This is a genomic window from Mesorhizobium sp. M0145 (assembly GCF_040322355.1).
In the GTDB taxonomy this organism is placed as follows: domain Bacteria; phylum Pseudomonadota; class Alphaproteobacteria; order Rhizobiales; family Rhizobiaceae; genus Mesorhizobium.
Genome location: NZ_JAMYTK010000025.1, coordinates 1 through 57671, shown reverse-complemented (window position 1 = coordinate 57671; position 57671 = coordinate 1). Strand labels below are relative to the sequence as shown.

53 protein-coding genes and 1 pseudogene (1 of these 54 running past the window's edge) are annotated in these 57671 nt (G+C 58.9%); 30 read left to right on the top strand and 24 right to left on the bottom strand.

The features are described 5' to 3' along the window. Nucleotides 1–993 carry the 5' portion of a T6SS phospholipase effector Tle1-like catalytic domain-containing protein gene (locus NKJ28_RS26965; RefSeq protein ID WP_352637629.1) on the bottom strand. 537 nt of this gene lie to the left of the window's left edge, so the window shows 993 of its 1530 coding nt (coding positions 1–993); the start codon lies at nt 991–993; its stop codon lies beyond the left edge, outside the window. A 254-nt stretch (nt 994–1247) separates the two neighbouring features. Further along, entirely contained in the window at nt 1248–2261 is a 1014-nt protein-coding gene (locus NKJ28_RS26960) for a toll/interleukin-1 receptor domain-containing protein (RefSeq protein ID WP_352637628.1), read from the bottom strand. 257 nt (nt 2262–2518) lie between these two features. On the opposite strand from NKJ28_RS26960, the gene NKJ28_RS26955 reads away from it, so the two are divergent. Then, nucleotides 2519–3511, top strand: a complete 993-nt coding sequence (locus NKJ28_RS26955; RefSeq protein ID WP_352579454.1) for an AlbA family DNA-binding domain-containing protein — start codon at nt 2519–2521, stop codon at nt 3509–3511. A gap of 25 nt (nt 3512–3536) precedes the next feature. Here the strand turns inward: NKJ28_RS26955 and NKJ28_RS26950 are convergent, their stop codons facing one another. The 5 genes from NKJ28_RS26950 to NKJ28_RS26930 all read right to left on the bottom strand — a co-directional run bounded on the left by NKJ28_RS26950 (nt 3537) and on the right by NKJ28_RS26930 (nt 9143). After that, nucleotides 3537–4388: a hypothetical protein gene (locus NKJ28_RS26950; RefSeq protein WP_352637627.1), complete on the bottom strand. Its 852-nt coding sequence runs from the start codon at nt 4386–4388 to the stop codon at nt 3537–3539. A 272-nt stretch (nt 4389–4660) separates the two neighbouring features. Next, nucleotides 4661–5752 carry an SAVED domain-containing protein gene (locus tag NKJ28_RS26945; protein WP_352579452.1) on the bottom strand — a complete coding sequence of 364 codons (1092 nt, stop codon included), beginning with the start codon at nt 5750–5752 and terminating at the stop codon, nt 4661–4663. Between the two features lie 12 nt (nt 5753–5764). Next, entirely contained in the window at nt 5765–6202 is a 438-nt protein-coding gene (locus NKJ28_RS26940) for a Mov34/MPN/PAD-1 family protein (RefSeq protein ID WP_352579451.1), read from the bottom strand. Between the two features lie 20 nt (nt 6203–6222). Continuing rightward, nucleotides 6223–7932 carry a ThiF family adenylyltransferase gene (locus tag NKJ28_RS26935; RefSeq protein ID WP_352637626.1) on the bottom strand — a complete coding sequence of 570 codons (1710 nt, stop codon included), beginning with the start codon at nt 7930–7932 and terminating at the stop codon, nt 6223–6225. Next, entirely contained in the window at nt 7929–9143 is a 1215-nt protein-coding gene (locus NKJ28_RS26930) for a nucleotidyltransferase domain-containing protein (protein WP_352579449.1), read from the bottom strand. The genes NKJ28_RS26935 and NKJ28_RS26930 overlap by 4 nt, the downstream gene beginning before the upstream one ends. Nucleotides 9144–9400: 257 nt before the next feature. Between NKJ28_RS26930 and NKJ28_RS26925 the strand changes: the two genes are divergently transcribed. The 7 genes from NKJ28_RS26925 to NKJ28_RS26895 all read left to right on the top strand — a co-directional run bounded on the left by NKJ28_RS26925 (nt 9401) and on the right by NKJ28_RS26895 (nt 22554). Then, a complete protein-coding gene (locus NKJ28_RS26925) occupies nt 9401–10306 on the top strand; it encodes a BrxR family helix-turn-helix transcriptional regulator (protein WP_352637624.1) in 906 nt (301 codons plus the stop codon). Nucleotides 10307–10416: 110 nt separating this feature from the next. Further along, the gene (locus NKJ28_RS26920; protein ID WP_352637623.1) at nt 10417–16206 is read left to right on the top strand and encodes an ATP-binding protein; all 5790 of its coding nucleotides are present in this window, start codon (nt 10417–10419) and stop codon (nt 16204–16206) included. An 80-nt stretch (nt 16207–16286) separates the two neighbouring features. Further along, on the top strand, nt 16287–17285 hold the full coding sequence (locus tag NKJ28_RS26915; RefSeq protein WP_352579446.1) for a hypothetical protein: 999 nt from the start codon (nt 16287–16289) through the stop codon (nt 17283–17285). 236 nt (nt 17286–17521) lie between these two features. Then, nucleotides 17522–17770 (top strand): hypothetical protein, encoded by a 249-nt coding sequence (locus NKJ28_RS26910; protein WP_352637622.1) that lies wholly within the window; start codon nt 17522–17524, stop codon nt 17768–17770. Next, the gene (locus tag NKJ28_RS26905; RefSeq protein ID WP_352579445.1) at nt 17770–17997 is read left to right on the top strand and encodes a hypothetical protein; all 228 of its coding nucleotides are present in this window, start codon (nt 17770–17772) and stop codon (nt 17995–17997) included. The genes NKJ28_RS26910 and NKJ28_RS26905 overlap by 1 nt, the downstream gene beginning before the upstream one ends. A gap of 148 nt (nt 17998–18145) precedes the next feature. Next, nucleotides 18146–21214: an N-6 DNA methylase gene (locus tag NKJ28_RS26900; protein ID WP_352579444.1), complete on the top strand. Its 3069-nt coding sequence runs from the start codon at nt 18146–18148 to the stop codon at nt 21212–21214. Nucleotides 21215–21981: 767 nt separating this feature from the next. Then, on the top strand, nt 21982–22554 hold the full coding sequence (locus tag NKJ28_RS26895) for a hypothetical protein (protein WP_352637621.1): 573 nt from the start codon (nt 21982–21984) through the stop codon (nt 22552–22554). A gap of 407 nt (nt 22555–22961) precedes the next feature. On the opposite strand, the gene NKJ28_RS26890 is transcribed toward NKJ28_RS26895, so the two are convergent. Continuing rightward, nucleotides 22962–24266 (bottom strand): DUF2130 domain-containing protein, encoded by a 1305-nt coding sequence (locus NKJ28_RS26890; RefSeq protein ID WP_352637620.1) that lies wholly within the window; start codon nt 24264–24266, stop codon nt 22962–22964. Between the two features lie 287 nt (nt 24267–24553). On the opposite strand from NKJ28_RS26890, the gene NKJ28_RS26885 reads away from it, so the two are divergent. Next, the gene (locus NKJ28_RS26885) at nt 24554–24943 is read left to right on the top strand and encodes a hypothetical protein (protein WP_352637642.1); all 390 of its coding nucleotides are present in this window, start codon (nt 24554–24556) and stop codon (nt 24941–24943) included. On the opposite strand, the gene NKJ28_RS26880 is transcribed toward NKJ28_RS26885, so the two are convergent. Then, the gene (locus tag NKJ28_RS26880; RefSeq protein ID WP_352457909.1) at nt 24842–25093 is read right to left on the bottom strand and encodes a DUF6074 family protein; all 252 of its coding nucleotides are present in this window, start codon (nt 25091–25093) and stop codon (nt 24842–24844) included. The genes NKJ28_RS26885 and NKJ28_RS26880 overlap by 102 nt on opposite strands. Nucleotides 25094–25168: 75 nt before the next feature. Here NKJ28_RS26880 and NKJ28_RS26875 point away from each other — a divergent pair. From NKJ28_RS26875 to NKJ28_RS26825, 11 genes and pseudogenes are all read left to right on the top strand, one after another. Then, nucleotides 25169–25366, top strand: a pseudogene (locus tag NKJ28_RS26875) (transposase); the annotation flags it as partial. Nucleotides 25367–26010: 644 nt separating this feature from the next. After that, nucleotides 26011–26208 (top strand): hypothetical protein, encoded by a 198-nt coding sequence (locus NKJ28_RS26870; RefSeq protein ID WP_023722969.1) that lies wholly within the window; start codon nt 26011–26013, stop codon nt 26206–26208. A 664-nt stretch (nt 26209–26872) separates the two neighbouring features. Beyond that, on the top strand, nt 26873–27100 hold the full coding sequence (locus tag NKJ28_RS26865; RefSeq protein ID WP_352458909.1) for a hypothetical protein: 228 nt from the start codon (nt 26873–26875) through the stop codon (nt 27098–27100). Between the two features lie 546 nt (nt 27101–27646). After that, on the top strand, nt 27647–27901 hold the full coding sequence (locus tag NKJ28_RS26860) for a DUF982 domain-containing protein (RefSeq protein WP_352637619.1): 255 nt from the start codon (nt 27647–27649) through the stop codon (nt 27899–27901). A gap of 227 nt (nt 27902–28128) precedes the next feature. Beyond that, nucleotides 28129–28374, top strand: coding sequence for a DUF982 domain-containing protein (locus tag NKJ28_RS26855; protein WP_352637617.1), 246 nt, complete (start codon nt 28129–28131; stop codon nt 28372–28374). Nucleotides 28375–28382: 8 nt separating this feature from the next. Beyond that, nucleotides 28383–28628 (top strand): DUF982 domain-containing protein, encoded by a 246-nt coding sequence (locus NKJ28_RS26850; RefSeq protein WP_352473718.1) that lies wholly within the window; start codon nt 28383–28385, stop codon nt 28626–28628. Between the two features lie 8 nt (nt 28629–28636). Next, nucleotides 28637–28876 (top strand): DUF982 domain-containing protein, encoded by a 240-nt coding sequence (locus NKJ28_RS26845; protein WP_352473716.1) that lies wholly within the window; start codon nt 28637–28639, stop codon nt 28874–28876. A 211-nt stretch (nt 28877–29087) separates the two neighbouring features. Beyond that, nucleotides 29088–29357 carry a hypothetical protein gene (locus tag NKJ28_RS26840; RefSeq protein WP_352637616.1) on the top strand — a complete coding sequence of 90 codons (270 nt, stop codon included), beginning with the start codon at nt 29088–29090 and terminating at the stop codon, nt 29355–29357. Between the two features lie 6 nt (nt 29358–29363). Beyond that, nucleotides 29364–31259 (top strand): DNA ligase D, encoded by a 1896-nt coding sequence (gene ligD, locus NKJ28_RS26835; protein ID WP_352637615.1) that lies wholly within the window; start codon nt 29364–29366, stop codon nt 31257–31259. Between the two features lie 107 nt (nt 31260–31366). Then, nucleotides 31367–32254 carry a helix-hairpin-helix domain-containing protein gene (locus NKJ28_RS26830; protein WP_352637614.1) on the top strand — a complete coding sequence of 296 codons (888 nt, stop codon included), beginning with the start codon at nt 31367–31369 and terminating at the stop codon, nt 32252–32254. A 106-nt stretch (nt 32255–32360) separates the two neighbouring features. Beyond that, a complete protein-coding gene (locus NKJ28_RS26825; RefSeq protein ID WP_352637613.1) occupies nt 32361–33026 on the top strand; it encodes a PHP domain-containing protein in 666 nt (221 codons plus the stop codon). Nucleotides 33027–33047: 21 nt separating this feature from the next. Here NKJ28_RS26825 and NKJ28_RS26820 read toward each other — a convergent pair whose 3' ends face one another. Continuing rightward, on the bottom strand, nt 33048–33686 hold the full coding sequence (locus tag NKJ28_RS26820; protein ID WP_352637612.1) for a hypothetical protein: 639 nt from the start codon (nt 33684–33686) through the stop codon (nt 33048–33050). 373 nt (nt 33687–34059) lie between these two features. Here NKJ28_RS26820 and NKJ28_RS26815 point away from each other — a divergent pair, with 373 nt between their 5' ends. The 6 genes from NKJ28_RS26815 to NKJ28_RS26790 all read left to right on the top strand — a co-directional run bounded on the left by NKJ28_RS26815 (nt 34060) and on the right by NKJ28_RS26790 (nt 39812). Further along, nucleotides 34060–34374: an alpha/beta fold hydrolase gene (locus NKJ28_RS26815; protein WP_352637611.1), complete on the top strand. Its 315-nt coding sequence runs from the start codon at nt 34060–34062 to the stop codon at nt 34372–34374. Between the two features lie 1173 nt (nt 34375–35547). Then, a complete protein-coding gene (locus tag NKJ28_RS26810; protein WP_352492316.1) occupies nt 35548–36417 on the top strand; it encodes an MBL fold metallo-hydrolase in 870 nt (289 codons plus the stop codon). Between the two features lie 356 nt (nt 36418–36773). Continuing rightward, nucleotides 36774–37226: a YidB family protein gene (locus NKJ28_RS26805; RefSeq protein WP_352503351.1), complete on the top strand. Its 453-nt coding sequence runs from the start codon at nt 36774–36776 to the stop codon at nt 37224–37226. 15 nt (nt 37227–37241) lie between these two features. After that, nucleotides 37242–37709 carry a TPR end-of-group domain-containing protein gene (locus NKJ28_RS26800; RefSeq protein ID WP_352637610.1) on the top strand — a complete coding sequence of 156 codons (468 nt, stop codon included), beginning with the start codon at nt 37242–37244 and terminating at the stop codon, nt 37707–37709. A 426-nt stretch (nt 37710–38135) separates the two neighbouring features. Beyond that, nucleotides 38136–38384: an alpha/beta fold hydrolase gene (locus tag NKJ28_RS26795; RefSeq protein ID WP_352637609.1), complete on the top strand. Its 249-nt coding sequence runs from the start codon at nt 38136–38138 to the stop codon at nt 38382–38384. A gap of 501 nt (nt 38385–38885) precedes the next feature. After that, nucleotides 38886–39812 (top strand): ArsR/SmtB family transcription factor, encoded by a 927-nt coding sequence (locus NKJ28_RS26790; RefSeq protein WP_352637607.1) that lies wholly within the window; start codon nt 38886–38888, stop codon nt 39810–39812. Between the two features lie 233 nt (nt 39813–40045). Here the strand turns inward: NKJ28_RS26790 and NKJ28_RS26785 are convergent, their stop codons facing one another. Next, entirely contained in the window at nt 40046–40969 is a 924-nt protein-coding gene (locus NKJ28_RS26785; RefSeq protein ID WP_352637606.1) for a glycoside hydrolase family protein, read from the bottom strand. Between the two features lie 399 nt (nt 40970–41368). Here NKJ28_RS26785 and NKJ28_RS26780 point away from each other — a divergent pair, with 399 nt between their 5' ends. Together NKJ28_RS26780 and glf are read left to right on the top strand one after the other, a co-directional pair. Continuing rightward, a complete protein-coding gene (locus NKJ28_RS26780; protein WP_352467856.1) occupies nt 41369–42541 on the top strand; it encodes a glycosyltransferase family protein in 1173 nt (390 codons plus the stop codon). 2 nt (nt 42542–42543) lie between these two features. Continuing rightward, the gene (glf, locus tag NKJ28_RS26775; protein ID WP_352637637.1) at nt 42544–43686 is read left to right on the top strand and encodes a UDP-galactopyranose mutase; all 1143 of its coding nucleotides are present in this window, start codon (nt 42544–42546) and stop codon (nt 43684–43686) included. Nucleotides 43687–43825: 139 nt separating this feature from the next. On the opposite strand, the gene NKJ28_RS26770 is transcribed toward glf, so the two are convergent. From NKJ28_RS26770 to NKJ28_RS26745, 6 genes are all read right to left on the bottom strand, one after another. Beyond that, a complete protein-coding gene (locus tag NKJ28_RS26770; protein ID WP_023677857.1) occupies nt 43826–44992 on the bottom strand; it encodes a glycoside hydrolase family 1 protein in 1167 nt (388 codons plus the stop codon). A 206-nt stretch (nt 44993–45198) separates the two neighbouring features. Continuing rightward, nucleotides 45199–45723, bottom strand: coding sequence for a YciE/YciF ferroxidase family protein (locus tag NKJ28_RS26765; RefSeq protein ID WP_352566851.1), 525 nt, complete (start codon nt 45721–45723; stop codon nt 45199–45201). Nucleotides 45724–46814: 1091 nt separating this feature from the next. Further along, entirely contained in the window at nt 46815–47180 is a 366-nt protein-coding gene (locus tag NKJ28_RS26760; protein WP_023677855.1) for a hypothetical protein, read from the bottom strand. Between the two features lie 395 nt (nt 47181–47575). Then, nucleotides 47576–47959: a hypothetical protein gene (locus NKJ28_RS26755; RefSeq protein WP_352637604.1), complete on the bottom strand. Its 384-nt coding sequence runs from the start codon at nt 47957–47959 to the stop codon at nt 47576–47578. A 998-nt stretch (nt 47960–48957) separates the two neighbouring features. Beyond that, the gene (locus NKJ28_RS26750; protein ID WP_023680319.1) at nt 48958–49311 is read right to left on the bottom strand and encodes a hypothetical protein; all 354 of its coding nucleotides are present in this window, start codon (nt 49309–49311) and stop codon (nt 48958–48960) included. 320 nt (nt 49312–49631) lie between these two features. Beyond that, nucleotides 49632–49814 (bottom strand): hypothetical protein, encoded by a 183-nt coding sequence (locus NKJ28_RS26745; protein WP_352637603.1) that lies wholly within the window; start codon nt 49812–49814, stop codon nt 49632–49634. Between the two features lie 143 nt (nt 49815–49957). On the opposite strand from NKJ28_RS26745, the gene NKJ28_RS26740 reads away from it, so the two are divergent. Beyond that, entirely contained in the window at nt 49958–50467 is a 510-nt protein-coding gene (locus NKJ28_RS26740) for a ferritin-like domain-containing protein (protein ID WP_352637601.1), read from the top strand. 733 nt (nt 50468–51200) lie between these two features. Here the strand turns inward: NKJ28_RS26740 and NKJ28_RS26735 are convergent. From NKJ28_RS26735 to NKJ28_RS26710, 6 genes are all read right to left on the bottom strand, one after another. Next, nucleotides 51201–51965 (bottom strand): hypothetical protein, encoded by a 765-nt coding sequence (locus tag NKJ28_RS26735; protein ID WP_352467852.1) that lies wholly within the window; start codon nt 51963–51965, stop codon nt 51201–51203. After that, entirely contained in the window at nt 51962–52846 is an 885-nt protein-coding gene (locus tag NKJ28_RS26730) for a hypothetical protein (protein ID WP_352637599.1), read from the bottom strand. The genes NKJ28_RS26735 and NKJ28_RS26730 overlap by 4 nt, the downstream gene beginning before the upstream one ends. Beyond that, the gene (locus tag NKJ28_RS26725) at nt 52843–53238 is read right to left on the bottom strand and encodes a phage holin family protein (RefSeq protein ID WP_352457931.1); all 396 of its coding nucleotides are present in this window, start codon (nt 53236–53238) and stop codon (nt 52843–52845) included. The genes NKJ28_RS26730 and NKJ28_RS26725 overlap by 4 nt, the downstream gene beginning before the upstream one ends. A 4-nt stretch (nt 53239–53242) precedes the next feature. Further along, entirely contained in the window at nt 53243–53590 is a 348-nt protein-coding gene (locus NKJ28_RS26720) for a hypothetical protein (RefSeq protein WP_352467850.1), read from the bottom strand. Between the two features lie 237 nt (nt 53591–53827). Further along, nucleotides 53828–54127 carry a transposase gene (locus NKJ28_RS26715; protein WP_352637597.1) on the bottom strand — a complete coding sequence of 100 codons (300 nt, stop codon included), beginning with the start codon at nt 54125–54127 and terminating at the stop codon, nt 53828–53830. A gap of 310 nt (nt 54128–54437) precedes the next feature. Then, on the bottom strand, nt 54438–55487 hold the full coding sequence (locus NKJ28_RS26710) for a YihY/virulence factor BrkB family protein (protein ID WP_352467848.1): 1050 nt from the start codon (nt 55485–55487) through the stop codon (nt 54438–54440). 253 nt (nt 55488–55740) lie between these two features. On the opposite strand from NKJ28_RS26710, the gene NKJ28_RS26705 reads away from it, so the two are divergent. Then, the gene (locus NKJ28_RS26705) at nt 55741–56598 is read left to right on the top strand and encodes an alpha/beta fold hydrolase (RefSeq protein WP_352637595.1); all 858 of its coding nucleotides are present in this window, start codon (nt 55741–55743) and stop codon (nt 56596–56598) included. A 666-nt stretch (nt 56599–57264) separates the two neighbouring features. Here NKJ28_RS26705 and NKJ28_RS26700 read toward each other — a convergent pair. Further along, complete coding sequence (locus NKJ28_RS26700; protein ID WP_352637594.1) at nt 57265–57630, bottom strand: hypothetical protein; 366 nt, start codon at nt 57628–57630, stop codon at nt 57265–57267. Nucleotides 57631–57671 lie beyond the last annotated feature (41 nt).

Here is a 57671-nt window from a genome sequence, read left to right as displayed (position 1 = left end):
TCTCGCGAAATCCTCGCGCGTTTCGTCAATGGCATTTGCCGATCGCGCGAAGTTGACGAACCGGCTGAGAAGGCGGTCGAAGTTGTCCCCCTTCCACTCGGCGATATGGCTGTGAACGTCACCCGGGTTGGGGAAGTCCCGGATGGTTTTGCGCACGGACCCGCGCTGCCTTTGATGGAGCACTGCCATGCCTAGAGCCGCCCCGGCGACTACAATCGACCCGAAGGTTCCCCAGAACGAAACCCAGAAGCTGGCGATTGCCGCAACGATCAATGCAGGCACGAACGCCGCCACCGCACCGAGACCGAACACACCGGCATATAGCCCGATCTGGATTATGGAGCGCCGCAATCCCTTTGCGCCCAATGCCGCCACGGTGTCGAACACGCCGATGAAATGAGGCGCAGTATTTGAGCGGTTTACTTCTCCGGTCTCGTGATGCGAGCCATAGTTCTCACGAAATCGGCGCGCGAGTTCGAGCCGTTCATCCTCAAAGTCTTTCCGAAGATGTCCAGCGCCATGCTCAAGCACGGTGCGCACGGCTTCCTCTGCGATATCACGCGTCGCCTTTCTGAACCGCGGCAAAGGGGCATCTCCCACGCGGCTGGGTACGCCGCAAAGCATAAGAAGGTTCGCAACCGCTCTGACGGTGTAGGCGCCTCTGCTGAACCCAAACAGGAAGATGCGATCTCCCGCTTGATAGTGATTGATGATGAACTCATAGCAATCGGCAATGTTGGTGGTGATGCCGGTGCCTGAAACGGACGCCAGCAGCTTTTGGACCCGCCGAACGATGTCGGTCATGCCGGTCGCGGTGGTTTCCGTGCCCAGTCCTGGATCGTAGAATGAAACCTGGGCTGCTGAGTTGACGGGGCTTTCCGGACCGACACGAGATGCCCGATAAAGCTTGTAAACATTGCTCATTCGCTGCTCCGCGCGGACTCCGCCATCTTGGCCGGTCCCGTCGGAGAACACCACAATGTTCTTGCTCATCTCAAAAAATACCTTCCAGAAGAGAACGTATCTACCCGCAGGTGTAGACTCGGATAGCCAACCATCCATACGAGGCTTCCGAAAGCCTGCGCATCGCCCGCTGACAACACCGCCACTAGGTCAGGTCAATGATCTAAAAGCGATCTCGCCCCTCAATTTACTGACCGGAGAGCATCTTCTGCCTTGGCCAGCCGTTCGCCGTGAAGAACCACGCGAAGCAGAAATATTTGCCTGCCTGCAAGTGAAGAGGAGAATCAACTCGTGGAAGGCGCTCGAAACACACCGATAGTGGGATCAGGATCGTAGATCGGCTCCACCGAAATATCGAACTTCCCGGCCATGGTCATCTGAATCGGGGCGAACGGCGTGCTCACCGTTGTGCTCGATTCGAACGTTCCTTCGAAAGCAGTTTTGTTCAAAATACCGAAGGCGTTGAACTCCAGATGCGTCGTAATCGCAAATGGGATTGCGACCTCCTTGCCCGTCGCCATATCCCAAAAAGCGCTATTTGCAGGGTACTTATGTTCGGTCATGAAGCCGAACGTATTGGGACTGCCAGGATCGTTAGAGACGAACCCATCATTTGAGATCGCAAAAAAGGTATCAAGCCCGAACTTCTCATTCGACTGCTGCAAATGCGCGTTCGGGGCCTGGGTCTTTATGTATGCGAGCATGTGATTTTCTTTGGTTCGGGCGATCCAGCCACCCGTCACGCTCAACATCAAGCCAACCATCATCGGTGCCGGCGGCACCGTGCTTTCAACAATAATGCGCCCGAAGCCGAGCTTGGCATTAGACGGGAGTCCGTTGCCGAGGGGCTCCCCCATTTCCAGCAGAGGGTTGGCTACTCCAAGCGCGCGAAGGAATTTCCCGAGACCTATCTTCCATCCGTCTTTTGCGAAGTCGATGATTTGCAGGTCTCTAAGTGTCTCACCAGCTCCGATGCTGCGATCCGGAATTTCGCAGTCGTCCAGTTTGACCGGGATGAACCAGGTTCTGTTTGCGGGCCGCAATCGCAATTGGTCGATTGCCAAGACGAGCTCTTCATTTGCATACGTGACTTCGCGGTTCTGCCAATTTTTGCTGAACATCGCGACGTAATAGCTGCCGCCCTCAATTGCACGACGAATGGAGTCCTTCCAGCGAGAGCCGGGGGCAATGTCATTCTTATCGCGCCAATAGGGCACCGCGTTCTTTTCGAGAATGTTAGCAATGTAGTTGACAAGCGCTTCATCATTGCGAACGTAAGAAATAAACGAGTGTGTCATCGGAATGGATCCTAAACTTCGACACCTTCGCACAAAAATACGTCATCCGATATTGGTGAAAGTCTTTTCACACAGCCTACGCAAAGCTCATCATCTCATATATTATCGCGTGGTAGCGCTGTGGAAGGGCATTGAAGCGTCGAGTTGGACCGAACGTGGGTCTGTTATTTTTCAATCAAAGACCTCCCCGGAGGCATGCTCGACAGCTAAGGCGAGTCGATGAGATCGTCCTAAGGCGTCAGGATAGGGATGATGTTTTGGTTAAACGCGAGAGTTGGTCCGAACAGGACATTCTGGATTTGCCACCAGAAGAGTCAGACGATTTTGACCGCAAGGGCGGGCGTCTGTTTGATGAAGTGGAAGACAAGGTGCTGACGACCATAGCCAAGGCGCTGTCAGCGTTCGCTAACTCGGGAGGCGGATCCCTTGTGCTCGGCGTGAAGGACGACGGCACCATCGACGGCATTCCAGGGATGAAAGGTAGGGCAACAATTCGGGACTGGTTGGAGCAGAAGGTTCCGCACCTGTTAGATTACCCCTTGGCTGATTTCAGGGTCCACACAGTCCTTCGTAGTGAACAGTCGCAAATCCCAATCGGCAGAGAGATCATTGTAATCGACGTTGGCGATAGCGCCGCTGCGCCGCATCAAAGCGCGTGCGACCAACTGTACTATCATCGCCAAGGTGGCCGGTCGGTCCCCGCCAAGCACTTCTATCTGGATCTGCTGCGGCAAAGGCTGACACATCCGGTTTTGACGTTGGGAATGCATGGCATCCAAACCCATACCGCGCAGGAGCTCAATGGCGGGATTTACTTCATTGTGAATTTGACGTTCGTTGTGAGGAACGTGGGGAGAATAGCAGCTCATGAATGGGCGATCTCGTTGCGAAACGTGGAGCACCCCACCGATGGCTTCTTCGACCGCCATCGTCTCATGTTCGAGTATGAACACGAGTTCCAGATTCCGTATTCTTCAGGTGGTATCGAACTCAGGCAACCAATCTTGCCGGGGCGGGGTTTGAGGCAGACACGACCGCTAGGGTTCCCGGTGTTTTTCCCGGTGGGCGGACCTATTTCCAACATCACTGAGGCCATCGAAGAAAGATTCAAAGGCACTATGTTTCAGTTTCAGTTGGCGACGGAATTTTCTGCCGGTGAGATTTCACCTTTGGGTTTGGGGCAACTCATGCCTGCGCAGGAGATGGCACTTATGGCGTGCAAAAAGGCTCCGCACTACTTCTCATTGTGATCGACACACCCTGAAACGCGCTAGACTAGGTTCCGGGATCAGCCACCGGATGTTCTGCTTCAATTCCCTGAGCAATCGAAAACTCATTGAGCTTTGCAATGACATGGTCTGTGGCCATGTGAACGGCAAAGCAGATTTCCGATAATTCATGACGGGTCAGGCGAATATTAGTTCCGACCGCAAAGCTTCTTTCCTTCCATGTCAGACGCATGACGATCATCGCGGCCTCGGGGCCGGTAGCAACGCGTCCGGCTTCAATGGCCTCGTGATCTATCGGTTGTTCCGTGCCATCGGGGTGCCTCATGAAGACGCCCAAAAAAGACCAACGGATCAGAAGTCGATTGTTTTCGGGGTTTACATCCTTCCGTGAGACGAGGCCCATTCGGTGGGAAAGGCAATTGCGAGCTTTTCGAAAGCTCTCAAACATCTCCCAATACCGCTGATCGAGACCGATAAGCTCCCGCAAACGGCTGTATTGAGCACTGATGCTAAGCATCTCAACTTCGGCGGCGAGCGCGCGCAAATCCGTTGGAATGTAGCTGTGCGTCGCCATCATGTGCTGGATCGGAAAGCAGTGCTTCAGAAAGATGGCGAACGCATCTACCAGATCGCGAAGTGCGTTGCCGATGATCCAAGCTTCGAAGCTCTCGTTGAATTGCCTTCGCGTCTCGTCGGAAATTTCACTGGGAACAAAATGATAGCTCATGCGGTCATCGAGCTGGTGGGGCAAAGAAGGAATATGATTTGCGGCATTGGAGCCTAACGCCAGAAAGACCGAAGCTCTCCGAACCCCTAGGTCGGCAGGTCGACGCAAGCGAGCAAAATCAATTCGCACATGCGGTCGCTCGCCAGGTCCGTCAGTAGCTTGGTCCGACATGCTTACTCCGGTAGAGAGTTCAGGTCAGAAGGAATACTCAGTCGCCACGGGGGGATCGTCTGACTCTTAGTACGCGCTGAATGCTGACGGCAATGACTCGTTGAATCACCATCTCGATCTCGTGTCGCTTCAAATTCCGGGGCAAACCCAAGCCGAGAGCGCTCGTCCAAGTCCTCCACTGCTGGCACCACCGTAACGCGCTCTGCATCTCGCGGGCCATGAGCTCCGCCGGACTTTCATGCTGGTCAACCCGTGTGACATTGCGTCCCAGTTCAAGCTAGATGCACGACGCGGGCGGCGGGTGCTCCGGCCACCGGCATCTCAATTCCCCACGGATATCGTGGTTCCTGCGCGCGTTCGTACTGATAGACGATGAGTTTTGGCAGGTTTCTTTTGTCGTAACGCCGCGCGAGATTGAACACGACACTGTTTTGGGCGGCGAGGACGAGATGGATCCGATCGACTCCCATCGCGTCGAGCTGCTTCAAAATGCCGAGAAACTGATCAGCAAGCGCCAATTGCCTAGCTTGAGACCAGTGCGACGACTGCGAATCCCGCAGCGTCATGCGGACTACAGGGTGCGTGAATGTGGTAGCCAAATCCTCCGACTTCACCGTGTATGAAGCCGAGATGGCGAGCACCACCTCGCGGGCGCTTCCGGCTTCCTCGATCCCTGTGATTTGGAAGCGCAAGCCATCGTCCGACCCATCGAGCAAGCGCCACTGACTCGCGGTCCGATCCCAGTCCATGACTACGACATCGCCCTCGTCATCCAGGAGCACTCCAGTCAAAAAGGTGAGCGGCACGGCAGTCAGTCCGCCATAGACGGTCGTCAAATCGCTTCTATCATTTCCCTTCTGAGCCTGGTGGAGCCACGTCTTCATCGTGCCGACTGGCTGGAGAAGGTCCTCGGGCTCAACAATGAGTCCGTCCTTCCGTTGCCGCACGTCCAAAAGGTAGTCCATCCGAGTGCCAACGATGCTGTCAGGAACGGCCGCCTTCAATGGCGAACCGTCGTCATCCCGCAATCCTCGGCCCTCGATAACAAAGACCTTCTTTCGCGAGAGGCGCTCTTGCTCGTCCGAGTACCGCCTCCACGCCCAGACGGCCGAACCGATCATCAGCAGAGCGCAAACCATCGTGACGCCCCAGAGGATGCCATCCGGGATAGTCCCGGCGGTACCAATCTCCACGGTGCCAGGTGTGCCCCAGATAGGGCCGGAATAACTAAAGGCCCAATTTGCGCCATGAATCGCAATCAGCACGGCGACGGCGCCGCGGAAAATCCAACTCTCCGCGTTACGAGCCCGAAAGAACCAACCTGCTGCAGATCGGATCACAAAGTCGACTGTATCCCAGCGCATGAGCGGCTCCCTTCAGTTGGTCGTCAGTTCGACAGGCTCCGGCACCTGACCGCGCCGATGAAGGCTTGCGGAGGAAACGAAGCGACGGAAAAATCCAATTTTCACGATCAGGAGCACGGCGAACTCGATATCCCTTTCTGCGTCGACCAAATCCTGCATCGAATGAAGATCGGTGACGCTCGGATGCGTCGAAAAACTCGGATGTGAGTGCCATTCGCCGAGATAATTGAACGTCTGATAGTTGTGACCTGTCCGATCGAAGAACTTCTCCAACGCCTGCCGGTGATGGTCGGCGTCGCGAACGAAGTGAGCCCGTTCTCCCGAAATCTCGTCCAGAGAAAAGTCAACGACCGCAAAATGGCCGCGCGCGATTTCCTGCCCCATGAGGATGCCGCCGATCTCGCGCGATCCGGCTCGTCGAAGAGCCTGCCTCACACGATCGCGCACCACACGGGGGACTCCCACCCGGATCACGCTGCGACTTCCGGGAAGAGAGAGGCGAGTAGGTCCTTCAGGTCCTCCTTGGATGCCGCTTCTTGGGCTTCGCCCCACTCTCCTTCCAGCCGAAGATCGATCGGCCAGGTATCGAAGGGTGCCCGGAAGATCCATTCCGCCGCCAGTCCGATCGCATAGGCTGATGACGGAAAGATGCTTTGCTCTCGCGTCAGGATATCCAACGCCAATCTGGACGCATGGCCGGCGATGACACTGACATCGGCGTCATCTGCTATGAGCAAGGAGCCATGCTCCCGCTGCGCTCCATAATCCGCTTGAGCCGCGGCCGCCCATGGCACGCCATGGTCATCACACCAGGCGCGGATCTGGTCCCGGGCGATTGTCGGGATCGGGTCGAGCTTTGGCCTCACCCTCGCGACGATACCTCCGATCCCACCGGCAAAGACCTCGCACCAAATCATCGGTTTGCGGTGCCGGCGCGCGACCGCCGCCACTAGATTGAACGCGCGCGGATCGGCGGTCGCATCGATCAGAAGGTCGGCCTGCACCAGGTCCTCCATGACAGACTCGGTAGTTCCGGCACTCTCCTGCTGACCGAGCGCCACGCGGCGCATCGAAATCTCGGCATTGGCGACAATGTCCTTGAGGCGAGCCGTCAAGGAGTCAACCTTATGTTGGCCAATCGCCCGTGCGTCGAGGTCATTCCTGACGAGATTTGCCGAGAAGAAGATATCGTCATCGACGAGCGTGAATTTACGGACGCCGGATCTGGCAAGTGTGGTGGCGATCTTCGATCCGACGGAACCGCACCCGACAATCGCGACCCGCTTCTGTACAAGACCGGCGTGGCCCGCCGGCAGACGGCCAGATGCGTCGGGTGCAATGATCATCTTGTAGCCGAAAACAGTCTGCTTGCCCTCGTGCGGATAGAGGTTCAGCGCGATCCACCGGTCTGCGTCCCCGAGCAGCACGAAACCGTCAAAGGGATTGCCCGGAAGCTGCTCGGCAAGTTCGGGAAACTCGGCAGGCAGCAGCTCGGCGAAACGTCCCGGATTTGCCCGGAAGCTGTCGATCTCCCGCGTTGTTCGAAAGGCGAACCCCTTTGCGATTGTGGAGCGCGAAGGCTCTGGACCGCTGTGCGACCATATCGAGCCTCCGTCTCCTACACTGACGAGAGACGCAACCCACGTCGGTTTTTCGAGCCGGTCCCAGGCGGTGATGGGTACAGGGGCATCGACTGGAAGTCCTACGAGAACTTCGATAGCGTCTCGGTCAAGCACGAACCTCATCTGCTCGCTGCGGGCGTCGCGACCAAGCGAGGCCTGATGAGCCGACCGCACAACGCCATCTTCGTCTCCCTCCGGGCTCTCGCCCGACAGGAGACGATATGCGCTCTCGGCCATCATCGCGCCGGTGATCGCCGGATCCCAATTGTCCGGCCGGAATTCGAGGCAGAGCTCTCCACCAGCCCCGTACTGGTGCCACGAAAGCCGCTTGCCGTCCCGTGACAGCACCATCGGCGGCGTATCCGGGAAGGTCGACGGATACGCCATGAAGAGGCTGAACGTCTCACCATTGTGCTGGATGTCGAAATCCACGATCAGCTGAAGATCGTCGCCGACCCTCCAGCCGACACCCGACAACCATCCGGCGCGCTCCAGCAACTGTGCAAGCGCGACCTGCTCGGCCCTCGCACGGGAAGCGTTCGTCAGCCACCAACTCATGCAAATCCCTTCGGCGTCGTTGGCACCCGAGGCGCGTTTCCGAAGGTCGGGATAGCCGCCGCAGGGGCAACGGACGCCGTACGCAGGAGCCCTCCACCATTTCCGCGGATCCTTGCCACTGCCCGATCGGTTAACGCCGTGCCCATCCGGGCAGAGACCGCTTCGTTCATGCCCTGCAACATCGTAGCGCGGGCGGCGCGTCCAAAATCCTGCCGAGCCTGTTCGAGCCAACGGAAGAACGCCTGCGCCTTGCGCGGGTCCTTCTCCCATTTGTCAGCGAAGTTCTCGAACGCGTCGGTGGGGTTCGGAATGACATACTTGGTGCCATCGCGACGGATGTACCGGTCCATGCCCTCCAGGATCGAAAAGAGGGCGCCGGCGATCGTGTCCTGTTCCCCGTATGCGTGGCCTGCCAGCGTGGTGATGATGACGGAGATGGGCTTCAGATCGGGTTCGCCGGCAAACATGTTGTCGCGGTGCCTCTTCAAGAGCATCACCGCGGCCTGCAAGGGCGTCCGCACGCGATAGTCCGGCAGTTTCTCGACGCTAGCCGTAACGCCCTGCCTCCTCAACGACTCCACGAGGATCTGTTTGCGCCGGGCGAGGACCGAACCCATTCGTGACCTAATCCATTCCCCATACCCCTTTGGATTGGAGCGCGGCCAGTCGGCCGTCCGCACCCGGTAGGTCGAGACATCGCGATCCGTGATGGCGATCGCAGTATCCGCCCACCGCGCATCGAATTGCGCGCGTTCCAGAAGAAGCCGCTGTTCTGAGCCATTCGGCAACGAGGGAACGATGTCCATGTGGAATTGGGCGCCATCTGCATAGGAGAGGATCCAGCAACGCCGGCCTTCACTCACAGGCTTCGTCATCCCTTTGGCGTCGTGGTAGGCCTTAATTTCATGGCCCAGGAGCTGCTTCAGATCGAACTGCGTGAGATCGTTCTTGGTGATCTGCTTCAGCTCACAGACAGAGTCGACATCGTACTCCTCGGCGTCGTTGACCGGTCGGATCGCCGTTCCAAGACGAAACGATCCTTGTACATAAACCGCCGGATCGAAATTCCGCACCGTGCTCTCGGGCCGGTGAAACCAATCGCCCAGGGACGTGTAGCTCGTCTCGGCCTGTTCATACCGGGATACTGGAATGGCGAGCTCCTCCACGAGTGCCTGAAGGAATTTCTCAACCTGATCGTCTGTGCCTGCCATTTCCGAACTCCTCTATTGCCCGACAGCGTTTTAGCTTCGCCCGGTCGGCCGTGGGAATAACAAGTATACGGATCGTGTAAATATGTCCATAGCCTTTTTACACGTATCGGCGATCAAGGCTTGGGAGCATGTGGGGGAGCCCCATGCATGGCTCCAGCCCGCTTTTCAATTTGACCATCAGCGCTGATGAGAATATGAAGTATACACATCGTCTTTCAATTTCAATATAGTTTCTATACGCGCATTGTGAGGTAATGATGGAGAACGAACGACCCGGGGTGCGTTGGGGCGTCGAACAAAGGCTGGAATTCATAGAGTTCCGGCTGTTCTGGGAAGGCGGGGTGAACCGCGCAGATATCATTAACATGTTCGGCGTTTCGGTGCCGCAGGCATCGAAAGACCTGACGCTGTATCAGGAGCGAGCACCAGGAAATGTGGAGTACGACAAGAGCGCCAAGCGCTATATCCCCGCCCGAAATTTCGACCCGAGATTCTTGACCCCTGGCCCCGAAGCGTACCTGTCTCGCCTGCGCTCCCTTGCGGAAGGACTATCAAAGGCAGCCGAATCCTGGCTTCGGTATCATCCCGAATCCGACATCGCTCTGACCCCGCACCGTGATGTCGATACGGCCGTGTTGCGGGCAGTCCTCGATGCAATGCGCGAGCAGAAATCCGTGGAAGTCCTGTACCAGTCCATGAACAGCATTCGTCCTGACCCCATGTGGCGGCGCATGTCGCCCCATGCTTTCGGCTATGACGGATTTCGCTGGCACGCGCGGGCTTACTGCCACCTCGACGCCAAGTACAAAGACTTCATACTGCCGCGCATTCTCGAAGCACGTTCCCCCGGCCCGAGCGGCGCGGGTGGAGAGAATGATCTGGGATGGCACGAGCGTATCCGGGTCGAAATTACACCGCATCCGGCGCTCGCCGAAAATCAGAAGAAGGTCGTGGCAAAGGATTACGGCATGACGGATAATAAAGCTGTGCTGTCGGTTCGCTGTTCGATGCTGTTCTATGTCCTTAAGAGGCTCGGATTGCTCGGGGATGCCGAGAAGGAACCTGCGCGGGCGCAGCACATAGTTTTGCTGAACAAAGAGGCCGTGCGAGCCGCGCTGAAACGTGCCGAGTCTGCCGATGCGAGCGTGGCAGAGCAGGCATAGGCTTGGCGTGTCCGGCTCACTATCCCCTGATACGAGAGAAGTCCCGATCAATGCTATTGCGTTCTCGCTGAAACGCCTGCCATGGTGCTATCAGTGTGGGGGATTGCGTGGTGTCCGAACTGTCCGAATCAATGCTCGTGGTGAAACCACGGGCTCTGCTTGAACCGGAAAACATCAAATCTCTTCTGGGTTGGGTGCCGGGACACCAGCGAAAGTTTACGGAAATCGCCGCTTCGACTCAAGCAAGCGGCTGGCAGAACAATTTTCCCAAGGAGCGAGCGTTCGAATCGCTGACCCTGTTGTTAGCGATGCCGGACGGCCTCGTCGTCGCGGAGGATATCTGCTCGAGGGCTGGCATCCGTGGCGTTGAGGAGGCGATTTTCAGGCTCGCTAATGTCGCAATTCGGCGCTGCCAAGCAGATGCGATCGCTCCTGAGGAGCAATGGCCCGCGATACTGGCAGATGCCGGATATTCTAGGGAAGCCGATTGGCTGTTGTGGTACAGCCAGCAGAAACTCGGTGCCGGTGCCGGACAGTTTGTGCGCCCGCTAGTTGAAACCCATCAAAACTTGCGCGATCTCCTCACACCCAAGGGACCTGTTGAGTCGTCACCGACCACACCTTTGAGTGTGGTCGGTGATGAGTGGCAAAACACGCTGCAATCTTTGGAAACGGCCCTCACTACCGCAATTCCCTATGATGAAAACCTGCCGTCTCTCCTTCGAAAGGCGGCCCAGGACCTTGAACTGATCGCCGCGAAAGAGCAGGAAAGGGCCTCGGCGTTGACCGCGCAGCTGCTCAACGAATTGGAGACGTTGAAGACGCAACGCTCCGGCAACAGTCGTCTTGATGCCGATGCCACTACCGCATTGGATACAGCGGTGGCTCATATGCCGTCCTTAGGTATAGGTGGTCAGGCCGCTGCTGAAAGCGTATTGGCGGCTGCGCGCGCCTATGGTCAGGCTGCCAAAGCTTGGAGCACCGCTCACGAAGCACTGCGGGAAACGGCTGACTACGAAAGCGCCGGGAAAGCTCATTCTGGGCTTCTGCAAGCTTTGCGAGACCTCCAATCGGAAGTCGTTGCACTAACGGACATGATCGGTCTCCTTCCAGAGACGGCATTCATCGCTGCGCCTCCACCTTTTTCAAAGGGTGAGCAAGAGCATGACAGTGAACAAGATGCGGTAGTTGCTAAGCAGGAAATCGACTCTGTTGAGCTTATCGTCGCGAACAACGACACTTTGAATCTCGTCGAGCAGGACGTTATGGGTGTCGAGATAACGACCGCCATCGATAGCGCAGAGGACTCCTTTATAGCGGAGGAGCCTGCGGCCCCTGACTTCCAAGCGAAGCCCGAACATGAACTCGTCCCGACTGTCCCCAACGGCGAGCGATTAAGCGAGGATGAGTTACTCGCGCCGGGTGGGGAGTGGGGGGCTGAGCAGAAGGCCGAACTGGCGGCAGGTGCTCTCCGTGCAGTTGCAACGAGCCTATCGACCAAGCGTTTTGGCCTAGCGTTACATTCCGCCAAGGTGGCGCAGGCGGGAGGAATTGCGTTCCCCTTCGGATTCTCTGCCTCACTTCTGGATGCGTTGGTTTGCGGGTTAGCAATCGGCACGCCCCGGTCGGAGCGCGCGATTGAGAGTTTTGGTCGGCAGCGCGACACTGTCGTCCGGGAACTGACCGAAGGAGCCGACCGGCACGTACAGTTGATAGCATTCGCGGCAGCGCTTCGCCCAGCACTGTTCGCGATCGAGGCCGGCGCCGAAGCGGTGTTGAAGCAAACGCCATCTTTGCCGACATTAGGCGAAGGGTTGTTCGAGCTAGTACGTTTCGCGAATGAAACTGTGAGGACCGGCGAGATAGTGCCGAGTGAGCTTTCGGAGCTTCGTGATCGCCTGGCGACTAAACGCGAGCTCGAATCGCTGAGGCAGGAACTTGATCGATTCTTCGACGATGCGCGTAGGAAGACGATTAAGTTCCACCGGGCGACCGTCATCTGGACGTCGTTGTTGCGTGTCGGCACTGTGCATGATGCGCTCAGCGCCGTCATCAAAGGCTCCCCCAATGCCGCCGGTCGCGTTGCCGCGGCACTCGGCGAGGAACTTTCGGATATTGACAAGCTGATCGCGGACTCCGATCGGGAGGCAATGAAGGGCCGGAAGGCGCAGCCGCTAACCGCTGGTCCAAGGGCAACCCTGCGCGATTGGATCGAGGACATCGCGGACCGGCTGCGGGCTTGGCAGCGCCTTAACGAGATGCTGTCGAGGCCAGAGCCGAATCGCTTCGGTTTGCAGAACCGCGAGGAGCTGCGGACAGCCCTTCAGAAGGCCCAGAAGGATTTGGACGGAATTACTTCGGGCGAGTTAACTCGAGCCGCTAACGGAAACGGAGTGGCGCTTCAGCTTGCCGCTGGTGCCGCCCTCGAAGCCGTCATGTCAGTGCTGCAACTCTTCGAAGGCGAGGAACCGCCGCGCTTATCGCTCGAAATGCGCTACAACGACGAATTGTTGCTCCTGTCCCATGCGTGGCATCCGAATGATGCCGATCGGTGGACCGATGCCGAACGTGCTGCCTTTTTCTCGGAAGTTGAGATCAGTGCGGGGGCGCCATCTAATTTCATGGAGGCATTTGAAAGAGCGCTTGCCGGCGGCCACTTCCCGCAGGCCATACGGGCTCGGGATCATTTATTATTGGACCGTCCCGCAGACCGTGATGCGCTTGACGCACAACTCAACGGCGAGCGTGACCGAAAGGAGGAGGCCGCCCGCAGGGACCTGGCCAAGGTACGCAAGCGTCTTAATGATCTCCTTGGAGCCGACGACCGCCAGATCCTCAGCCGTGACCTAGAGCCAGATCTTGACAAACTAGCGGCCGTTCTTCGTTCGACCGACGTGCCGACCGATCTGGCCGACTGGAACGCTGAGCTCCGCGTCATCGATGCGAAGCTCGACGCCGCGTTCAAAAGCTTACTTGGCCCGCTTCACGAGCGCCTTAATCAACTGGTGGCGAACGGCCGCGAGGTGGGCGATTTACGCAAGATGGAGGAACTGAAGGATCTTACGACTCTCGCCGAGCATATCGATGCTTACGAAAAAGGCGCTAACCCTCCTGATCCGCCTGCCAACCTGCTCGAGGCGTTCAGTCGACAATTTCTGAATCGCCAAGACCGCAGGGTGGCCGACTTATCCGCCTTGCAACGCGCGGTGGACCAGCGTCAGGCAATCGAGTCGGTAGACTTCAGCACCTTCGACGAAGGACAGCTCAATTCTGCGTCAGGTCTTCTCAAAGCGTGGCGCGAACTTCGCGGGAACGACGGAAAAGAGTCCGGACCGCAGCTCGAGCGCCTATTCTCTGTTCTACTCACTTCCAATGTCAGCGTCTCCCAAGTAAAGCCATCCACGTTCCCGGGCCATTATACCCTAAAAACCCCCACCTTTGCCGACCGGGAGGAGTGCGTCGCTCCCGCCTTCGGTAGCGCCGCTCAAGGCCGCTACGACATCGTTTTAGTAGAAAGTCGGAATGTTGGGTCAGGGGTAGAACCAGCTCAGCTGAAGAGCCGCGTGAATGCGCCAACGTTTTTCGTGATTCGGGGCCCGATGCCGGCCGCCGCGTTGCGAAACTTCATGGTTCAAGTGCGCGGCAAGGGTGCGAATCCGGCCTGTGCATTGATTGACGAAGCGCTGGTGCTGTTCCTCGCGACGCGGGCGACTCGCCGACGTTCAGATCTATTCAACCTGTCCATGGCAATGGGCGTGGTGCAACCCTACTCGGACACTGCGCAGCAAACCTCGCCGGAAATGTTTTTCGGCCGCTCTGACGAGTTAAGGGAGCTTTGGGATCCCAATGGCTCTTGCCTAGTCTACGGCGGGCGTCAGCTCGGCAAAACTGCGCTGCTCCGGCAGATCGAGCTCCGCCACAACAGCGCGAACCAGATCGTGATCTACGGCGACCAGATGGTGCAAGGATTCGGCAGCGACCAGCCCACAAGCTTCTGGCGCTGGATTGGCAAGGAGGCCAGGGCACGCGGCGTCTCAATACCCCAACGAGCAGATTCCGAGGGCATTAAGGCCGCAATTCGCAATTGGCTGGCTAGCGATAGTACGAGCCGACTGCTCTTCCTAATCGACGAGGCAGATGCCTTCCTGCGCAGCGAAATCCGCAATGGGTTCACCGTGTTGCTCGAAGTACGTGAGCTTATGCGCGTCACCGATCGCCGCTGCAAGTTCGTGTTTGCCGGCCTGCACGACGTACAGCGGCTCGCGCGCGCTCCCAATTCTCCCCTACTGCACTTCGGCAACCCAATCCGTGTCGGCCCCTTAATGGGCAAGGATTTGTTCGAGGCGCGCAGCATGGTCGAACAGCCGATGGCCGCCGCCGGCTACGCCTTCGGAAATACCGCCGAGGCGGGCCGAGCATTGATCGGCCGCGCTCTGTCCGAGGTCGGATACTATCCATCGCTGATGCAGACCTTTGGGATGGTGCTTGTCAACCGGCTTAATGGCAGGGCTTCCACACGCATCGAAAGCCCGGCTGTGCTGCCCATCCGTATCGGCGAGACCGAGCTTAATGAAGCGCTGGACGATAATTCCTTTCGCGACAGTGTTCGCACTAAGTTCGACAACACACTTAACTTGGACCAGCGCTACCGGTTGATCGCCTATCTCGTCTTGCTCGGCACGCAGGAGTCGGCCGATCGCAAGGATGTACGACCAGGTATGTCGATCGCGGAGATTCAGGCAGACGCGATGTTCTGGTGGCCTCAAGGCTTCGCGGAGGACGCCTCGAACAGCGCATTCGAGGGACTGCTCAAAGAAATGGAGGGGCTCGGCGTCCTGGTCGGGCTGTCGGATGGCCGCTATGCTATTCGCTCGGCAAGGATCGCAGCGATGCTCGGGCCGCTGCAAGAGGTGGGAGACAAGGTCCAGGAGCTCGCCGATCAGCCCTACGAGGTGGTACACGACACGGGCAGTTCCCGCCGGCTGGTGGACGGCGGCCCCTCGCCACTCACTTTTCGCCAAGAGAGTGTGTTGTTTGAGACGCTTGGGGCCCCACCGATCACCATCGCACTCAGTTCGGCTGCGCTGGGGCTAATGCTACTACCGAAAGCCGTGGCGGAGATCGCCAAGGCAGACGATCGCCTGCTAACTATTAACCTGCCAGCGTCGAGCGTTCGCGAGTTGGAGCGCGCGATATCTGTAGTTTCCGCCCGGATGAAGCAGAACCAGCGGGGGCTGCTCATCGCGCATGGCCCGTGGCTCGGCCGCGAGGCGGTTGATGCAGTATCCGAACACAAGGAAGTGCGTCGTGCCCAACGCAATTCCGCCCAGGGTGTCCGGGTTATCCTGCTACCGCGCATAGTTGACTGGCAAGAACTCGATGGCGAGGATTTTGGGGACCGCCTGTGGGAGGCGTCTGTACTAACCTTGGCGACTCTGCACGAAGGCGGCCTGCGCCAGTGGCTCAGTATACGCTGCCCAGCTTCCGTCCCAGTCCAGGGCGCGATTGAGCGGCTACGCACCGCAAGTGGTGGCTTTCCGGCGCTTCTTACCAGGATCCCCGGCAGGACCGCTGAGGAATTTATAGCTAACGCTGAGACGGCTGCGGAAGTGCTCCTTGAAGATTCTGAGGCAATCCTTACCGAAGTCGGTCTGCTCGATTCTCGGTTGCGATCGACCGCCCAGTTCGTGCTCGATCAGGCGGATGGCAGCTTCTCCGCTGCTGACCGCGACACAATCGTCTCGCTGATGGAAGACGCGAATATTCGCTCACCTGCGAGCGCGCTCGACGTGCTGGAGAGGCTTGGCATTCTGGACCGGACGACCGAAATAAACGCGTTCGCCGGCTGGCAGCTTAACCCGCTGGTCGCGCGACTTCTCAGTGGACGACTCGCTGCTTGAACCGCCATCCGGAATTCTGGCGGTTGCCGGGCGGGCGGCGGTTTATCCAAGCGCTTCGCGTAGCGGGAAACCGGCAATCCGTGGCCGTGCATGAGCCGTTCGATCCGTCAGCGCTGGCCCACGCGATTGAACAGGCGATCCGAGATGAAGGCCTGGATCAGGTCTGCCCGTTGAATGTTAGCGAGGACCGTGGAACTTTAGCCCAGCGTCTGCGCGAGAGCTTTGGCGCGAATGCGTCTACCCCCGAAGGTTTCGCACTCGATATCAATTATGCGGTGATACTAGCTTGGGGTGCCGAGGAGGACTCGGCGTTCCGAGCAGACCTGCAGCGCTTTGCCCGTGCTGCGGCTGGTCGACGTGTGGCATCATCCCCGGCGGTTTTATTTCTGTCTCGTCGAATAGATCCTGCGTGCGATGCTCCAATCTGGCAAATGCGTACCACCCAAGGCGTACTCGGCCCTCTCGATGGAGCGACCTTCGCTGCGCAAGGCAGTTCCAAAGCCGACACCCTCTCCGCCCGACTGGCCATCGCAGTAGCGGTCGAAGTCGGCGCTTGGGATCTTGACGTCATCGAGCGCATCCAGTCAGCGCGGATCGCCTCTGCCATTCGACCCGACCTTGATGTCAAGCAGTGGGCCGACGAGCGGCTCGATAGGTGGAGTAAAACCAACAGGCCGGATTGGCCGTCAGGAAGCTACGACTTGTGGGGCGGCGAGAATTGTGTCCACCCACTATTCCTGGCGGCCAATCAGCCTCACTTGCTGAAGAAGCGGGTGTGGCGTGGCCAAGTAGCTGTACTCTTCCCTTGGCTGGAGGAGCGACGGCAGGACGTGATCCGCTGCTACCGTTCGCGGCTGCGAGCTGATCCGAATTCATACTATGAGGACGTTGAGACGCTGGATTGGGGACCGATTTGCCGCCAACTTGGTGGTCAACCCCTTAGTGTACGCGATTATCTGCACGGCGCACGGAGGCTGCGCAATAATTTGGCCCATGGGGTCCCCGCTGAGTGGAGCGAAGTGGAGGCTTGCCTTAGGGCCGAACATCAGTGGCGCGCGACTGCCGGGAGACTAGCCTAATCGGGGCGGAGCGCACGACACACGTGATCCACAGTCAGTCTGCCTGCATGTTTCCGGCACGCCGCGGACAGCATTTCAGTAAAAGCGGGACAGTGTTGGAGCAATTCCGCTAATTCCCGGACAGTTTTCGGGAGCGGATATGACGGTCGGTTCCAAATGCTGGCTTGACGAGTTTTGCACGACGAATCCTGATTGAGCGAGCTGAGCGACGCTGATGTGCGATTTGCTGAGGGTGTTTGGAAACCGGTTATTGCCAGCGGGTGGCCGAAGTTTGCGTCGGGTCCTCCACGATTTACAACGGTTGCATGGAAATGGAGCAGAAAGTGCACGACAACTCAAAATCCTGCTGGTCAGGCATCCCGCCCAGAATGCGGAACTACTGCCATGAAGTCGGCAAAGTTGGCGGCGGGTCCGACTCGATTTTGAAGGGCTGCATCGACATGGAATCCGATGCCACCAGTAGTACGCTGGAGTTCAAATACTGATGAAGCGCCTGTTGATGACGATCAGCACTATGATCATGATAGGGATGACGACGATGATCACCATCGCCGCCAAAGAGCTGACCATCGTAAGCTGCAATTTTGAGAAGGTGCCGCCGATGATCTTGATATTCCGTGGCGGCATGGGAGCGGACGACAACACGCTGCAGGTCGGCCAGACGAAGCCTGTTCCCATGAGTGTCGGATCGAGCTTGATGTCAGCGGCCTAAGGCTCAGGAGCTCAGTTCTCTCTGCGGTTGCCTGCCAGCGTAAGCGTCAGCGCGCCCGGTCAGGACACCCAAACCTTCTACGGCGAGTGCATCAGTTCACTGCAGCAGTGAACGAAAAAGACTTTCGGTTGCACAAGAGGCGCGAACGGTGAATGGTGCGATCGATTTGGGGGATACTGTATTGCTGGAATTATTTACGCGGATAGCGCGGCGGAACGATAAGCGGACGGAATCGGAAATCCAGGCGGATGTGCGTCAGTTTATTCTGTCGGCACCCTTCGACCTTGAGGAATCCGACGTTACGATCGTCTCGTTGGAGTCGCAGCTGGGCGACCGTCGCCGGATCGACGTCGAAGTAGGCTCAACCGTAATCGAGGTGAAGCGAGATCTCCGCAAAGGCAAGATCAAGTCTGAAGCCGTCGAACAGCTTGCCGGATATGTCGAGCTCCGCATGGCGCAGACGGGCCTCCGTTATGTCGGCGTTCTCACCGACGGCACCGAGTGGATTTGCTACGATCTCGTGGACGGGAAATTGCGCGAAGTTTCATCGATCACGGTCGATGCCAACGCCGCCGACATTGAACGGTTTATCGTATGGCTTGAAGGTGTGCTCGCAACGGCGAGCGATATCGCTCCAACCGCTTTGAACATCGAGACAAGGCTAGGTGCCGGAAGTAGCTCCTACGCCCTGGACCGCGCAAGCCTCTCGTCTCTCTACCTACGCAACCGGGAAAATCCCTCCGTTAAGATGAAGCGGACATTGTGGTCGCGGCTCCTCACTTCGGCACTCGGTACTCAGTTCGAGGATACCGACGCTCTCTTCGTCGAGCACACACTTCTCGTAAACACCGCGGAAATCATCGCGCACGCGGTTCTCGGCCTTGCAATTGAGTCCTTGAACCCTGCGGCACTGCTGACGGGCGAGAAGTTTGACGAAAGCGGCATCCACGGAGTGGTGGAACCCGATTTCTTCGATTGGGTCGTGGAAATTGAGGGCGGTGAAGTCTTTGTCAGGACACTTGCCAAGCGGTTGGCGCGTTTTGATTGGAGCTCGGTCGAGCAGGACGTCCTCAAGGTCCTATATGAAAGCGTCATAGGCACGGAAACGCGCCGACGCCTGGGGGAGTACTATACGCCCGACTGGCTGGCCGATGTCATCGTGCAGGAAACCGTCACCGATCCGATGGGTTCGCGAGTTCTCGATGCTGCCTGCGGTTCGGGCACCTTCCTGTTTCATGCTATCAGGCGATACATCGCCGCCGCGGAAAGCCAGGGCTTGGGTGTCGGGCAAATCCTCGACGGCGTGACGCGCAGTGTCATCGGAATGGATTTACATCCCGTTGCCGTCACCCTGGCCCGCGTCACATATTTATTGGCGATCGGGCGGCAAAGGCTCATCGATCCCGATCGCAAGACGATCCGCATTCCGGTTTATCTCGGCGATAGCCTACAATGGCAGGAGCAAAACATCGATCTTTGGGCAGCAGGCAATCTTGTCATCCGGGCCGACGACAAGCGGGATTTGTTCGGAAACGAACTGTCATTCCCGGATGCCCTGCTGGATGATGCGGCCAGATTTGACGAGCTGGTCAACGAGATGGCTAACCGGGCATCCCACCGAAAGCCCGGAACACCGATTCCGACTTTGAGAGCGGTCCTGCAGAGACTTGCGATCCAAGAAAAGTACCATTCGACCATAGAGGGCACGTTCAAGACGATGTGCCGTCTGCATGACGAAGGTCGCGACCACATCTGGGGCTACTACATCAGGAATCTGGCAAGGCCGCTGTGGCTGTCGCGACCGGGTAATCGTGTGGACGTTCTTGTCGGCAATCCTCCGTGGCTGGCTTATCGGAAGATGACGATCGAAATGCAGGCAACGTTCAAGGTGATGAGCGAAACCCGCGACCTATGGGCGGGCGGCGAGCTGTCGACGCATCAGGACTTGTCGGGCTTGTTCGCCGTCAGGGCTTGCGAACTCTATTTGAAGACTGGTGGCAAGTTTGGCTTGGTGCTGCCGAATGCGGCAATCGACCGCGAGCACTATGCTGGCTTCAGAAGCGGCCATTACGGCGGCAAGTCCGGTGATGTCGCAATCGCGTTTTCCGCTTCGTGGGATCTCCGTCGAATTCGGCCTCATTTTTTCCCGCGTGCGGCCTGTGTCGTCTTTGGAAACAGAGAGGAGCACGCCAGCAATCCTCTCGTGGGCGCAACCTGGTCAGGGCGCAAGATGCCCGAGGAAGCCGAACTCTGGACAGGGCGATTGAAGGCGGCAAACATGTCGTGGCCGGAGGCAAAGGCAAGCCTCACAAGAACCGACGGGAAGTTGCGGCATGTCGGCCAACTGACGAAATCGCCTTATGCTCCAGCCTTTACTCAGGGGGCGAACGTTCTGCCCCGCATGGCTTTCATGGTCGAGAGACAGGAAGCCTCTACGCTGGGAATTCCTGCGGGCAAGATCGCGGTCAGATCGTCGCGAAGCGTGCAGGAGAAGAAGCCTTGGAAGGATTTGCCCGACATTTCGGGTGTGGTGGAAACCGAATTCGTGCGCCCCTACTACACGGGCGACAACGTATATCCGTTTCGAACTGGGGAACCGATGTTCGCGGTTATTCCTTGCGGCGCGAGGGCGGCATTCGACCGGGGCCAAATTGACCTGCATCAGGGGCTCCAGCAATGGTGGTCGAGGGCAGAAGAAATCTGGCGGAGCAACCGCTCGAGCGAACGCCTCTCCTTGATCGAGCAGCTCGATTACCAATCCAAGCTTTCCAAGCAGCTTCCAACCCCTCCGCTTCGGGTCGTCTACAACCGTTCGGGGATGCATGTTGTCGCCGCGAAAATCTCAAACCAACGGGCAATCTTCGGGAACGGCCTTTATTGGGCTTCTGTTCATTCCGACAACGAGGCCGACTATCTTTGCGCAGTGCTGAACGCACCCGTTACCACCGAGCTTGTGCGGCCGTTCATGACATATGGAAAGGACGAACGCGACATAGCCAAGCATGTGTGGGAGGTGCCGATTCCTCGCTTCGATGTCGAAAATCCGATCCATCGGCGGCTGACCGAATTGGGTAAGGCGGCCGAAAGCATCGTGACGGGCTTCACAATCAATCGGGATCTCCACTTCGCCGCAAGCCGAAGGCATATTCGGGAACTCCTGGATTCCACCGACGAAGGGCGCGAGATCAACGAAATCGTGTTCGAGATGCTGTCGTAATCAAAGGCAATCCGCATGACCAACGCACTGGAAGATGCTCTCGCCGATTTGCGGGGCGAAGTCGAAGGTGGTGGCGAGCTGGCGGCCGCGACACAGGAAATCGCGGGGGACACGGACTCAATCCGATTCTCTTGGAACGAAAATTCACGGAGCGCTTCGGATCGGCTGCCGCAGTGCTCGAAAGCTGGAACGTGCCAGAGCATCACCTCACCCCGAGATCGACTACGAAAAGGTGAAAACGGTGATCGAACACCATTGCAAGAGATTCCGCGTGAAGCCCGACAAATTCTTTCCGCTCAAAGGAAAAACCATAGTTCACGATCACATCGCGGCTCGTGGGTGACCACATGGTTCATGTCGACGTGGATTTTTACGAATGCGCCGTTGTCGAGAGGGGTCGGCAACAACGTGCGTGAGGGCCTGGTTTCTCGCCTCCGAGCGCGATTTACTCACAGTATCTGCCCTGTTTCGCTGCCGAATCGTTCCAGCCTTCGGTCATGGCTGCTATCCTGACCGGATCCTTGAACGCATCACCCGAGAGAGCGGCAGCCTCGAGATCGCGACACGGTTTGTGGGGGCACCGCGTTAAAAACGTCGCGACCTGGCGACATAGCCGGCGACCGTGGCGTTGAGACACTCCTAAGGGGCCCCAACGCGGGCCAATCCAGCAGCTGAGCGACCGGCGCTTTTAATACCTCGGAGACCGAGCTGGGAGGCTAGTTTGACCGCAGAGCACTCGGCCGTCTCCTTCTACGAGGGCAAGGCGCATGGGCCCACTCGACGGCAAGCCCTGTGAGTTCAGGGATGCCTCGTTGCGGCTCGATGAGCATCTTGACCTCCAGCTGAGATGGACAGGGCCTCTCAGGCCGGGGATTGCCAGCATTGATCAGGATCTTAAGGTCACGTTCGAAGGTGTTACGACAGCCGAGTTCCTGATGGTTTCCCATAAGTATCATTTTGTCGGGCACGAAGAATTTTCAGCGACGTCACGGTTCTCGCCACTGGATCTTGCGGGAAATCCAAGGGATTGGCCGAGGCCGTCATTCTGTGCGGTCCGGCAATCCATCCGAAGAAAGGTAGGGGTCGTGCTGGAGTTCGGCAACTTGGCAGTTACCGTGCGGCCATTCAATCACTTCCAGTCGGTGAGCGGCGGGGGTGCCAGCCTGCCGCTCATCCGCACCATTTCACATCGGGCGGCGCTTCGGTCATCGGATGGGACGCCACTGAAGGCCGACAAGGTCTATGAATTCCTCGGTCGGGTATGCTCCTTCCTGGGTTTCGTGAAAGGCACGCGCGTCGGATACGGTGAGGTCCGCAACGCCGATCGGAACGGCTTCTGATGTCTCGGATTTACGCGGGGAGTGTGAGCCTAGCCGGGCAAATCAGGGCCTGTGCGCGCCTGCTCAAGATCGAGGGGGATCCAGCTGATCAATCCGACCTCCTTCGCAAGCGCCTGAAAGCGAAGAAGGGGCAACCGGCGCACGACGGGATTTTATTGCTGACCGATTTCGCAATGGGGTCACCCATCCGACGCCCTTCACCTACGACAAGGACATATTCCACGCATGGGACGCCTCGCAGTGGCTTCTTGACAGCTTTTGGCTTTGTTCGGCTACCGCGGAAAATACAAGATCGTCGGCTCCAAATGCGTTCATTCGCCGGAAATCTTGCCACCTTCCCAGTCATCTAGGCGGCGATCGGGCGCAACGGGGAACGCCCGGCTTGGGGCAGTCGCTTGTCGGACCGTTTATGGTGTTTCGGCTCCAACCGCTGCAGCCGCATCGATAGCAACAACCTCGAGGCCCTCAATTTCCTGCATGACCTTCCCCGCGATACCCTGTAGGTCGCCGTACATCCCGACGGTCGACTCGATCACGCCCTGTATCTGAGCCTCCCGCTTGGCCCATAGGCGTACCGTGGCCTTGCGTTCCCTCGCGAGATCGTCCTGCATATCGGAGAATTTCTCAACGATCGCCTCGACCCTGTGACGAAACCGGGGGCCCGTCAGGTAGCCGTAGACTTGTTCCATCTTAGTTGCCTGCCCGTCCTGCGCGAGGCGGGAGTTGTCGAGTTCGATAAGGGACTGCCGGAGCATGATCGCTATCGGCATCGCGCATTTGGGATGGGCGATGTAGACGCCATCCACCAAATCGAACGTTTCCACGCCTGCAGGCAGCGCCTCGGAGATCATCAACGCGATGTCAGCCTTGGCAGCGCGCTGGTCCGTCCGGAGCTTGCCCAGCCAGCCCTGGCTCCAATTCCTGGTGCGTTTTGATTCCCACAGAATCGCGCCGCAGGGCTGGCCGGCCGGCCCCACCACGCGCTGCAGCACATCACCACCGAACTCACCTTTGGCGACCGGTTCGATGATGTCCATCGGGAAGCGGCTGCCGATCAGTGACTCCAACTCAAGCTCAAGGACCTCGCCCTGAAGCTGCTGGGAACCTTGCTCGGCGCGGCGCTTTAGCTCCTCGATCTGACGCTGCATGCCGGCGATCTGTTCCTCTTTCTCGGCCACCTTCATCTTGAGGCCGTCTTCGGCTTCGGTCCTGGCCTTGATGCGAACGGCGTCCAGCCCCTCCTGGATTCTCTTTTCAATGGTCAGCGCCATTTCCCGCTTTTCATCGTCGAGCGCCCGCTGCTGCTTCATAAACTCGGCCTGTTGTAACTGCGCTGCGGCAAGCTTCTCGTCCCGCGCCCTCAACGTCGCCTCCATCTCGCCAAGCTTCCTGTCCTTGTCCTCAAGGTCTGTCGAGACCAGCAGTTTTGCCTTTCGGGCCTCTTCGGCGACTATTCCAGCACGCTCAAGCTTGAGCTTTTCGGATACCTGGCTGTCGATGTCCTCACGGGCGGCGTCGATCGCGGCCTGCTTGCGCTGAAGCTCTTCCTCCCGGGCCGTCATGACGGCGTTGCTCTGCGCCAATCGCCGTTCGTATTCCTCGCGCGTGGCCGCAATCAGCGGCGCCGCGAGCGACTCGTTGAGCTTGATGTCGGTCTTGCAGCTGGGACAGCTGATTGTCGGCTCATTGAGAGTCCTGGGCTGGACAGTCATCGGGCACTCCCTCGGGAGAAAAGGGGCAGAAAGAATGTCCTGATGTATACAGGAACGCAGCGGCCTCGAAAAGAACAAAAAGGGAACCTCGGAGTTATCCCCTGCATAGGTGGCCAGACCGGCAGTGATGTCGAGTGTACCGGCCGAGCCGTCCGGCTCGCAGCCCTGAGCGACTTTGTACCTATAGGCATTGGGCTCAAGCCGGATAGTTGAGCTTAGCTATTTGCCGCGCCAACAGCTGCACCGCCGTTCACCGTTTGTGCTTCGAAAGTCGCATAAATGGCAGTGTGGAACTCAACGGCGGCTCATTGGTTTTGCGGGTTCAGCTCGTGGAAAAGGTCCGTCGGCCTTCCGTGAATGCGGGTTTCCGCATCGCCTACCTCGATTTGGTCGATGACTGCCGGACAGGCGAGGCGGAGCCGTATCTCGCCCGAGAGCACATTCGCGCGCATGATTTCGACGAACGCGCCTATCTTTTCATCCGCAGTGAAAACCTGCGTTTGACGGATGCAGTGGTGCTACGCTTGTGGAGCCCGGGGCGTCTCTATGCGGCAATCCTTCATCGTGAGCCGATGCTATTGTGCAAGTTTCGCAGCACTGCGGGTGGCGATATCGCCCAAGACAGCATGAAGAAGCGTTCCAACTTCCTGTTCGGCGACCCCGGGTGCAATTCCTGATTCGGACAGTTGAACGAGAATTGCCTTGGCGGTGTTGCGCCAGAAGGCGTTCGCGTCCTTCCCGTTCTTGGATTCCAGGACCCGGGCGATCCCTTCGACCAACTTCCGCCGCCGATGCAGCGGAAACGCGCTTATGTTTGAATCACACATCGATCACCTCACCCCTCCAGTCGCGCGAATAAGCATTGGCGGGTGAGAAAATTTGGTTAACAGCGCTTTTGGACAATGGTCAGCAATGGAATAAAGCGTCTACCCAACAAGCCAAGAGGTGTGCCACGTGTTGATGATCGGCGCGTGCTGAACGGCATCTTCTGGGTGCTGCGCTCCGGTGCTCCATGGCGCGACCTGCCTCAGCGCTATGGCCCGCGCACCACCTGTTGCAACCGCTTCGTCCGATGGCGAAAAGCAGGTGTGTGGCTGCGCAGTAACGAGTCTACGGCCTAAGGTTTGCGGAGCCTCACGCCGGCGCGGCTGCCGTTCTCCGGGATGAACTCGACGCCGGCGGCCTAGAGGGCGATGCGCAAGGCAGCAACGGTTCGCTCTTGTGTGGAGCCCTGTCGGGCCGCGACATCTACTTAATGTCTATTTTAGACAGTCGCCGCGACCATAACTTTTGATAACAGGTCAGGGTCGCGGGATGCCGAGCCGCTTGAAATACCGGGTTACGTCCGGATGCTCGCGATCGTCCCGCCTCAACCGCGCAAGCGCGTCATCATCGCGGGCGAGCGCCATAGCCAAACCGGGAGCGCTTATTCTCCACGGAGCACCGGGCATTGTCTGGTTGTGAAGACGGTGCTTGATCACCAGCCGCCTGAGTGTGTCTTCGCTTACGTTGTAGTCGTACCTGAACAGATCAATGGCCCTCTGGACCGTGATCGCCTCTGCCCGTGGGATCTAGAGCGGCCGAAGCCGTTCGCCTGTTGCCGGCGCTGTTTTGACACGGCGCGCATTGGTCATTCGGCCCATCGCGCTTTTCTGCGGCCCGCCGTTTCGCCCGACATCAGGGAACGATATCGCCCCCCATGTATTAGAAACCCATGGACACTATGGAACCCCACGGCCACGGGATGGCGGCCGATCTTTTGACATCGGAAGTTGCCAATGCCAGGCAGCGCATCCACCGGACCGAGCTCGCGCTTCAACGCACTGAAGAAATGCTGGCGGAAAATCTCGCGCTGTGCAGCAGGATACGAACTGCGGTCGAGGCCGCAGACCGCTTGGTGAAGATCGATCCCCCCAGCTTTGAAGGACGTCGCGCGGGTTGAACTGGGCCGGCGTTTCATCGTCGCGACCTTGCGGCACCCTGCCGCAAGAGCCTGCCCGTTGGCATCACAGCGTGAGCAAACATTGGACAGAAGCATTCCAACGTTCACGATGTGCAACGCCGACGCTAGATAGACACGAATTTCAGTTCAAAGAGCGAGGTTAATGCTGCGGCAAACGAAGGGGCACGGGGGGGCTTCGCGCGAGCCAGTTATCCGATCTCCCGCTCAGAAATTTCTACCAAATATTCCGACCTCCTGATGGAACCCATTCGTTGCGGGCGAGTTGCGGCTGATTGGGACGGACTTCCCGAACATGACAACGAGCAACAAAGCAGACCATCAGTCTGTCTCCGAAGCGTTTCGGAAACTGATCCGTTCCGAAGGCTATCGTCATCACGTACAAACGTTCTTAAATCTGGAGGTCGAACCAGAACTGCCGCCAACCCTACAGTCATTACTTGCGGCTATTGATCGGGCCAAACAGGGCCCGACGGAAGAAGGTCCCCAGCCGGCTGGCTGAGCGTCAGGTCAAAGAGTATAGAGGCTCGCTTCGTGGCTTGTCCCCCTGATTCCCACTCAGAAGTTATCAAACATTCTTCTTGATTTTTCTCGACAGAGGATCATGAATGTTCCCTTGGGTTCTCGCTGAGGTGGGAGGCCTTGTATGAACGTTTGGACGAACTGCCGACCCGACAAGGTGACTGCCAAACACCTTGTTCACGAGCTGATCCTACAAGCCCGTCGCGGCCAAATCATCTCCGTCAAAGAGACTATTGCAGCGGTGCGCCGAGACGGGCCACATCTGGCGGAAACTGACTGCGAGCTGGTGGAGCTTATTGTCAATGTTGCCCCAGCCTTTGGCCTGTTCGTCGGGTTCGATCTTCGCGAATAACCGCCTCCTCAACAGGGCGGACCGTGGCGACACGGTCTCGATCAAAGCGGCACTACGCGAAGCTCGGGAGGCTGCGCCTTGCTTGGTGGCCTCCGACGAAGAACTAACCGAGGCGATCGTCGAGGCAGCAACTGCCATGCCTCTGCGTGGCTTTCGACGCCCGGGAGTAGCTGTCGGCCGACTTCGGTGACCTCGCAATGGGCGCGCGCCCGTATGCTGTCATTCATTCTCAATATTCCGGCCTTGGCGTGACAGTCCTCACATTAACGCTCTCGCCGAGGACAAATAACCATCGGATGCCGCAGATTTCCGACTGGTCCTTTTACGCGATCGTCGCAACGAGTAGACCGACAACAAGCGAAATGACCAGGGCGACACCCACCGGAAGATGATGCATACCGGCTTCGTACCGACCGCTTAGATAACCGTCGATGAACCTTTGGAAACATCCCGTCACGGACTCAGACATGCCTAACAAACGGTAATCGTCCTCATCGCTGAGCCGGTTAGTAGAGACGAAACCCGCTAGCCGCCTGGGGTCCATTCATGGCTCTCCACTGGTTCAACCCTCCGATCCCCGTCAAGACCGAGCGTCCCGGGATCATCCGCAACGTCAACAACGCCGAGGCAGCCGGCGAGGAGTTGATGAAGTGGACCAAGCGTGGCCCTTGGTGGGACCTCGCGGTGCGCGTTTGCATGGCCGTGATTTTCGACGAGATGGAACCCGAGGAGGCCCGCAAGGCATTCCTGGCTGCTGCAAAAGAGGAGGGGACATTACTCCCCCCAATGACAACCAGCTAAATTGGATTGCGGTATAAGGTTCTAGGTGTCTCAGACCAACACCGCCTTCGCGAAAGGAGCCCGCCGCCAAGCATGGAGATGAGAGGCGACGGACCCCCCCACAGCGGCTGCACATCCACGAAGTAATCCCGCTGCCGCCTCTAAACCCGCGAGGGCCTACATCGTTCCCTTAGCTGCAGCTAAAGCGGGGTTGGTCGGCGGGCTCTTGCCGCTCTAAGTTCCCTCTTATGGGTCCCCTCTGGTTCGCTCCCCCGGTCTACGTGAAGACGAAACGTCCGGGCATTCGCAATGGGGTCAGCCACGTCGAGGGAGCCGCCGAGGAACTCCTGGCATGGGACACAAAGGGCCCGAGGTGGACGAAGGCGGTCCAATCCTGCGTCGACGCGTTCCAGGGCAGCGCCTCCCCCCAAGAGGTCCGTGAAGCCTTTGAGGCGGCTGCCAAGGAGGCCAACGTGTATCTCTCCCCTGAGTAGGAGGTATCATGGCGCCCATCTGGTTCGTCCCTCCGGTGTTCGTGAAGACTGAAACCGGTGTCAGGCATGGCTGCAACAATGCGAAGGAAGCCCTTGAGCAGCTCAAGATGTGGACCCGGCGAGGGCCTCGCTGGCATAAGGCGGTGACCCTCTGCCTGTCAGCCTTGGAGGGCGATTCGATTGACCCCCACATAATACGAAAGGCCTTTGAGGCTGCCGCTAAGGAGGCCAACGTGTATCTCTCCCCTGAGTAGGAGTTGTCGTGGCAACCCATTGGTTCTCCCCTCCGGTGTACGTCAAGACCGACCGACCTGGGGTCACCTACGGGTGCAACAACGTCGAGGGTGCCGCCGAGGAACTCATGAAGTGGACCAAGATGGGACCTAAGTGGAGGAAGGCTGTGCAACTGTGCGCCGACGCCCTTCAGGACCGTGTGACTCCGGAAGAGGTCCGTCAGGCTTTCGAGGCTGCTGCCAAGGAGGAGAGGGTGCTGCGTGAGTAGCAGGCCGGTGCCCATGGCTATGTTGGGAAGGACCCGTTAGGCTGTCTAATGCTGACCAAGTCCGCGCTGCTCGAAATAGACCCGGATACGAGAGCATTCACTCTGGTCGGCGCATTTATGGCCATTTTGCACTTCTGAAACTGGCATCGGAGCTGCTCTGGGCGAGGTAGTTGGCGTCAATGGGGCACGTCGAGTAATCATCAATCGAAACATGGGGTTCGACGAGAAGATCAAAACCGTACGCACAGGGGACCGGAACCGGAATGTCAGGCTTCTAAAGCCGATGGCAGAAACCGGATACGCTGTGGCGGCATTTGAGGGCCCGTTCCTGCTCTTGATTATTGCACGGCCTCAGGCCGAGGCGCTAACCAAGCGGGTCGGCAATGATCGCGAAAAGCTCAATACGGCCGGCAGCGAAACTAAAGAAGTAGTCGCGCGTTGGACGGCGGATAACGCTGTTTCGTCTCTGAGTATGGTTTAGGTCAGAGTGGTCAAGCCAACGTCGCGTAAGGCAATCAATGCGTCGGGCGCTAGTCAAGCGAAGTCGCCCGCTCGTGACGAGGTCACTTTAGCGCCGCCCGCTTTCCGGCCGGTCCAACTCGCAACGCTCGTGGACACGGTCCCTGCCGGCGATCGTTGGATCCATGAAATGAAATACGACGGCTATCGTATTCTCGTTGCCGTCGGCGGAGGCGAGGCGCGAGCCTACACACGATCTGGTCTGGACTGGTCTAGCCGTTTTCCCTCGGTCCTCTCCGAGGCTCGCAACCTCAAGGTGCGCTCCGCCCTGATTGACGGCGAGGCCGTGGTTGTCGATGCGGAAGGAAGATCTAACTTCCAAGCGCTTCAAAATGCATTGAAGGGTGCCCCGGCGACTATCGACTTTTATGCGTTCGATCTGCTGCAGCTCGACGGCGAAGATCTGACAAGGCTTCCTCTTGTTGAGCGCAAGGCGAAGCTGGAGGCGATCTTGCCTGCGAAAAATCCGGTCCTTCGTTACTCCGACCATATCCTCGGCCGCGGAGAAGAGCTGCTCGATCGCTTCTGCGCAGCCGGCCTTGAGGGCGTCATCTCAAAGCTCGCGGATTCGAGTTATGTGGCGGCCCGCGGCGCAAGCTGGCTGAAGATCAAATGCCTCAGGCGGCAAGAATTTGTGATTGTCGGCTGGACGCCGTCCGACAAGGTCCGCGCGTTTCGGTCCTTGATGCTTGGCGTTCATGACGGCGGCAAGCTGCGTTACGCCGGGAAAGTCGGCACCGGCTTCGATACCGCTGAACTTCTTCGTCTCTTGAAGATCATGGCGCCGCTCGAGCAGAAGGCCGCGACCGTCGACGCACCACGCGCCGAAGTGCGCGGCGCACACTGGCTCCGTCCGAAACTGGTCGCTGAGATTGCCTTCACCGAAATGACAAATGAAGGGACATTACGACATCCGAGCTATCTTGGTCTCCGCGAAGACAAGAAGCCGGAGGCGGTCGTGCTCGAGACGGAACGTCATGCAGCCGATCTCGCCGCTGCGACAACCACCATCGCGATAAGTAACCGTGACCGCGTCATCTATCCGGAGTCCAACATCACCAAGGGACAGCTCGCCGACCATTACGCAGCGGTCGCGGCGATCATGCTTCCTTGGGTTGGCAGCCGGCCGATCAGTCTGGTTCGATGCCCACAGGGCCGCGCGAAGAAGTGCTTCTTCCAAAAACACGACGCCGGCAGCTTTGGCGACAAAGTCCACCACGTCGGCATCACAGAGAAAGACGGGCACGAGGAACCATATCTCTATATCGACGATGCCGACGGACTGATGACTTGCGTCCAGATGGGAACGATCGAGCTGCACGGATGGGGGGCTCGGATCGAGGATGTCGAAAAGGCCGACCGCCTCGTGTTCGACCTCGACCCCGATGAAGGCCTCGATTTTGAGGCCGTCCGCGCCGCTGCCTTTCAGTTCCGCGCTATCCTTAAATCGCTGGGACTTACGACTTTCCCGATGCTGACGGGAGGCAAAGGAGTGCACGTCATCGCGCCGCTCACCCCTGGCGCCGAGTGGCCACAGGTTAAGGACTTCGCGTCTCGCCTGGCGCAGGCGGTCGCCCGGAGCGATCCGGCCCATTTCACGGCCGTGTTGTCAAAGGCGCGCCGCAAGGGTCGCATCTTTGTGGACTATCTACGCAATCAGCGCGGGGCGACCGCGATCATGCCTTACAGCGCGAGATCACGTCCGGGCGCTCCTGTCGCGGCACCGATCACGTGGGCGGAGATGAAGACAATAGACGCGCCCTCTCATTTCCACGTGGGCGATGCTCTTGAATTAAAGAAACGCGCAGCCTCCAAAGCTCTGGCGGGATGGGGTCGCGCTGACCAATCCTTGCCCAATCTGTAGCGTCCGACGCGGGAAGAGGCAGTAAAGCCGGGATTTAAAGGGCAACGCGGCGCTCGTGATCTTGCCTGATTGGAACCTGCGGAGATCGGCCTCGTTGGGCTGAAGCCATGGCAAAAATCAATCCGAGGACCGTCGCCAGTCTTTTGAAGGAATACGCACAACGGGCGTCCATGCGCGGCGACAATCCCTATCGCATAAAGGCATACTTGCGCGCGGCAGACAGTCTGACGGCGCTGTCGCAGCCGCTTGATCGGATCATCGCCGCCGGCGCCCTCACCAAGATCCCGGGGATCGGTGACGCGATCGCAGACATCGTGACCAAGCTTTACCAAACCGGCACGCACCCAAGCCTTGAGAAGCTGCGCGAGGATGTTCCAGCGGGCGTGATGGAGCTGTTTGCCATACCCGGGCTTCGTCCCGATAAGATACTGAAGCTTCATCAGGCGCTCGGCGTGAACTCGTTGGCGGAGCTCGAGGCCGCAGCGAGAGAAGACCGCATCCGCCCAGTCAAAGGCCTCGGCGCCGCGCTTCAGACAAAGCTGCTGCAGAACCTGGCCATCGTGCGAAGCGGCGAAACGCAACTTCACCTGCACAAGGCCGCCGCTCTTCTCCACCATGCGGTCATATCGGTAAAGGAAGAGCATCCAGAGTTTTCGCGCGTGGAAATTGCAGGTGACTTCCGACGCGGTTGCGAGCTCGTTTCCGACTTCGCCCTAGTAGCGCAGGCCAGAAAATCGACTGGAATCGAGGATACGACTCTCAGGCTTGTTGTCACGGACAGGAAGCACTTTGGCGCGAGCCTGCTCGAGGCAACCGGTTCGGCAGACCACCTTGAGCAACTGAAGACGTTCGCGGCCGACAAGGGATTCACCCTAAACGCCGACGGGCTTCATCGCGGGAGAAAGCTGATCGCGTCAGCGACAGAAGAAGAAATCTACCAAGCTCTAGACTTGCAGTTTATCGAGCCTGAATTGCGCGAAGGGGGACGAGATTGAGCGAGCGGCAAAGCAGAAGCTACCCGCCCTCATTCGGGATGAAGATCTGCATGGCATCCTGCATTCTCACACGACCGCATCCGATGGCACCGAAACGCTTGAGGCAATGGCTGAAGCCACGCGTAGGCGCGGTTTCGAATACTATGGTGTCGCCGATCATTCGCAGTCCGCTCACTACGCAGGCGGGCTTTCGTTGCAGGAGATTGCTGAACAGCACCGCGAAGCTGACCGGCTGAACAAGGCATACAATGGAAAATTTCGCATATTGAAGGGGATCGAGGCGGACATCCTGGCGGATGGCTCGCTCGATTACCCGAATCATATCCTGGAGCAGTTCGATTTCGTCGTCGCGAGCGTGCACAGCCGCTTCAAGTTGCCCAAGAAGGAACAGACGGAGCGTATCATTGAGGCGATCGGAAATCCTCGGACGACAATCATCGGGCACATGACCGGTCGCCAGCTGTTGCGCCGGCCCGGTTATGATCTCGACGTCGACAAAGTCCTCAAAGCGTGTGCGAAACACGGCGTCGCTGTCGAAATCAACGCACATCCGTGGCGACTCGACCTCGACTGGCGCTGGCATCAAAAGGCACTCGATCAGGGCTGCATCTTCAGCATCAATCCGGACGCTCATTCGATCCGCGAGCTCGACCACATGCATTGGGGTGTCGAGATGGCGCGCAAGGGCGGTGTCCCTGCGAAGCGGGTCCTGAACGCGATGCGTTTGGCGGCCCTCCTTGCGCATCTCGCACGGCGCAGGCAAACGTCCTAACCTGCTTGTGCGCCCGGCCTATCAGCGCAGGAGTCCGTCCTTCTCAAAATCTTCCCAGCCGCGCAAACTGGAGTGCGAGTTCTCATCGGGGCCGTAGCCAGCTGAAGCTGCAGTTCCGCGACCGCTTCTTTGAGCGCGTTTCATAGCGGCCTTCCCTGCGGCTCGCCGCCTATTCTCTGCAGCTGTCGCTGCGTCCTGTTCGCGCCAGACCGTAACCAGGTCGCAGTCAAGCACATCCTCCACGTGCTGCGGGTCGAACACGTGAAAGGTGATGTTCCTTGCCCGCCCGCGGAGTTTCACCGTTTTCGTCCCGGCGCTCTGCAAGCGACCATCTTTCAGCCAGCGGTGCCGTTCGGCCGTCGAGATCGTCAGAATGTCCTCGATTTCACGGGGGATTACGGGCAGGTCTTCGATATTCTGCAGTGCTTTGGATACGATCCCGAATACCACCTGCACATCATTCTCGGCGCCCTCAGACAGGCGCAGGGTAAGCACGCGGGACTCGATATGGAGCAATTTCCTGAACTCCGTTGGAAGGCGGGCGCGTATTTCGAGAAAAATACCCCTCGCTCTGACGGACGATCCAAACGTTGCAGCCGGGGTTAAAGGCCACTCTCCAATCAGCTTCGCTGTTGCATTGGTTTTTCGGCGCGTGGACATGCCCCTTTATATAGGTCACCGATTGTCGGCAGCGATGAGCCGATCGCAAAGCCAACAAAGTTCTAATCCGCCAGCGGTCTGAACCACGATGCCCAAAGGCGCAACCACGATTGTGAGCGGGGCCGTTTGCAACTTCGGCTAACAGGAAACGGCAGAGTTGATCTCGAAGTGCGATATCAGGCGCGTCGCCGCCTGGCGGCTTTTTGGGGGCCGTTTGCTGTCCGTCCGGTTATTGCCGAGGGACCAGTTAAAGCCGCCGTTCGGCTCACGACCTCTTCGCGGAATACAAGGCAAGTTCAGATCCCGCGGAAGCCGACATTGAACTGCCTCTCCGTTTACACGTTTGGCAAATGTTGCGAATGGAGGGAGTTGCATGTTTGAAGGTTTCTCGCTGGAGCAGATCAAACTTCCGGAAGCGACGTTCAGAGTGCGGGTTGGTGGAAGGGGCTACCGCTTCCTGATGCTGCACGGTCATCCTCGCACCCATGCCACTTGGCATCGCGTGGCGCCGATTTTGGCTGAGGAATACACCGTAATTTGCCCTGGTCTTCGGTGCTCGCCCTTGCGGTGTGTCGCAACACAATCAGCGCGTCCGGTTTGCCGTGAACAGATCTTGCTGATGCACCAGTTCGTCCGCGACGGGCTGACGGAGGCGGCGTGTGCCATTCGGGTGGATGGCCGAAAATAACCCCACCTCTGCATGACGCGAATTGTCCCAGCCCGGGTAGGCCGTTATCGGGTACAGGCAAATACCCTCGAATCGATGCTCCGACACCCATAGCGGCACGCACCTCGTCGCGGCATACATAGTGGAGCCAAGCCGGCCCGCCGGATCCCTCTGAGCCGGTCTCGGCAATGAACATCGGCTTACCGTACCGATGAGCAACCTCGAGCAACATTTCCGACAAAGCGCGGTACTCATGGTGTCCCATCGATATCGTCGGCCCGTTTATTTACCATTGATTGTGCGGCTAGAAATTCAGGCCCACGACAATCGACAACATCTTCGCTCCCGCCCAACTCAGGTTCGACGCGGCCCAGCAACATGTCGTAAGCTTCGAACTGCCCCTGACGGGCGTTTTCGGCCCGACCCCGTTCGCTGCGGGTCCGGTCACGAGGAGCGATTTGGATAAGGGGCTCGGCCCAGACAAATCTGCAGGCGGGGTCGATCTCCCGCATTGCACGAACACCCGCGATGGCAGCCTTCACGAGATGCCGCTTGAACCATCCACGTTTGTTCGGCCCCACGCGGGAAATAGCCGACCTCAACAGCCCATGCGAAAAAGGAGATCTAGTTGATGGGACACAACAGAGGCGGTGTTCCGGCGATCGAACGCTGTACGCTCACGGCTTCTGCCGCGAACGAGGCATAGGCATCGATGAAATGCAGCGATCCCTGATCGACATGGTCTGGAGATCCGTAATGGAAGATGTCCCAGATAACCTGGACACCTGCCGATCGGGCCGCCTCGACCATTGGCGCCCAACTTGACCAGTCATAGGCGAAGCTTGCGGAACCGGAGCCTCCACCTGGTGCTCGTCCATACGCCCCACTTCGCTCATTCGAAGTCTTCTTTCAGCAGTCGGCTTCGAACTCGGCCGCCTCGTTAGGACCGGGAACCGCGTTGGCGAAATACCGCATCCAATGGGGCGCGCGCCATCTTCGTTGCTCAGTCCAGCTCGTCCTGGCGTGACCGGGTAATGCCGAACCGATTTGGTCGAGCCTTTGTTCCTGTGGTGGACTGTCCGGAGCTGGGTGGCGAAGGAGGAACAAGGAGGGCCGTGCCAAGTTCGGGGCGATATACCACCGCCGCCGATCGACTCGAGCGGCTGCTCAGCAACAAGAGAGGCACGGGATCACATGACCGTTCAGATTCGACTTTCCGAGATCGACCACGCCAGGCGCGAGGATCGTGGCGACGGCGCTTGGAGCATCGCACCGGACTTGGGCTATTTGCGCCTAGCAATCGTCAATGTCGTGTTCTTCGGCGCACCGGGCAGCGGAGATCGGAACTGGATGCTGATCGATACCGGGTTGCCGACGTCCCGCGGCAGCATTCTTGCGGTCGCGGAAAAGCGGTTTGGCACGAACGCACGGCCGGCCGCGATCATCCTGACCCACGGCCATTTCGACCATGTGGGAACGGTTCTAGACCTCGCGAATAGGTGGGACGTGCCTGTCTTCGCGCATCCACTCGAGCGCCCCTATTTGGACGGAACCGCGTCCTATCCGCCACCGGATCCCTGGGTCGGGGGTGGACTGATGGCGCTGCTTTCGCCGCTTTTTCCACGGGGGCCAATTGATCTTGGCAACCGTTTGGAACTCCTACCTGCCGACGGATCGATCCCCGGAATGCCCGGATGGCGATGGCTACACACACCCGGGCACGCTCCTGGGCATATCTCGCTCTGGCGCGAGGAGGACCGCTCGCTGATCGTAGGGGACGCTTTCATCACCACCGGTCAGGAGTCAGTCTATGAGGTCGCCGTTCAGGATCTTGAGATGCACGGTCCGCCGCGCTACTTCACGCCGGACTGGGATGCGGCGGAAAGATCCGTGAAGCACTTGGCTGCCCTGAACCCGCACATGGTCATCAGTGGACACGGTGCGGCTGCCGCGGGAGTGGGCATGCGTCAAGCTCTTGACAGCCTGGCTGAGCGGTTCAGGGTGTTCGCCGTCCCGCCGAAATTGAAATTCGTGCGCGAGCCGGCGGCAGTCCAAGGTAGCTGAGGCTAACCGAGCCGCCGTCGTTCTGAAATATGGTCAAATTGGGCAGACTCTGTCTCTCGACCCGGTAGAGTTACCCCGTCGGGTCGCGCTCTCCATCGTCGCCGACAAACTCTGACAAGCGGAACAAACCCGGAAGGCGCCGGGTTAGGGCGTTCGATCGGCGTAGGGCGACTGCGGGCCAAGCGCCCCGAAATTCTGCGTCAGGAGAAGACGTCAGATGAAAACGAGTAACCCGAAGGACGCGTCCTCTCCGCCGGCGAGCCGACCGGCAAGAAGTTGTTCGAGCCCACACGGGTCGTCATCCGCCAAGACTTGGCTTCGATTCGCTCATCGGCCAAAACCGTGGAGGAGATCAAATGGCAAATCTGGGAAGATTGGCGATCGCGATGCTTGGCGTTCTGGCATACCAAAATCGCGACAAGCTCTGTGAATTGATTCCGGGAGCGGGGTATCTTAACCCAAACGACCCGCAACGCAGAATTCTGGCTCAGATAACGAATGGCGTGTCGAGGGCTGACCTTGGTGAGATCCTCGACCGGTTCAGGGAGGTGGGGGCAGGATCGAAGGTCGACTCGTGGGTTGGCAGCGGGCCAAACCAACCGATTGAGCCAAGGGACGTCCAAGCGGCAATGGACGAAGGTACACTCACGTCCATTTCGATGCAGACGGGTCTTTCGCGCGAGGAGCTAATCAGAAGGATTGCGCGGGATCTACCCGAGACAGTCAACGAGATGACGCCGAATGGTGAATGGCCGCCTGAGCCGACACATGGCTTGGATAAGTCGACCCTGCTCGACAATGTATCCTAGGGGACACAGCCAGGAATGCAGCCGGCCAAGGCGAGATCCAGGGTGGCAACTCTACACGGGGGGACGCTCCTGCGCGATCGCCTTCATCCGCTCGCGAACGAAGGATCTGTTTCGAGCGCGCCGAACGCGCAACTGGCCGCCATCCTGAAAATGCGGCACCGCTGCAACGCGGCGCCCTCGCTCGCGTATATCGGTGAGCGGAAGAAGGCGCGTTCCTGGCTGGCCAGAGCGCTGGCGATCGATCCGGACGACTTCGTGACGCAGTACAACGCCGCTTGCATGTATTCCGTGCTCGGGGAAGTGGAGGAAGCGGTGCGGTACCTGGAAAGAGCCGTCGGAGGAAGCGTGAGTCAGAACGTATTGGAACGAATCCGTCACGAAGTCATTTCGACGCCATTCGCGATCACCCGCGGTTCGTGCAGCTTCTTAGTTCACTTGGCTTGTGACGCACAGCTGTACTTGCACAAGCTTCGGCCTGCCTAGCAGCCGCGTTCGGTTTGGGTGGCGGATTCAACTAATCGCAGCAACACACGCTCTTTTCTGAAAGATGGAGTGTGAGCCATGAAGCAGCGAAGTCGCATCTACTACTCGGCCGCTCAGCGCCTGAGATTTGGGTTCGATGGCAGGCGGGCGAGTCGATGAGCTCGATCGGACGACGATTCGATCGGGAGTCTTCATCGGTCCGTTCTTGCCGCCGCGCCTGGGCCTTGCACTGGCGGGCTGCCGGCCTTGCCTGTCGCCGGTGGTGTTTTCCCCCACATTTTGCTGCCGCTGCTTGTGCTGCTCACCTGGCCGCTCGCCATGGGCAAGTATTTCGCCCCGGCATCGTCTCTGCGGGGTTTGCTTCGTCGGCAAAGGACATCGCCAGCTGGCCTCACAGCTGCGGTCGATCGCGGCCGAATCGGGATTATGCTGGCCGACGCGCTGGCCGGCGGCCGCTTCACCCGCTACAATGATCTGTTGATGCCTGCCGGCATTATTGCCGGGGCCGGCGACCGGTTGTTCGATGCGAAAGCCGAGGCTCTTAGACTACAATCGGAGATTCCTGGTTCCTTTGTCGATATCATCCCGCAGGCCGGCCACATGGTCCACCACACCGCACCGCTAGCTGTTCTCGCCATGGTGGACAGGGTCGCTGCCGCGGCCAGCATGAAGTAGGCCGGCACTGGCGCGATCCCGAAGAAGTGGAATCGCGATTTTCGGAAAAGATCATGCTCAAAAGCAATAGGTAGAACCCCGTCCCGACTCTATCGGGTGGCGAATCCGATGATTTACTTCACGGCGGCACGCACTTCAGCGAACCGCATCCTGTGCATCCATCCGCGCCGGTTCGGCTAACATCGACGTCGAGGTCCCGTATCTTGGGATTTGGCCAGGGGAACGGCCCCAATTCCGTGTTCGGCTTCTGCCTCTCTTTGTGGCTGCCAGCATCTAGTCGTCTGCAAATCGAGGCCACGGACTGACAAGCACCCCCGCACTACAAGGAGCTGGCGGTCGGAGAACAAATTAGACATGTCGCACCATCCTTGCGGTACGGCTTGCGATGCATACTGACGGTCGAGGGCTTAATGTAACCAAATCAACGGCTCGGCGTTTCGGTCAGCGCCGTTGCAATGAGCGAAGCCATAACCTCTGTCACGAGCATAGACTGGCGATTTCATGAGTCGCAATTTTCTGGTGATCGAACCTGAGGAAGGCATTGCCGTGCTCAAGGGGCTTGCCTCCTCGGCGCGGATCTCGATGCTGAAACTGCTGCATGAGAAGGGGCCGATGAATGTCAACGAAATCGCCGCCGAGCTGTCGCTGCCGCAGTCAACCGTCTCGACCAATATCCAGGTGCTGGAGGATGCGGGGCTGATCCACACCGAGAGCCTGAAAGCGAAGAAAGGCAACCAGAAAATCTGCTATCCGACCGCCGAAAAAGTGCTCATCGTGTTCAAGGGTGAGTATCGTGCGGTCAAGAACGACGCGATCGAAGTGTCGATGCCGATCGGGCTTTACACCGGCTTCGAGGTTACCGCGCCCTGCGGCCTTTGTTCGCCGGACGGCATCATCGGTCTGCTCGATGTGCCGAACACTTTCCTTGATCCGGACCGCATGAAAGCCGGTCTGCTATGGTTCACGCGCGGTTTTGTCGAATACCAGTTCCCCAACAATGCCAAGCTCGCCAATGCCGAGATCACCGGACTCGAAGTTGCGATAGAGCTGTCTTCGGAAGTGCCGGGCACCAGCGCCGATTGGCCCTCGGACATCACGCTGACGATCAATGGCGTCGATGTCGGCACATGGACGTCGCCGGGAGATTTCGGCGACAAGCGCGGCGTCTTCACGCCCTCCTGGTGGAAACTCAAGGGTTCGCAATACGGCAAGCTGAAGACCTGGCGAATTGCCAGGGACGGCACCTATGTCGACGGCGTCAGGATTTCCGAAACCGGCCTCGCCGCACTCGATCTGAAGAGCCATCATTCAATCCGCGTCCGTATCGGCGTCAAGGACGATGCCAAGCGCCCCGGCGGGATCAATATTTTCGGCAAGGGCTTTGGAAATTACGATCAGGACATTGTGCTCAGGATCAAAACCGCGTGAATCGACTGGCCGCGTTGCTGCGCTCAGTTACAGTTCATTGCTAGGCTAGGCTTGCAGCTGGCACCGCCGTCCATGAGGCGACCGGCTTGCCTGACGTGTATAGATCCCTCGTCGCAAGCTTTGCCCACTGGCTGCGAATCCCCTGCTACCCTCAATCACCAGTACAAAGGGATCCGTCCCACCAACCAACAGCCAGAGCATCCTCCGTTCCGGCAAATGCCGGAACTTACCATCTAGGCAACTCTCGAAAGTATATGCCGATCCAGGTCACACTTAGCCAACCCGAACCGCCAGCGATGGTTGGTCGCCTCACGCCTGCTCTGGTAGAACAAGGTCAGTTGCCGGCCGTCGATCATCACCGTCGAATGGCCATTCTCGCCGGGCTCACCAGGGTCGAGAACGGGGCCAACGGAAACGTAGGGACCCTTGACGTCATCGGCGATGGCGAAGAAGACGCGCTGCCGGCTGCCGCGCGGACCTTCGGGGAGGAAGCAGGTGGCGTTGAGAAGCACACGACCGTCCGGGAGCTCGACGAGCTGCGCGCCTTCGATCCCCCATTCGTAATCGGGGTGCTCGCGCGCATTGTGATGCGGCACGTCGAGATGATCGAGTATCTTGCCGAGACGTTTCCATGGCCCGAACCAGGAATCGGATTGGCTGCGCGCCAGATAGACATCAGGCTGGGGCACCCTGGTGAATTTGGGCATGCCTGAATAGACGATGTAGCGCTTGCCGTCGACGATTGCCGGATGGGGATCGTAGATGCCGTCCTCATCGGTGTCGGGCAGCGACAATATCGCCGGATTGAGCACCACCCAATGAAAGCCGTCATTGGAGACCGCGTGCTCGCAACGTCCGCCGGACTTCATGAATTCGGTCTGGATGAACATATGGAAGACGCCGCACTCATGAATGACGCCGGGCGCCGCAATGCCCGATCCGGTTACCGGCAAAACGATCGCCTCGTGCTCTGTCCAGGGTCCATAAAGATCCGGCGCTGTGGCGTGGAGGATTTTCCAGCTCTCGGTTGTGACGGTGCCGCTGGAGCCGAAGACGTGCCAGAGCGTGCCGTCGAACACCGGACAAGGGTCCTTCAGATCATCCACAACCTGCGGGTGAAACAATGGAAAGACGTTGGTTTCAAAGTCGATCTTCATTCGCCAGCCATCCCTCGATTCGTCTCGGTCTCCATTCAAATGAACCACCGGCGCGACTCAGATGAATCGATTCCAAGCGTATTTATAGCTCCGCTGATGAACGGTTGTTGAACGATTGCAGGATTTGAACCGCTCTGTGGCAAAGGGCCACATTTGGGGAGCCCGACCTGACGCGAGGGGCTTCATCATGTGGATCGAATGGGGGCGGTCGGCTCGCCCCTTCTCTGTCGAGCCGTCGCAAGTGGAGCGGACGGCTGGTCTCGCCCGAGACAGTTTGGAGCTATGGAACAACTTATCGGGATGGAAGTTATATAGAAGGCTGCGAACTTCATGTCAAAGCTGCCTCGATTGACTTTTGTTAGTCGAGGCATTTTGTAACTATATCGAAGGATAATCTACATGGAAATGGCGGCGGGCCGGGCCAAAACACCAAAAAACCCTGTACAACCGTCTATTTTAATTTGCTTTTCACACCTCCGATGGAACTTCGTATATCAGAGACCACAACACATTCTGACCCTGGCGTCAAAACAGCAACAGCTAATTTACTTCGAAGAGCCGATCTTCGATGAGAGGCGCCACCCTTCGATGCGGGTGCACAATATTACCCCCAAGATCAGAATAGTGACGCCGCTGATCCCAGTTGGTACTTCCGCGACCAGGGCGGACGCAATCCAGCGCAGGTTCGTCGATCAGATCCTCGCCTCCACGCCGCATGACCGATTGACGACCTGGTATTACACGCCCATGGCGCTACGCTTCAGCGATCATCTCGCCTGTGACGTCTGCGTCTACGACTGCATGGATGAACTCTCCGCGTTCAAAGACGCTCCCGCAGAGTTGACGCAGTTGGAAAAGGCGCTGTTGCAACGTGCCGATGTCGTCTTCACGGGCGGGCAGAGCCTCTACGAGGCCAAGCGCAGCTTGCATCGGGCGATCTTTCCCTTCCCGAGCAGCATCGACGTTACCCATTTCCATCAGGCTAGGGCGCCAGGTGAAGACCCGTTCGATCAGGCCGACATACCTCACCCGAGGGTGGGGTACTTCGGGGTCATCGACGAACGGCTCGACCTTGAACTTATCGCGCATGCGGCTGCGGCAATGCCAGACGTGCATTTTGTCATGCTCGGCCCTGTCGTCAAGATCGATCGGGCGAGCCTTCCCACGGCAGGCAACCTGCATTGGCTGGGCGGCAAGTCCTATGCAGACCTGCCGAACTATCTCAGGCATTGGAGTGCCGGCTGGATGCCGTTCGCGCTCAACGAAGCGACCCGCTACATCAGCCCGACCAAGACTCCCGAGTTTCTTGCGGCAGGACTGCCGGTGTTGTCCACGGCGATCGTCGACGTTGTGCGTACCTACGGCGTCGAAGGCCTTGTCGAGATTGTCGAGGCGGAGGACATCGAGGCCAAGCTTCGCTCGATCCTGGCCCACCCCCGCGATTTCCTGGTGAAGAAGGCCGACGCCTACCTCGCCGACATGTCCTGGGAGAAGACCTGGAGCGCGATGGCTGCCCACATCGAGCGCGCCCATGCGATGAAGAGCGTCGTCCCATTCCTGAGGAGGGCGTGAGCGTGTTCGACTGGTTGATCGTAGGGGCCGGTTTCGCCGGCAGTGTGCTGGCCGAGCGTATCGCATCGCAACGGCAGGAAAGCGTCCTGATCATAGACAGACGAAATCACGTCGGCGGCAATGCCTATGACTGCTACGACGAGGCGGGAATACTAATTCACCGTTACGGGCCTCACATCTTTCACACCAACGCCCAATCGATCGTCGACTATCTGTCGCAATTCACGCAATGGCGGCCTTACGAACATCGCGTGCTGTCGCTGGTCGATGGAAAGCTGCTGCCGATACCGATTAATCTCGACACCATAAACCGCCTCTACGGCCTTGAATTGACGTCCGAGCAGCTGCAGGACTTCTTCGCTTTCCGACGCGAAACGGTCAAAGAAGTCCGCACCGCCGAGGACGTCGTGGTGAGCACAGTAGGCAGAGAGCTCTACGAGAAATTCTTCCGCGGCTACACGAGGAAGCAGTGGGGTGTCGACCCTTCCCAGTTGAGCAAGTCAGTGACTGCGCGAGTCCCGACCCGGACCGATCGCGACGATCGGTATTTTGGCGACAGCTTCCAGAACATGCCGGCAGGCGGGTATACGCGCATGTTTCAGCGCATGCTGGATAGTCCCAAGATCAAGATCATGCTGCAGACCGACTACCGCGAAATTCGCGACAAGATCCCCTTCCAGCAGATGATCTATACCGGTCCGATCGACGAGTATTTCGACTGGAAGCTTGGTCGCTTGCCCTACCGTTCGCTGCGCTTTGAGCACACGACGCTTGATTGCGAGCAGTTTCAACCGGTCGCCGTCGTCAACTATCCGCAGACGGAAAAATACACACGGATCACCGAGTACAAGCATATGACCGGTCAGCAGAGTCCGAAGACCAGCCTCACCTACGAATACCCCACCGACGTCGGAGATCCTTATTACCCGGTGCCGCGGGCTGAAAACGAGGCTTTGTACAAACGATACGAAGCTTTGGCCGCGGCGTGCCCGGAGGTCTGGTTCGTCGGACGTCTTGCAACATATCGCTATTACAATATGGATCAGGTGGTCGGCCAGGCATTGGCTACGTTCGGGCGCATTCAGACACGCCTGCCAGCAAACGGGATGCTCGTCACGCCGACGCAGCGCGAGGCGGCCGAGTGAATGATGCGCCGGCCTGACCGGCGTCGGGCGACCCACGGCCAAAGAGACCAACGATGTTTCTCGGCTTCTCGGCGAACAGCTCTAGATATGCTGTGCTGTTGATGCAGCTGAAAAGCGCGCACTGTTCGTATCAGCGAGGCTATAGCGCGCTTGCTTGTTGTTCCTCAAACGCCAAGAACGATTGGCGCTGGCGCTCCAACTCGTCCGCAAGTGGCTTGCGAACAGTGCGCGAGCCGTCCGCATGAATGGTGGAGAACAAGCCGACTTCGGCGTGGCGCGAATTGTCCCAACCTGGGTAGGCCGTGACCGGGTACAGGCATATACCCTGAACAGGTGCACCGAGGCTCGTCGCATCGCGCACTTCGTCGCAAACGTAGTGAAGCCAGGCTGGCCGGCCTGAACCTTCGGCGCCGGTCTCGGCGATGAACATCGGCTTCTTGTATCGTTCGGCGACCTCGACCAGCAATTCCGAAAGTGCACGGTATTCGTGGTGCCCCATCGGTATCGTTGGGCCATTCAAGTACCATTGGTTGTGCGGATAGAAGTTGAGGCCGATGACGTCCACAACGTCCTCGCTGCCGCCCAACTCCGGTTCCACGCGCCCGATCAGCATGTCATACGCCTCGAATTGGCCCTGGCGAGCATTTTCGGCGCGCCGCCGCTCGGGGTGAGTACGGTCACGAGGAGCAATATGGATCAGCGGTTCAGCCCAGATGAACCTGCAGCCGGGTTCGGCCTCCCGCATGGCCCTCACGCCGGCGACCGCTGCCCTGACAAGGTGTCGTTTGAACCATCCACGCTTGTTCGGCCCGACTCGGGGGAAATAGCCGACCTCCACAGCCCATGCAAAAAACGAAATCTCGTTGATCGGGCACACCAGGGGAGCCACCCCGGTAGCGGAGCGATGAACCCGAACAGCTTCCGCGGCGAAACGGACGTAGGCCTTGATAAACCCCGGGCCACCTTGGTCGATATGGTCTGGCGAGCCATAGTGGAAGATATCCCAGATAATCTGCACCCCGGCCGCCTGGGCTGCTTCGATCGCCGACGTCCAACTCGACCAGTCGAAGACTCCGGGCGCTGTTTCAATCAGGTGCCAGCGCAAGCCGTCGCGGATCGTGCGAAGCCCAAGCTCGGCACAACGGCGATAGTCGGCATGTGCATGGATGTCATGTGAGGTCGCGCGGATCAGATCAAGACGGGCCCCGTCGGCGCGCCTGTGGGAGGAACACTCGAAACCAGCCATGAAAAAGCTGTCGAACCCGGAAGAGCCTGCCGTGGGCCGACGAGCGGTATCCTCGTTCATACCAACATCCTGTCGCCCAAGGCGTGGGCAAGTAATCGCATTCGCAGTCCCCCATTGTCAGTTCCGGTGGCCTAGTCGAAACCGGTCGGCCACCACCACGTCGACGGCTCGGCGGCTGCGGTGTACACGTGTGCCTGGATTGGCGAATACAACCAAGCTCCAATCCCGTCTGCCGGGGGCCGCGGTCGCGTCGATTCGATCCGAAGTTATGCGGCCTGTTGCATCGCCCGTTCGTTGACGCCTGTTTCGCCTAGTCGGGTGAGCGCCTCATCGGTTGCTTTTTCTTCCTTGAGCGTCTGTTCGAGTAGCGGGACGGCGTCTTTCAAGCCAAGTAACCCGGCCCATGTGACAAGAGTCCCGTAGCGCGCTATTTCATAATGTTCGACGGACTGGGCTGCAGCCACGAGACCCGCGTCCAATGCCGGAGCCTCCTCGAATTCCTCCAAAATCTCCTGTCCTTCTTCGATGATGCCGTCGATCGCCGGGCACGTTTTCCCTTGGGCTCTCCTGCCAAAGGCGTCGAAAACTTGCTGCAGACGCTCGATCTGACCTTCCGTCTCGTCACGATGTTTTTCGAACGCCGCCTTCAACTCTTCGGACTCCGCGCCCTTTGCCATTTTCCGGAGCGCCGTCAGAATCTTGCGTTCGGCGTAGTAGATGTCTTTCAGACCATCATAGAAAAGGTCTTCCAAGCCCTTGGAGCTGCCCTGAGAGCTTTTTTTCGTCGCCATTGTCATCTCCTCTTTCATTTCTATCGACGCATGCATGGCTCTAACTGGACCAGTCTCTTGTTGTTCCTTCGGCGACGGCACACCGGCAGCCAACAGCGAGCGACGGTCGGGTTGACCGCTGATTTCAGTCCGCCGCGCCAGCAGCGGCTTGAGCATCTCGGCTGCGCTCCATTGCGGAAGTTCCGGAATGAGGATCGTCTGCCTGAAGGGTTTCCGCTGTCATCGAGTCCTTGCGGCCGCATTTTTCGCAACGGACCTTTGCCCGCACCTGATCAAGGTTCCCGATCTCTTCTCGGGCCCCCAATGGCGTCGAACCTGGACGAAGTTGCCGACCAGATCAGCAGTGTATAGGGGCCGCGGGCCTGTTTTGCGATGTAGTTGAACTCACCTTGAGGCAGCTGCTCGCGCAGGCGTTTGGACGACAGGCGGACGGCATCATGGCCTCTAAATTCGAATTCGAGGTCAAGAGGACCACGTCCACAGCATAGTTGCACCTAAGATCCTCCTCGATGTCGCCAGCGGCGCGAAGCCTCAGATGGTCTTCGAAAACCCCCTCTGCGGACCGAGCATGTCATGTATCCTTTGCAGTACCGGAAAGGCCGTGGACAGCCGTGTCGTCCTTCGCGATGCTGAACGGATGCGACGGCGGTTTGTTCGTGAGGCCAACATGCGCTGGAGCCGGATTGACTTGCACCCCCGATCACAAACGAATGAGAACATTCAATCGGGGTCCTCATGGCTTCCGCCATCGACATTCTGGCATGCTGACCAGCGACGAGGTCGGCAATTGTCCAGGACTAGAGCGGCCGGCCAGGTGCAGCGGTGCCGGGGGGACCTCACGCTCCAAGGCCGTCCTGGCCTTCGCCAGCGACAACCACAGGGCCTGCAAAAAAGCTTCATCTGCTTGCGGTGTTAATCCGACCTCCTTGCAATGTTCAACGATCCTGTCCTGGATCGACACTGCGGTTTCATACCGTTGGACAACCCTTGCCAGAACGTCCTGACAGGTGCCAATCGCCACCTCCCGAATGTGGTCAGCGACGGGAGAGAGGGCAGCACGGGTGACATCATGAGCAACGGGGGCGTCCCGATCAGTCGGATGTATTCCGCCTCGGGCTGCCCATAAGAACGATCCGCCAACGCGCGTCTATAGCAATAGCTTCAGCCTTCAATTGAACAAAGCAATCGTGTGGGGACCGGTCCTCACCCATGACCAGGGCTGCCCCGGTCATACCGTCAAAGCCAATAAGGCCAACCTCGGCCTCGACCTCAGCCCGAAGCTTCGCCACCATTAACCCGAGACCGCTCTCGAAGAAATCGACGGTGTCAATCGGGACCGAGGTCTGCTCCAGGTGCGTCCTCAGTCCCAAGTGACGGGCTTCGAGGTGAGGCTGCAGCAACGTCAGATCCGGTGCGCTCAGGCGCCGCAACAGTTCGTTCTTGAACGAGGTTTCCATCTGCGCTGTCTCCCGATCGGGGCGGAAGGGCGATGGTCGCTCACAGCTGACGATGCCCTAACAATTGTCGACAGTCAGGGGAAAGTATACCTAAAAGGGCGGGGAGTCTCAAAAAGCTACTATGCTGACCAGAGAAGCTCGTCAGTCTGGCGATCATCAAGATGCTGCTAACAAGCAGTGTCCGCCTCTACCGGTCGAAGGTTGCCTTCGCAATCTGGTGTGCGCCTTTTGTCGAAGCATACGGCCCCAAACTGATTCATCCTCTGGGGAAGCCAAGCGGTATCGACGCTGCCTGAAAACTTACGCGCAAGCGCTCCACACTTTCGGGGCGGCGCTTTGTCGATGGCCCAGAGTAGCCAAGCACCCCTTCTTTATCCCAGAGTATTCGTCTTCGCCTATTGCTCCGGAACGGCAGAGGTTTGCGGACGATTTCGTGCTGCTTCGGCAATTTCCGGGATGTATTTCGTCGCGGTGCAGCTTCGGTTCACATTGGCGCGTGCGTCGAATACCTCTTTCTCGCAGACCCGCTTGGCGAGCTCGATAGGCACATGAACTGCCAGAGGCACTTCCACCTCGGAGATTCCAAGCTCCCGTGCGATCTGCTGTTTCACTTCGTGCCTGCCAAGCGAAACGTCGACGCCGACATCCTCGGCATCTTCGGTTGTCGATGATGCGCCTTGCCCCGGAAGATCTTGCTGCTCGGTCTGAGCAAATGACTGCACGGCAAAGAGTTGCAACGCGAACACGGCGAGCGGCAAAATTCGTCGGAATACTCTCATGCCTGGCTCCTGCAGGTGCCTTTAACAACGGCAAAGTGTTTGAAGCGTTCCAGAGGCGGGGATGCGCGCGCTCAGCGGCAGTCGAGGCGGGTTTTTTCTGTTGGCGTGGAATACGATATGGCGACCGTGGTTGGGTGCCGACAGCCGACTGCGCTGGCACATCGGAGTGTAGGAAGTTGCCTACCGAGAAAGAAAGACAAGCCAGAGACGAGCGCGCCTCGGATGCTGCACGAGGATTGACCGACATTGAGCGTGCGGCACGAGACGCAAAGACCGCGGCTTCGGGAGCAGCGCCTGAAGGCCGCACTTGCTGTGACGTCGGCCCGCGGCATCTAAACCGAAGAGGACACCAAAACCGCGAAAGCCTAGCAGTCACTTGCACCACACGGGAGCTTGCATTCAACCCCACGGTGCTCAAGATCCAAGTAGGCTCTGCAGCTCTCTAGGCTCAGAACGTCGTGCACCCAAGTTAGATCCTGCTGCAGCAGTCAGGACTACCCCAGAACGAATATGGCCAGCAGGGCAACAAAGAGAACAAGGGCGATCGCGGCGCCCCAGATGAGGACCTTTCCGGTGCCGCGTTGCTCTTCCTCGCGAGAAACGTCTTTCGCCATTCCATGCATCCTTTGCGAAGGTCCAAACTGAGCAACGTGCCGTGCCAGGCTGTTCCCAACGCTCTCGGAGCCAACTTGGTGTCAGTCCAACTGCCGGTTGCCGTAGGGCTTCTTCGCTCTAGCGCTATCGGCAATACAGCGCGGCTCTCCTCTGAGCGCGACCGCAGCTCCCTTCAGGCAAGATGCGCGAGCAGACGGATATCTATCTGACCGAAAGCAAAAGAAACCACGCGTGCCCCACTGAAAGCACAAGCAAGCGCAAAGGTTCCTGAACTGATGCTCGGCTGGCGGGAACTTGCTCGCCAGCCGAGTTGAGTTCAGGCGATGGTCGGGGGAGACTGGCCAGCCACACGCTGGTGATTCCAACCTGAGCCGATGTGCCAATCAGCAACCTTCGTCGGTCTTTTTGACCTGGCCTGGCGCGGCGGTGTTGGCTGCCGTGTCCTGCTGACCTGGCGCCGCCTGCTGAGCGCTGCCAGTCTGCTGGCCGGGCGCACAGTCCCTGGCCGAGTTCGGATTTGTGGTGCCGCTGGTGGTGGTCGTGTCGGTGCCTTGATCGCCGGACATGTTGGTCCCGCTGCTCGTCGTGCCGGTGCCCTGATCCGTCGTGCTGGGCATGGTCGTCGTGGTCGAGGTTCCGCTCGTCGAGGTTCCGCTCGAAGTTCCGCTGGTCGTCTGGGCAAAGGAAAGCCCGGCCGACACCGCCAGCACGGCCGAAGCCAAAAGGATGCGTTTCATCTTCTTTCTCCTGTCTGAATGCGCCGGATGCGCCTGACAAATTGAACAGGCAGACAGAAGGAGTGTTCCCCGATGAAGTTCAACTTTTGTAACTCTGGTCGTAGGTCAGCCTTAGGATGGCCGGCGTATATTAGAACCTCATGACGGCGGCTCGAGTCGAAAAGCAATCAACGAGCGGAGAGGCCGTCGCGTTCCTTGTGACTGCGGTGGCGCGGTGAGGCACAAGGCTCAATGCGGAGCGCCAGCGGCCGCGATCAGCGCCTCGTCGAGAATCCACTTCAGCTTCGCCGAGCGCTGGTAGCTTCATCTGCTTGCCGTTCTTACTTGCCAGGAACGACATGCAGCGGTCGCAGTATGCCATGCGGGACCTTCAATATGTCGCCGTATGTCGCCGCGTCGGATGGCCAGGAAGCGGCCAGTGCCAGTTGGACTTTGTGATGGAGCGGCGCAGCGGCGAGCGTCCACGGGCCGCGCCGATCTTCCGCGATCTTGGCCTTTTCCACGCATCGCTGCAGGATTTTTCGCGAGGTGAATTGAGACCCGCCACGACGCTGATCTCTGCGACGGTCAAGGCCCGTTCGGCGGGCTCTACTCCGGAACAATGTCCTCTTCTGAAAGTTTCCTTAGATCGCAAAGGAGATTCGACATGTCAGAAAGCCGCGAATGGTTTGTCCAATGGCTTAGAGATGCCCATGCCATGGAAGAGCAGGCCGAAACGATGTTGAACGGACAGTTGGGTCGCATCGAGAACTATCCCGAGCTGAGCGACCGGATCCGACAGCACCTCGACGAGACGAAGCAGCAGGCTGCCCGGCTGAAGACTTGTCTCGATCAGATGGACGAGGGTTCATCCACGATGAAGGACGCTGGCGGTAAGCTGACGGCGATGGCGCAATCGCTGAGCGGCGTCTTCGCTGGAGACGAGGTGATGAAAGGATCGCTCGCGAGCTACACGTTCGAGCACATGGAAATCGCCTCCTACACGATCCTGATTGCCGCCGCTCGATCGCTCGGCGAAACCGAGGTTCTTCGGGCTTGCGAAGAGAATCTGCAAGAGGAAGTCGCGATGGCGGATTGGCTGAAATCCCGTCTTCCCTCCACGACCGAGCAGTTCCTTGCGCGGGCCGAAGCGGACAGCGACAGCGCCAAGCGGTGATCGGGTAGGAACGCTGTAACCGTAAACTGGGTGATCGGGATTCGTCCGCTAGCGCGTCCCCCTTCGTGAACGCTGGGCAACGAACACGCCTAGCAGGCGGTCGTCGAGTTGCGCATTTCGAGAAATTGCAACGACGAGCGATGCTAATATTGCGGCGTCGTCACTTAGAGAGTCGAAGCGTTCGCCTGCGGAAGCCTGGTCGAGTCGAAGCGTTCGCCTGCGCAAGCCTGGTCAAATACGCATTGGCAATAGCCAGATCGGAAGGGCTAGCGCAGCGCTCGGCGAGATCAAGCTCGAGTGGGCGTGTTAAAACGTTCGAAACGAGGTCGCGATAGCGGAATGCCCGAGAACGCCCCAGATGACTGAGCAGTTGCGTGCGCGGGCACCGGCAGCGCCAAGCCGGATCGGAGAAAGTTCGTCCTGACAGCGGACAGAGCGCGCCGTTGCGCTCACGTTATGGGGTCGGCAGCACTTGCACGGTTTTCGGGGTGAATTCCGCTTCAGCCGGTCGCTGGCGGTTTCGCTGAAGGCCGTGACCGACCGGCCGACGATCATCATGCTCGGGTTGACCGCTTTGTCCGATCTTCTCCGCCGTGCGCATCGTCATCGCGCCGTCCGTGGTTCCAGAATATGCAATCCGATGGCTGAACTCGTCGGGACTCGATAAATGTCAGCGCGGCATCATACTTTGCCTTCAGGACGACTGTTTCTCTGCAATGACCTCTGTCTACGCTCATCCAGTTCGGTCGGTGTCCATCTGCTCATTCAGACGTCGTTGATAGGCAAAGCCGACAGCCGCGGCGACTGCCAAACCCGCCGCCGCCAGAAGGAGTTTGTCCTCGGTATGCTCATTGCCCGATGCGTCTTGAACAGCTAACGAAGCTTCATCGAAGGGTGCGGATGCTTTTGCGACAGTCTCGCCCTGGTGCGGCCCAACGCCGCTATGGCGGATACCCGCAGCCAGACGTTCTGTCTTCTCTTTAACAGTTTCCTTGGCCACGCCGGTCAACTCGGCAGCTTCCCGTTTTATTTTGCCAGCCGTTTCAAGAGCGAAATCACTGACGCTTTCCGCCAAATCGCTAGATTGCTCCTTCAGGCGCTCCTTGGCGTACGATAGGTGATCAACCTGCTGCTCGCCGGGTGGCCGGGCTGAATTGGTCCGCAACAAGCTGATCAATCCCGCTCCGACGAGTGCGGTTGCGATCGGCGGATGGCGGAGGAAACGCCACCCCAAACCGGCCCCAATCGCCAAAGCAGCGCTCGGATTGGCAGCCGCCTTGGCCTTGAGATCGTCAATAATCGCCTGCGCCACCGATTGCATTGAGGCTCTTGCTTTCTCCACCAGGGCATCCTTTGCCTCAAGCGCTTCGTGTTTCAAATCATCGGTAAATTCGGAGAGCGTGTTTGGCGACCGAAGTGTCGACAAGTCCTCGGCGAGCTTAGCCCGGGCAGCCTCAACTTCGTATTCAAGATGCTCAAGTTGTGGATCGGCCATCATAAATCTCTCTTGCCACCGGGGCGGGCAGGTTTGCTCGACCGAGCGTTGCCCGACCGCTGCGATTTGGCCGTTATTCCTTCCGAAGGGGTGGCGCTGCCCGGTTGCAGCTTGGCGGCCGGAGTGGATGAACCGCTCGATCCACTTGGGCTTGGCGAAAGCGGCTGCACGGGTTCACTTGATTGCTCTTCTGACAAGGCGCTTCCAAAGGCGCCCGCAACGTCCCTTGCGACCTCCTTGAGGCCGTCCGAATTCAGCCCATGTTCCTCGGCGGCGCTTTTGAGCCGTTCGCCCGCCTTTGCTGTCGAGGACTTCAAGCGGTCCCCAGCTTTTTCAGCAGCATCCGTCAATCGCTCTCCTGCTGGGCCGAGCGTGCGCCTCTCGACATCGCTGGCCGGCAAAGCAGCAGCTATAGCGGCACCGGCTGCGAAGCCGGCCAGAACAAAAGCCAATGGCTGTTCTTCCACCATGCGGCCAATCGTGTCTTGGAACGATGATTGGGCTTGCTGCACCACGCGCCCTGACTTCTCGGATATGGAGCGACCGGCCCGTTCTGCGTATGACGCGGCGGATGATGCGTACTGACTTGCGGTTTCACTCACCTTCTCCCCAATGCCGGCTAAATTGTCGCGCATGGCCTCTGCTGTCTCGCTAGCCTCTTCCTGCGCTTTGGACGCCCCGCCGCTGGCGGTGCGTACGTGCGGAGCATTTTGGCGCCCGTCGGTTGCACGGGATTGCTCGCGATGCCCGGCACTTGAACTGCGGCTGCGCATTAGCAGCGCGCACCCTGCTGCGACGAGCAGAAGGCCTTCGGGATTGTTCCTAGCGGAGCTGAGAAGCCATTCTTTCGTTCCAAAATCCTGGACCTGTGAATTGCGGCTCATGTTAATTGCTCCTTGGTTGTCGCAATATCCTGCTTTATTTGGCTTATGGAGTGTGTCGGCAGAAGTTCTTTTTGCGCATCAGCGCGGCCCCGATAGTAGGCGAAAGCAGCGGCGAGGGCCGTTGCGGCCGCGACGATCAGACACGACCAGTGCAGGGCCATCCCTAAGCTGGCTATTCCAAGTACGAGGGCTTGCACTAGAAGCAGAGCGGCGACCACTCCCAGCACGCCAGCAGCAGACATCCACACACCTGCTTGGAGCTTCGTTGAGACGTTGGCGGACAGCTCCGCATGCGCCAGGCGCAACTCTTTTTGAAAGAGGTCCGCGACGTCCGCCAACACTGCCGACAGTGCTTGAGGGAGAGGCGAATTCTTCAGTTGTTCCTGTGCCATCAGATCAGTTCGCTCCCTGCCGCCTTCCCTTGATGGACTCTGGTGCGGGAGGCGCGCTCTTCAGTGTGCGGAACGTCAAAAAGCCCGCTACGGCGGCCAGCCCAAACACCAAACCCGGCTTGCGCCTCGCGAAATCGGACGCTGCAAGAACCAGCTGATCGACGGACCTGTCTCGCAGGTCGTCTGCGTATCCATCAAGCCTATTCGCGAAGGTGCGCACGACCCCAGCGACTATCGGTGCGTTTGCGTCGAGGTCCTCGGCCGCACGCTTGGTCGAACTCGCCAGTTGGCCCATCACCTCGGCGCCGCTGCCGACCTGACGGTCCAACATCTCCTTCACCTGATTGGTCACGGTGGACGCGCCACCAACGGCCGCCCGTTTGGCGGTTTCCGCTGCCCCTTGCGCTATGTCGGACGCTTTGGATAACGTGCCGCTTACGGTCGCTCCTATGTCTTCCGAGGTACCGTCACCAACTCTTACCGCAGTCGGGGGACGCCGTTCAGAATTCCGGTTGTTCATGGTTTCCTCCATTCGAGGAGCAAACGGAGGTAAGGCCCGTTGGTTCCCAATGAGTGACTATCTGGGGTGTCAAGTTGCGTTTGCGAACTCGAGGCGCGCATCGCGTGCTTTTGCATTGGGAATGATGGGTAGCTTGCGGGCGGGCGCAATGCGAATAGTCATCTTTTCCTTTCCTGTCTGAAGGCGCGAGGGGATCATATCTGGCGACGGTGAGCGCGACGAGGAGAGGCTGGAGCGCGGACCTTCACGGCCGCCGCGCACCGGTCTTCGACCGCTGCGCCTGCCGCTGTCACTGGCGATCGGCGCCAAGCCTACGAGTTTGGCGATGGCCTTATTGGAAAGGGTGCCAATCTCGGGCAACTCGGCCATCAGGAGTACGCGGGCGACACCGTTGACCGAACGGAAGACCTAATCGAGACAGGCCCCACAGCGGGTCGTCGTCGCTAGCGAGGCGATCTCGCCCTTCAAGTCGGCGGCTCTGACGCTTGAGCAGAACAATGACCTCGTCGAGGCTGGCGAGGGGTTCGGCATCGGCGACGGCGCTTTTGCGTTGCTTCTGGATGGTGAGATCGCCAGTCACCTGGGCAAGCCGGGCGACCAGCGCCTTGAGCCGTTCTGGGCTACGCGCCGCGGCGTTGGTTACAGCCGCTTGACCATGGCGTCCAAAGTGATCTGCGCGCTACTCGTTGCGCTCGTCAAAACGCGACTGCTGGTCGGCGGCATCGGCCGATCCGCCCAGCGTGTCGGCAACCGTGGCACCTCGCGCACCCATCGGCTGCTGCGCACCTGTGGTGGTGTCCATCGCTGTCTGATGCTCCATCTCGGAATTCAGCTCCGCACCTACAACCAGGATAATCACAGAAATCCAAGTCCACATCATCAAGCCGATGACTGCCCCAAGAGCTCCATACGTGGCGTTGTAGTTGGCGAAGTTTTCAAGATAATAGGAGAAGCCTATCGAGACTGCGATCCAGACCACAGCGGCGAGGAAGGCGCCCCATGTCGCCCATTGCCACTTTGCCCTTTCCCGGCTGGGTCCGTAGCGGTAAATCAGCGTGATCCCGACGCCCACCATGATCAGCATCATCGGCCACCGAAAGATCCGCACAAGGGCTTCGGTCCAGCCGCCGAGGTTCAGCAGCGCAAGCACGGCCGGCACAATCCCCACCGAGATGATAAAGCCGATACCAATGAGGATGGCGCCAAGTGTGAAGCCCAAGGCCAGGAGATTCAGGTGGATGAAGCCGCGCTTTTCACTCTCCTCGTAGGCGATGTTCATGGCTTCGAATAGCGTCTTTATGCCGTTACTGGCGCTCCACAGTGCGACGGCAAGGCCGAAGATGAAGCCGAAGCTGAGCGCGCCAGCCTTCTGAGCGGCCAAGGACGCAAGCTGAGATCTGATAATATCCAGACCTCCCGAAGGCAGTACGCCGCCAAGGAACGCAATGTGCTCAGCGATGGTCTGAGGATCGGCGACGAAACCATAGATGGACACGAACGCGGCAAGCGCTGGAAAGAGGGCAAGAAGCAGATAGAATGCAGCCCCCGCCGCGATCAGCATAACACGGTCCTCGGTTACCTCAGCAAAGACCCGCCACAGCACGTCCTTCCAGCCGCGGCTGGGAATCTCTGACGGCCATTCGGCATTGCGTCCGCGGCTCTCCCGTTCGGCCCGCCGCTCAAGTTGCACTTGACCTTCGTAAGCGTCCTCGGTTGTTTTCTTCGACATGGCCGCCGGTCCGGAGCATCTTCTTCGCGGGGCAAACGTATAATAGCGCCAAAGGATGCAGGTGCAGACCTGCGCTTACAAATAAACATCCGCCGCCTGCAGCAACACCTGCGCCATCCCCACTTGGCCCTTCGGCTCCCATGCTCATCTGGCGGGGGATGCGACGGCTGAGCGTGCATGTTGTCGGGACGACGCAGCCTGATCTAAATCCTCATTGCGCTGGATCACTTTAACGACACCCACGTTACCAGCCATGATCTCGCTGGCGCCTGAACATCAATTCGTCAACGCCGGAAGCATTCGGCTTCACGTCGTTCAGGCCGGGCCTGCTCTGGGTAAGCCGGTCATGCTCCTGCACGGCTTCCCGGACTTCTGGATCGGGTGGAGACGGCAGATCGGTACGCTCGCTTCCGCCGGATATCGGGTCATCGTTCCCGACCAGAGGGGCTACAACACCAGCGACAAGCCAGAGGGTATCAGCGAGTACACGCTCCCCAAGCTGCTCGGCGATGTATTCGCCCTGGCCGACGCGCTCGGCATCGGAAGGTTTCACCTCGTCGGACATGACTGGGGCGGCATCGTCGCTTGGGCCGCCGGGGCAAAGTTGCCTCATCGCCTGGACAAGCTCGTCATCCTGAATGCGCCCCATCCCGACGTTGTGTTTACCCATGCCCTGCGATCTCCGACGCAGTTTCTGCGGAGCAGTTACGTGGTTTTCTTCCAGATCCCATTGCTGCCCGAAGCCGTTTTGGGTGCGCGGCGCTCCGCCTTGCTCGCACGAGCACTTAGGACATCCAGCCGGGAAGGCGCCTTCGAAGAAGAGGAGATTGCAGAATATCGGCAGGCTTGGGAGCGGCCGGGGGCGCTGACCAACATGCTCAACTGGTATCGCGCCTTGCCCTTTCGCCCGAGCTTGAAGGAGCGGATCACGACGCCCACTCTTGTTATGTGGGGGATGCAGGACCAGGCTCTGGAATCCGGGCTGGCCAAGCGCAGTCTCGCCCTTTGCGACGATGGCCGCGTGCAGACTTTCGAGAAAGGGACGCATTGGGTTCAACGCGAAGAGAGCAACGCGGTGAATGCGGCGCTTCTGGCGTTCCTGGAGGGCTGAGGAACTCAAAAATGGATAGAAACTGGGGGCAGCGTCAGATGGAGCCGGAGGAGGCCTGCAGGGCATTCCTGGCTGCTGCAAAAGAGGAGGGGACATTACAACTAGCTAAGTTGGATTGCGGTATAAGGTTCTATTGTCTCCGACCAACACCGCGCTTTGCGGAGCCCGCCGCCAGCAAGGAGAGGCGACGGACCCCCGCCTTTGATACGCCTGTTCATGGCCTCCACGCTCATATCGGCGCAGCGGGCGCTCGACATCACTAGAGCTCATTGGCAAGCAGCCCGCCGATATACACTGGCAGTGTCCAGGCGTGGGCGTGGCCTTTCCGCTTGGGTATTATGGTGCGGCCTGCCCGATCGGCCGTCCCTCGATCGACCCTGAGTTGCTGATCCGCATGCGGATCGTCGGCAGCTCGTCCTCGACTCGATGCGCGAAGTCGTCGACGCCGTGCGCAAGCCTGGAGCTGTAGCGGCCTCGCCTGTCCCGCCCCGGTGTCATCGCTTCGCTGGCGCTAACGGTGAGACCGCATAGATCTGGTCCAGTATTTTCAGCATCAGAGCGTTGAGCTGGCGGGAACTTGCTCGCCAGCCGAGTTGAGTTCAGGCGATGGTCGGGGGAGACTGGCCAGCCACACGCTGGTGATTCCAACCTGTGCCGATGTGCCAATCAGCAACCTTCGTCGGTCTTTTTCACCTGGCCTGGCGCGGCGGTGTTGGCTGTCGTGTCCTGCTGACCTGGCGCAGCCTGCTGAGCGCTGCCAGTCTGCTGGCCGGGCGCGCAGTCTCTGGCCGAGTTCGGATTTGTGATGCCGCTGGTGGTGTTCGTGTCGGTGCCCTGATCGCCGGACATGTTGGTCCCGCTGCTCGTCGTGCCGGTGCCCTGATCCGTCGTACTGGGCATGGTTGTCGTGGTCGAGGTTCCGCTCGTCGAGGTTCCGCTCGAAGTTCCGCTCGAAGTCCCGCTGGTCGTCTGGGCAAAGGAAAGCCCCGCCGACACCGCCAGCACGGCCGAAGCCAAAAGGATGCGTTTCATCTTCTTTCTCCTGTCTGAATGCGCGGGATGCGCCTGGCAAA

What these genes read in the sequence shown, in the direction of transcription:
- NKJ28_RS26960 (WP_352637628.1), bottom strand. Translation starts at nt 2,261, where the DNA reads ATGACACACTCGTTTATTTCTTACGTTCGCAATGATGAAGCGCTTGTC.
- NKJ28_RS26950 (WP_352637627.1), bottom strand. Translation starts at nt 4,388, where the DNA reads ATGTCGGACCAAGCTACTGACGGACCTGGCGAGCGACCGCATGTGCGA.
- NKJ28_RS26945 (WP_352579452.1), bottom strand. Translation starts at nt 5,752, where the DNA reads ATGCGCTGGGATACAGTCGACTTTGTGATCCGATCTGCAGCAGGTTGG.
- NKJ28_RS26935 (WP_352637626.1), bottom strand. Translation starts at nt 7,932, where the DNA reads ATGAGTTGGTGGCTGACGAACGCTTCCCGTGCGAGGGCCGAGCAGGTC.
- NKJ28_RS26930 (WP_352579449.1), bottom strand. Translation starts at nt 9,143, where the DNA reads ATGGCAGGCACAGACGATCAGGTTGAGAAATTCCTTCAGGCACTCGTG.
- NKJ28_RS26925 (WP_352637624.1), top strand. Translation starts at nt 9,401, where the DNA reads ATGGAGAACGAACGACCCGGGGTGCGTTGGGGCGTCGAACAAAGGCTG.
- NKJ28_RS26905 (WP_352579445.1), top strand. Translation starts at nt 17,770, where the DNA reads ATGAAGCGCCTGTTGATGACGATCAGCACTATGATCATGATAGGGATG.
- NKJ28_RS26895 (WP_352637621.1), top strand. Translation starts at nt 21,982, where the DNA reads ATGGGCCCACTCGACGGCAAGCCCTGTGAGTTCAGGGATGCCTCGTTG.
- NKJ28_RS26890 (WP_352637620.1), bottom strand. Translation starts at nt 24,266, where the DNA reads ATGACTGTCCAGCCCAGGACTCTCAATGAGCCGACAATCAGCTGTCCC.
- NKJ28_RS26880 (WP_352457909.1), bottom strand. Translation starts at nt 25,093, where the DNA reads ATGTGTGATTCAAACATAAGCGCGTTTCCGCTGCATCGGCGGCGGAAG.
- NKJ28_RS26870 (WP_023722969.1), top strand. Translation starts at nt 26,011, where the DNA reads ATGGCGGCCGATCTTTTGACATCGGAAGTTGCCAATGCCAGGCAGCGC.
- NKJ28_RS26865 (WP_352458909.1), top strand. Translation starts at nt 26,873, where the DNA reads ATGAACGTTTGGACGAACTGCCGACCCGACAAGGTGACTGCCAAACAC.
- NKJ28_RS26860 (WP_352637619.1), top strand. Translation starts at nt 27,647, where the DNA reads ATGGCTCTCCACTGGTTCAACCCTCCGATCCCCGTCAAGACCGAGCGT.
- NKJ28_RS26855 (WP_352637617.1), top strand. Translation starts at nt 28,129, where the DNA reads ATGGGTCCCCTCTGGTTCGCTCCCCCGGTCTACGTGAAGACGAAACGT.
- NKJ28_RS26850 (WP_352473718.1), top strand. Translation starts at nt 28,383, where the DNA reads ATGGCGCCCATCTGGTTCGTCCCTCCGGTGTTCGTGAAGACTGAAACC.
- NKJ28_RS26840 (WP_352637616.1), top strand. Translation starts at nt 29,088, where the DNA reads ATGGGGTTCGACGAGAAGATCAAAACCGTACGCACAGGGGACCGGAAC.
- NKJ28_RS26830 (WP_352637614.1), top strand. Translation starts at nt 31,367, where the DNA reads ATGGCAAAAATCAATCCGAGGACCGTCGCCAGTCTTTTGAAGGAATAC.
- NKJ28_RS26825 (WP_352637613.1), top strand. Translation starts at nt 32,361, where the DNA reads ATGGCTGAAGCCACGCGTAGGCGCGGTTTCGAATACTATGGTGTCGCC.
- NKJ28_RS26820 (WP_352637612.1), bottom strand. Translation starts at nt 33,686, where the DNA reads ATGTCCACGCGCCGAAAAACCAATGCAACAGCGAAGCTGATTGGAGAG.
- NKJ28_RS26815 (WP_352637611.1), top strand. Translation starts at nt 34,060, where the DNA reads ATGTTTGAAGGTTTCTCGCTGGAGCAGATCAAACTTCCGGAAGCGACG.
- NKJ28_RS26810 (WP_352492316.1), top strand. Translation starts at nt 35,548, where the DNA reads ATGACCGTTCAGATTCGACTTTCCGAGATCGACCACGCCAGGCGCGAG.
- NKJ28_RS26805 (WP_352503351.1), top strand. Translation starts at nt 36,774, where the DNA reads ATGGCAAATCTGGGAAGATTGGCGATCGCGATGCTTGGCGTTCTGGCA.
- NKJ28_RS26800 (WP_352637610.1), top strand. Translation starts at nt 37,242, where the DNA reads ATGCAGCCGGCCAAGGCGAGATCCAGGGTGGCAACTCTACACGGGGGG.
- NKJ28_RS26795 (WP_352637609.1), top strand. Translation starts at nt 38,136, where the DNA reads ATGCTGGCCGACGCGCTGGCCGGCGGCCGCTTCACCCGCTACAATGAT.
- NKJ28_RS26790 (WP_352637607.1), top strand. Translation starts at nt 38,886, where the DNA reads ATGAGTCGCAATTTTCTGGTGATCGAACCTGAGGAAGGCATTGCCGTG.
- NKJ28_RS26785 (WP_352637606.1), bottom strand. Translation starts at nt 40,969, where the DNA reads ATGAAGATCGACTTTGAAACCAACGTCTTTCCATTGTTTCACCCGCAG.
- NKJ28_RS26780 (WP_352467856.1), top strand. Translation starts at nt 41,369, where the DNA reads ATGGAAATGGCGGCGGGCCGGGCCAAAACACCAAAAAACCCTGTACAA.
- NKJ28_RS26770 (WP_023677857.1), bottom strand. Translation starts at nt 44,992, where the DNA reads ATGAACGAGGATACCGCTCGTCGGCCCACGGCAGGCTCTTCCGGGTTC.
- NKJ28_RS26765 (WP_352566851.1), bottom strand. Translation starts at nt 45,723, where the DNA reads ATGGCGACGAAAAAAAGCTCTCAGGGCAGCTCCAAGGGCTTGGAAGAC.
- NKJ28_RS26760 (WP_023677855.1), bottom strand. Translation starts at nt 47,180, where the DNA reads ATGGAAACCTCGTTCAAGAACGAACTGTTGCGGCGCCTGAGCGCACCG.
- NKJ28_RS26755 (WP_352637604.1), bottom strand. Translation starts at nt 47,959, where the DNA reads ATGAGAGTATTCCGACGAATTTTGCCGCTCGCCGTGTTCGCGTTGCAA.
- NKJ28_RS26750 (WP_023680319.1), bottom strand. Translation starts at nt 49,311, where the DNA reads ATGAAACGCATCCTTTTGGCTTCGGCCGTGCTGGCGGTGTCGGCCGGG.
- NKJ28_RS26740 (WP_352637601.1), top strand. Translation starts at nt 49,958, where the DNA reads ATGTCAGAAAGCCGCGAATGGTTTGTCCAATGGCTTAGAGATGCCCAT.
- NKJ28_RS26735 (WP_352467852.1), bottom strand. Translation starts at nt 51,965, where the DNA reads ATGATGGCCGATCCACAACTTGAGCATCTTGAATACGAAGTTGAGGCT.
- NKJ28_RS26730 (WP_352637599.1), bottom strand. Translation starts at nt 52,846, where the DNA reads ATGAGCCGCAATTCACAGGTCCAGGATTTTGGAACGAAAGAATGGCTT.
- NKJ28_RS26725 (WP_352457931.1), bottom strand. Translation starts at nt 53,238, where the DNA reads ATGGCACAGGAACAACTGAAGAATTCGCCTCTCCCTCAAGCACTGTCG.
- NKJ28_RS26715 (WP_352637597.1), bottom strand. Translation starts at nt 54,127, where the DNA reads ATGGCCGAGTTGCCCGAGATTGGCACCCTTTCCAATAAGGCCATCGCC.
- NKJ28_RS26710 (WP_352467848.1), bottom strand. Translation starts at nt 55,487, where the DNA reads ATGTCGAAGAAAACAACCGAGGACGCTTACGAAGGTCAAGTGCAACTT.
- NKJ28_RS26705 (WP_352637595.1), top strand. Translation starts at nt 55,741, where the DNA reads ATGATCTCGCTGGCGCCTGAACATCAATTCGTCAACGCCGGAAGCATT.
- NKJ28_RS26700 (WP_352637594.1), bottom strand. Translation starts at nt 57,630, where the DNA reads ATGAAACGCATCCTTTTGGCTTCGGCCGTGCTGGCGGTGTCGGCGGGG.